This window comes from Pseudoalteromonas sp. HM-SA03 (genome assembly GCF_002289345.1).
GTDB lineage: Bacteria > Pseudomonadota > Gammaproteobacteria > Enterobacterales > Alteromonadaceae > Pseudoalteromonas.
On record NZ_NSDG01000048.1, the window covers coordinates 71,849 to 124,940 of the forward strand.

Below are 53,092 nucleotides of genomic sequence, written 5' to 3' on the forward strand. Positions count from 1 at the left end.
CGTAGATGTTGCGGCACTGCGCCGTAACGTAGGTATGGTATTCCAAAGGCCAAACCCTTTCCCTAAGTCTATTTATGAGAATGTAGTGTATGGCCTGCGTCTGCAAGGTATCAAAGATAAGCGTAAGTTAGATGAAGTGGTTGAGAAGTCACTCCGCGGCGCCGCGCTTTGGGATGAAGTAAAAGACCGACTTCACGACAGTGCATTTGGTTTATCTGGTGGTCAGCAGCAGCGTTTGGTGATTGCTCGCTCTATCGCGATTGAACCAGAAGTGTTGTTACTTGATGAACCAACATCAGCACTCGATCCGATTTCAACATTGGTTATCGAAGAACTCATTAACGACCTGAAAAACAAGTATACTGTCGTTATTGTTACGCATAACATGCAACAAGCTGCGCGTGTATCTGATCAAACTGCGTTTATGTATATGGGTGAGTTAATTGAGTATGCAGATACCAATACCTTATTCACCACGCCGTCTAAGAAGAAAACAGAAGACTATATTACAGGTCGTTACGGTTAAGACGAGCTTGCGAGGAGAATATAATGGAACATAATATTAATAAGCACATTTCTGGCCGCTTTAATGAAGAGCTAGAAAACGTGAGAAATCACGTACTCAGCATGGGTGGATTGGTAGAGCAGCAATTAAACACTGCGCTTGATGCGGTTAATCACAATGATGCTGAAAAAGCGAAAAAGGTCAGTCAGAACGACTACAAAGTCAATGCGATGGAAGTGAATATTGACGAAGAATGTACACGTATCATCGCGAAAAGACAGCCTGCAGCCAGTGACTTGCGTTTGGTTGTTGCCATCGCGAAAACGATTGCAGATCTTGAGCGTATCGGAGACGAAGCGGAGCGTATTGCCAAAGTTGCATTGGACTCGTTTACCAAAGATCAGCAAGATCTATTGGTGAATATTGACAATATGGGTCGCCAAGTGTCACAAATGCTGCATGATGTGCTTGATGCATTTGCCCGAATGGACGCGCAAAAGGCATTTGAAGTGCATAAAGCTGATGCCAAAGTGGACCGTGAATACGAAGCTGTAACACGTCAAATTATGACCTATATGATGGAAGATCCACGCTCTATTCCAAAAATTATGGATTTAATTTGGTCTGTGCGTTCATTAGAGCGTATCGGCGATCGTTGTCAAAATATTGCGGAATACGTGATTTATTTCGTAAATGGCAAAGATATTCGTCATACATCTCAAGAAGATATCGCAAAAACCTTGTGATGCTTATCAATTAGTTGCGCGCTCTCGGCGCGCAATTTCATAGTAAGTTCATCTAAACTTGCAATAAAACCGTTCACAACAGCGTTCAATGCTGTAAAATTACACTTTGCACATGCATACAAATATGATTTAAGGGTCAGTTATGCCTAGTAACGCGTTTTTAGGAGTATTTGCTAAATCTCCTATTAAGCCAATTGAAGAGCATATAAAAATAGTCCATCAAGCCAGTGCGGCTTTGATCCCATTTTTTAACCATGTCTTCAAAGGGGAGTGGACAGAAGCGGATGCAATTCGCATTGAAATCCGCAACCTAGAGCGTGAAGCAGATGAACTAAAGCGTGAAGTACGCTTACATTTGCCTCGTGGTTTATTCATGCCAGTAGAACGGACTGACTTACTGGAACTTATCACCCACCAAGATAAGATAGCCAACAAAGCGAAAGATATCGCAGGTCGCGTTATCGGTCGTGAAATGGTCATCCCTGAATCCATTCAAAAAGATTTTCTTGCTTACGTCACTCGTTGTGTGGACGCGACTAAACAAGCATCAGAAGCGATTAATGAGTTTGATGAATTACTTGAGACTGGCTTTAGAGGCCGTGAAGTCACTTTAGTTGAAAAAATGCTAGTTGAGCTTGATGCCATCGAGCAAGATACCGACGATATGCAAATTAAAATTCGTCAAGAGTTACGCGCTGTTGAAAGCGAGCTTAACCCAATTGATGCGATGTTCTTATATAAGATTATCGAGTGGGTCGGTGGGCTTGCTGATATCGCAGAGCGCGTTGGTTCACGTCTTGAGCTGATGTTAGCTCGTTAATAAAAATCGATCTTTTAGAATAAAGTAAGGTTTCTTATGGATATCATTGCATCCTACGGCACAGTATTGGTTTTAATCGCCGCAGCAGTTGGTTTCTTTATGGCTTATGGTATTGGCGCAAATGATGTTGCGAATGCTATGGGTACTTCGGTAGGTTCAAAAGCACTTACCATCAAACAAGCAATTATCATTGCTATGATCTTCGAATTCGCTGGTGCTTATCTTGCTGGTGGTGAGGTAACATCAACGATCCGAAAAGGGATTATAGATTCTACTCCTTTCATAGATATTCCTGAACTGATGATATTGGGAATGATCTCTGCACTTTTTGCTGCAGGCGCTTGGTTACTAATGGCTTCAATGCTAGGTTGGCCGGTATCTACGACGCACTCAATCATAGGTGCAATCATTGGCTTTGCGTTAGTTGCTGTAGGTAGCGAAGCAATTCAATGGGGTAAAGTTGCAGGCATAGTTGGCAGCTGGATTGTCACCCCAGCCATCTCTGGTTTTATTGCTTATCTCATCTTTATGAGTGCCCAAAAGCTCATTTTCGATACCAATAAGCCACTAGAAAATGCCAAACGCTTTGTGCCTATTTACATGGGTCTAGCGGGCTTTGTTATGTCTTTGGTTACGATCAAGAAAGGCCTTAAGCATATTGGTATCAAGCTCGGCACATTCGAAGGTTTTGCGCTTGCTATCGGTATCGCTATTATCATTGCTGTTATCGGTAAGATTGCGATTTCTAAGCTGAAAATGGATCCCAATGCAGATAAGCAAATGCAGTTCAATAATGTTGAAAAAGTATTCGCTATCCTTATGGTACTAACAGCATGTTGTATGGCATTCGCGCATGGTTCGAATGACGTTGCTAACGCAATTGGTCCATTAGCGGCAGTGGTAAACATTGTTGAAAACGACGGTGAAATTGCTAAGAAAGCAGCACTCGCTTGGTGGATCTTACCGCTAGGTGGTTTAGGTATTGTTGCGGGTCTTGCGATTCTTGGTAAAAAAGTTATCAAGACCATCGGTGAAGGTATCACGCATCTTACTCCTAGCCGTGGTTTCGCAGCAGAACTTGCTGCTGCTTCAACAGTAGTAATCGCATCAGGCACAGGCCTACCAATTTCTACAACTCAAACCTTGGTTGGTGCGGTATTGGGTGTGGGTATGGCGCGTGGTATTGCGGCATTAAACATGGGTGTTATTCGTAACATCGTAGTTTCTTGGGTAATTACATTGCCAGTTGGTGCTGCCCTTGCTATTGTTATATTCTATATATTGAGATTAGTGTTCGGCGTATAAAAATAAACCGCACTTTTCAAAAAGACAGACTTTTAGCTTGAAAAGATCTCAACACCTTTGGTGTTGGGGTCTTTTTATTTGTGCTGTTGAAAATTAAGAGTAAAGCTTGTGACGAATCTACCTAGTATCAAACAACTACAATACCTTCTTGCGGTGCATCAGCACCAACATTTTGGTCGTGCAGCGGAAGCATGCTTTATTGGTCAATCGACGCTAAGTAGCGCGATACAAAACCTTGAAGAGACATTGGGATGTCAGCTAATTGAACGCGAAAATCGCAGCCTAATGTTTACCGATATTGGTGAGGAAGTGGTTGAACGAGCACGGAAAATTATTGACGACACTATGAGCGTTAAAGAGCTGACTAAAAGCTATAAAAACCCATTATCTGGCAAGTTGACGTTAGGGATCATTCCCACCATTGCGAGTTTTATTGCTGCGCCACTTTATCAGGCGTGCAAAAAGGAGTTTGAAGCACTTAATTTGGTACTGGTTGAAGATACCAGCGATAACTTACTGGATAAGTTAGAGCATGGTCATATTGATATGGCAATGTTAGCGCTGCCGTATAGAACCGATAAATTTCATACTCAAGTACTCGCAAAAGATCATTTTAGTTTGGTTCGTCATACGGAGTACAGCGTACCTGAGCCGATAGAGGACTTTAACCTGTTACCTGAGCAAAGTGTATTTTTACTCGAAAAAGAGCATTGTATGACGGGACATGCTCTTAGCGCTTGCCACTTGAACCGTAGCGCGTGTATTAATCCATTTGAGGCGGCAAACCTACATACTTTATTAAGTATGGTGGAATACAAAAATGGCGTAACGTTTTTACCTCAAATGGCGATTAATGCTGGGATTTTGGAAGGGAAACCTTTAGTGGCTATGCCACCACAAGATCATGCATATCGTGAGATTGGCTTGATTTGGCGTCGTACCACGGGGCGGATCAGAGATTTTAGACTATTTAGTGACTTTGTTGGTGACTACATTAATGGCCAATGTCAGTCGCAGTAATAGTTATGATGAAGAAGCACCTATATGGTGCTTTTTTTCTCAAAAAATTCTCCCGTCTGAACAACTTTTTTTGCGCCCGCTACGATTAATAATTAGTGAGAAGATTGGATGAGTGAACTGCGTGTTTTTTAATAGCGAAAAACAATTAATAAAAAGAGCACTGCAAGGTAATCAAGGAGCATGGTCAAAACTTTGCGCCCAGCATCATGGCCGTGTGTATAACCAATGCTTGAGGCTGGTTGGTAACCCACAAGACGCGTTAGATATTGCTCAAGATGTATTTTTAAGTATGTATCGAAATCTGCATACCTTTAATGGCGATGCCAAGTTCTCGACTTGGGTATTTAAAATCACCCATGCACGGATAGTTGATCACATGCGAAAACATAAGTTTGAATCGATTGAAGGTAAAGAACCTGAGGCACCGCAACGCGGACCTGACAGCAAAATAGTGCAACAACAAAGTAACGAAGAGATATATATTGCGCTGAAACAACTACCATTTGAGCAGCGCATTGTCGTGGAGCTAAAGTTTTTCCAGCACTACACCTTTGATGAAATTGCGCAGCAGCTTGAGTTATCAAGTAATACGGTGAAGGCTAGGCTATACAGTGCGTTAGGTAAGATGAAAGGGCAACTAGAGGTGCAAAATCATGGCTAAATTAGCACACTTATTTGAGCAGTGGCTAGATGGCAAAGTGCTGTCTGAGGCAGAGTTGGCCGAACTTCAGGCAGATAGTGAATATCGAGAAATGATGAGTGCTGCTATTACTTGGCAACAGCGAGCTGCTAGCTTCGAAGAGCAAGCGCCACCCCCACAGCTCACTTTGCAGCATCAAACTCGCGCTTGGCCAGTGGCTGCCGTCGCAGCTTGGCTGGTCGTTGGGCTTGGTGTGTCTGGACTTTGGCTACAGAACTTAGGCTTACATCAACAGTTGAGTGCTCAACAAACACAACTGGCACAGCAGCAAAGCGCTATGCAGGCCATGCTTGCAAAACTTGATGAGACTAAGCCTATAGATCAAGCTACGCTTGCCAAATTAGCAACGCAAGTGGTTGAACAAAATCGTAAAGAGCGCAGTTTGGCAATGAATAATCTCGTTGATCTGATCCAGGCACAAAGAGCGCAAGATCAAGCCCTACTTAGGCTGCAATTGAATGAATTGGCAGAGCAAGTAGAGCAAACACCGACACAAAATTTAGCACAGTATCGAGGTAAACCATGAAGTTAATTCCACTTTGTTTTGGCGCTGTCGCAGCCATTGCTACAAGCTTTGCTCAGGCCCAAGTTGTTGATGAAGCGCTAAAGCGTGAGGTTGCTATTTTTGAGCGGGTATTAATGAGTGCACTACAGCATGACACACAAGATCAAGTTCGTAGTGTTTCTGGCTATTATTTGAAAGATCAGGGAGTTGTGTTTGAACTGGCATTAAAACGCCGGCACCGTTTAGAGTGGATCTCTCATATCGACAATCTCGATGATGTAGCTGCAATAGGGGAGTTTGAACTGCCGGAATTTGATATGGACATCGCGGAGGTTGAGATTTCACAGCCGATAGCTGAAGCTTTTTCTCAAGCTTATTCGGATGCTGCTGAGAAAGTGAGAGCAGGAGCCGAGAAGGTCCGCGAAGCCGTAGAACAAGAAAGAGAGAATAGAATTCAATTGAGGGAACTTGAACGCCAAAAAGCGGAGCTGGAGTTTGCGAAAAGGCACGAAAGTGATGATCAAGTAAAAGAATTTACGGAGTCATTGAGAGAAGTTGAGAAGCGCATAGAAAAGCTCTCACTTAAGGATTCTGAATTAAAAGACCTTAAGGATAAGTTGAAAGCGAGCCTTGAGGCTTCTCGGGTCAAACGCGCGAAAGAGAAAGCTGAAAAGCAGCAGGCGCTTGAAAAAATGCTAGTTACCAGCTTAGCCCGAAGCTTATGTGATTATGGTGCAGGTTTAAGAAATTTACCTAGAAATGAGCATATAAGCTTTATTTACAATGAACTCAGCAATCCAAACAATAAACAGGTGTTTGTTTATCCAAAATCCTTGGTGCAGCAATGTGTAAAAGGTGAGAAAACGGCTAAGCAGCTTGCCGAGATAGTAACTAGCTATCGCTTTTAGTTAGCCTAATTTTGGGGATAAAAAGCGTCTTCTTCGAACTTGGAACTTGGGGCAAGAAAATGACAACACAAAAAACAGCATGGCTGCATGCTGTTTTGTTTTAAAAAGGAGCTATTAAGCCTGCTCGATGTTTTTTGCAGTAGTTAAATTTGGTAAAAAGAGTAAGTAAACCCAAACCACTAGATTAAAGTAGGGTAGCAAACCGAGCCCTGTGAACAATTTTACCGGATATCCTTTTGTGTTGGCATAGCGGTAACATTGATAAGCGATGAGCAAGTTTGCAAGTAGCAAAAACAGTGATAATGACAGCATAATTTACCCCTTGAAATCCATAGCAAGATGTAACTCAATCCTTTGAATGTCTATAAGATTAAGGTGTTACCTTAAAATTTGGTGACATTTTAAACTGATATCTTTAATTATAGTGGACTTTGCAAGAAGTAAAAGTAACCTTTAGTATAAAAATGTTACTACGCTGTTTTTAGAGATAAAATAGTTTTTGCACTGCTCGCTAGTTGTTCAATAGGAAGTGGTCTCGAGATAAAGTAACCCTGTCCATAGTCCACACCTATCTCCTTAAGCTGTTGAAATATATCTTTGTTTTCGACATATTCGGCAACTGAACACTTATCTAACGAGTGACTAATATCGTTGACGGCTTTGACCAGCGCCAGATCAATTGGGTCATTGAGCATGTCTCGAACAAAGGAACCATCTATCTTAACATGCTGCGCGGGTAGCTGTTTTAGGTAGCTAAAAGTGCTGAAGCCTGTCCCGAAATCATCAATAGCGAAATGGCAACCAAGATCGTTCAGATTTTTTATCATCGTTTGAGTTGCGTTAAGATTGTTAATACTGGCAGACTCAGTGATCTCAAAAATAATGCGATTAGCTGAAACTTGATGTTCTTTTAAGCAGGCTTGAATGTGGGGCTGCAGTCGCTCATCTAAAAATGAATGTGCGGATAAGTTAATTGCCACTTGGCTCAGGATCTCATATTCAGCTAGTGCTTTAATGGCTGTTCTGATCACACACTGATCCATCAAAAATGTATCATTAAGTAGCTCTAATGCAGGAATAAACTGATTTGGGTAAATAGTCTCACCGTTGATCTTTAATCTAAGCAGTGCTTCGTAATAGGCTATTTGTTGTTTTTTGAAATCCCAGATCGGTTGATAGTGGAGTTCTATGCTGTCGTTCTGAAGCGCTTGCCTAACACTATGTCCCCATTCTAATCCGGTTTGCAGAGTCTGGTTTTGTTCATCTTCTTTGTTATAACAATGAACCAAGTTGCGGCCGAGATTCTTGGCAATATAAAGGGCTATGTCTGCTTGTTTCAAACACTCACTGGGATCCGCATTTTCATTGGTGATTTGCGTTAATCCGATAGAGCAACTGAGAGAGTATGCATTATCTTCAAAGTGAAATTTATGTTCTTCGATGGCCATGCAAATGCTTTCAGCGCACATATGAGCATCAAGTAGATTGGTGTGCTTAAGCAGTACAGCAAATTCGTCTCCACCAATACGGAAGGTGAGATGCTCTTCACCTATTTTGTCGCCAAACAACTCAGATACTTCTTTGAGTACGATATCTCCTTGCTGATGGCCTTTACTGTCATTGATGATCTTAAAGTGATCTAAGTCGATATAAATTAGTGCATGTTCTATCTCTTGTGCAGATTTTACTTCATTGCACAGCTGATTTAATTGCTGGTCAAAATAGTAGCGATTGTGTAAACCAGTAAGCGTATCATGCAGTGCTAAATGTCTGAGTTGCAGCTCAGCTTGCTTGCGTTCGTGAATATTATCGAGTGTTGCAGTTATTGCGACCGAACTTGAGGTATTTTTGATAAGTTGCAGGCGACACTCAACCCATACTAGATGTCCAGCTTTATGGCAGAGTTGTAGCTCTACTTGTGCATGTTGCCTTACCCCACTTTGAATTTCTCGAATGACTTTGTTAAAAGTTGCAAGTTCATCTTTGGCAATATAGTTGCTGAGTTGGGTATTGAGGCTTGACTTGATACCAAAGCCTGAGAGGTATTCCCATGCTGGGTTTATAAAGCGGATCGCGCCTTCCAAATCTAATTCGACGACTACTGTTCTCAGATGCAGTAAGATCCGTTGGTGCGCAGAAAATAAATCTTTATAGCGATTTTCACTGCGACTGAGTTGTTCGACTTTATTAGCAAACTCAGCATAGCTCACCATAAAATCTTCTCGCCGCGCCGCATGGTCGCATACTTTACTTAAAAATGGCATATCGTATGGTGCTCGAACAAAGTCGGTAACACCTAACAATAATAGTTGTTCGGCATGGTCGGCATCGCGTTTGTCAATAATGGTTACAATGGCTTGGCTTGGACGATGTTTGAGAATACTCTCGACTAAGCTTTCTGCGGAACCTGACAAATTAGACGTAGTGTCCATTAAAACAATGGCGTAGTGATCTTGTAAAAATAGTGATAAAGCGCTGGCCGCAGAGCTTACATGTGTGCAAACGAAGTTGTGCGATAAGTGCTCACATATTTTTTGCGCACGTTGTTGGTTGGGCTCTAACAACAGCAAGTTGAGGCGGCTGCTTTTATCTAAATGTGTTGACAACACATTGGCCAGAATTTGCGGCAACATGTCTTGACGCTCAAGTGGCAGCACGGCATCAATACTGTAGCTACGAGCTGTAGTTTCGGCTATTCGTTCACAATAAGTGGGTGGAATAAGTACGATTGGTGTGTTTTTGGGCGTTGCCAGCAGACCTGAGCGGATCATGCGCGAGAATCGCCAGCCGTCAATTTTGCCAACATCCAAGCCGGTGATCACTAAATCTACAGCCTGAGTCTTTAGTAAGCTTAGGGCATCTTGGGAGTCAGACTTGGCAATGATAGTAAAGACATCTAATGCACTAAGAGTTTTAGTCAAGGTTTGACGCTCGTGAGCACTGGCGTTAACAATGAGCAACGTTAGTTGTCTAGACACAATAAAAAAACCTCACCAGATACTGCGACACAATCATTGGGCTTGTCTTAAAGTTAGCAAATCGTACTTAATCACTGTTTGATAATAATCAAACAGTGACACGAACTTTGCTCGGAAATCATAGCCGATAGCGATAAGTTATTGTTTAAACGTAAAGAATAAAGAACGCACTAAACAAAGGCGCACACCGGACAAAATTTTACATGGTGATTACCGTTTTAGACTCGCTAGGTTAAAGGTATTTACGCAAGGTTACAAGCACTTGATTTCGCCAAAACACCGCACTAGACTTGGCGCACTTTTAGAAATGAGGCCTTTCCATGCGCGTAGCAGACTTTAGTTTTGATCTTCCTGATGAGTTGATTGCCAGACACCCAATGAAGGAACGCTCTAGCAGTCGTCTTCTTACCTTAAATGGCAATAGTGGTGAAATAGAACACAAAGTATTTAGAGATATTTTGGCACTCATTAATCCAGAAGACTTAATTATCTTTAATAACACTAAAGTTATTCCTGCTCGTATGTTTGGTCAAAAAGCCAGTGGTGGAAAACTAGAAGTACTGGTTGAGCGCGTTGTAGATGAGCGGACTGTGCTTGCTCACGTGAGAGCGAGCAAGTCGCCAAAACCTGGTACTAAAATTGAGCTTGAAGGCCAAGCAACCGTAGAAATGGTTCAGCGCCACGGTGAATTATTTGAGTTGAGATTCGAGGGCGAAGAAAATGTATTGGCTATTTTAGATAAAATTGGCCATATGCCTTTACCTCCTTATATCGACAGACCGGATGATGAAGAAGATAAAGAGCGTTATCAGACTGTGTATGGTGAGAAACCTGGCGCAGTCGCCGCACCTACCGCTGGACTGCACTTTGATGATGAATTGATGGCCAAGCTAAAAGACAAAGGTGTTGAGATGGCCTTTGTTACTTTGCATGTGGGCGCGGGTACGTTCCAGCCGGTGCGAGTCGACTCGGTGGAAGAGCATGTTATGCACTCAGAATATATCGAAGTCTCAGCAGAAGTCGTGGAGGCGATTAAAGCGGCAAAAGCCAGAGGTGGACGCGTGATCGCAGTAGGTACTACGTCAGTACGCTCACTTGAATCTGCGGCTAAAGCAAACGGTGGTGAAATTGCACCACTATACGGAGATACCGATATTTTTATTTATCCGGGTTATCGTTTTAACGTGGTAGATGCAATGGTGACCAACTTTCACTTACCAGAGTCAACGTTAATCATGTTAGTGAGTGCGTTTGCAGGGCAACAGCATATTATGAAGGCTTACCAAACCGCCATTGAACAGAAATACCGCTTCTTTAGTTACGGTGATGCGATGTTCTTGCAAAAGCAAGATAAGTAACTCACGCCATACAACTATTAAAATGCCCAGTGTTACTGGGCATTTTGCGTTTTATAGCTGTAAAGTTGCAAGCTCGATATGGACTTTGTGTTTTTTATCCCAATATTAGAATTGCGCTGGTAATCTTGGTAGAATCGAAAGATCACTGCCCTAAGCATTGGCTTAGCACGTTTTTTAGTCAAGGTTGGACTGTTTTTCCGACAACGAGGTAACAATGAAATTTGAATTAGATAGCAAACAGGGTAAGGCTCGCCGAGGTCGCTTGATTTTTGACCGTGGTGTGGTAGAAACGCCTGCATTTATGCCTGTTGGTACTTACGGCACAGTAAAAGGCATGACCCCTGATGAGCTCAAAGAAACGGGCGCACATATCTGTTTAGGAAATACCTTCCACTTGATGCTAAGACCTGGCACTGAGATCATCAAGCAGCACGGAGATCTGCACGACTTTATGAACTGGGATAAACCGATTTTGACTGATTCAGGCGGTTTCCAAGTATTTAGTCTTGGTGCGATGCGTAAAATTTCGGAAGAAGGTGTGTTGTTCAAGTCACCAGTTAATGGTGAGAAAATCATGTTGTCTCCAGAGAAAGCAATGGAAGTACAGCGCGACTTAGGGTCAGATATCGTCATGATTTTTGACGAATGTACGCCGTATCCAGCGACAGAAAAAGAAGCAAAAGACTCGATGGAACTAAGCTTACGTTGGGCTAAGCGCTCTAAAGATGCACATGCCGATAACCCTTCTGCACTATTTGGTATTATTCAGGGTGGTATGTACCCAGAGCTTCGTGCCGAGTCGCAAAAGGGCTTAGAAGAGATTGGCTTTGACGGTTATGCGCTTGGTGGTTTGTCGGTTGGTGAGCCAAAAGAAGACATGATCAATATTCTTGACCAATGTGCCTATAAAATGCCAGAAAATAAGCCACGCTATTTAATGGGCGTTGGTAAGCCAGAAGATTTAGTTGAAGCGGTGCGTCGTGGTATCGACATGTTTGACTGTGTAATGCCAACGCGTAACGCTCGTAATGGTCATTTGTTTGTAACCGGTGGCGTGGTGAAAATCCGCAATGCGGCACACAAAACAGATACCAGTCCGCTAGATGCGGAGTGTGATTGTCACACTTGTAAGAATTACTCTCGAGCGTACTTACATCACCTAGATAAGTGTAATGAAATTCTAGGCGCTCGACTCAATACCATCCATAACTTACGTTATTACCAACGTTTGATGGAAGGAATGAGAAACGCATTATCTGAAGGTACATTTGATGAATTTGTCGAAGACTTTTATGCGCGCCGTGGCATTGCGGTGCCAGAGTTGGCTGACGTTGGTTTGACAGAAAATAATTAATTTATAAACGAGGAAGTGAAATGAGCTTTTTTATCTCAAACGCGCACGCTAGTACTGCTGCGGCAGCACCAGCTGGTGGTGGCATGGAAATGCTAATCATGTTGGGTATTTTTGGTCTGGTATTTTATTTTTTAATTTACCGTCCGCAAGCCAAGCGTGTTAAAGAACACAAAGACCTAATGGGTGCATTAGGCAAGGGTGATGAAGTACTAACTCAAGGTGGACTTGTGGGTAAAATCACAAAAGTTGCTGATGATAAAGACTTTGTTGTAATTGCACTAAACGATCAAACTGAAGTGACAGTGCAAAAGTCAGCGGTTTCAGCTGTGTTACCTAAAGGTACAATGAAATCTCTATAAGAATAACAATAAAGGGATAGCCCAGTGTTAAACAAGTATCCAATGTGGAAGTACTTACTTGTTCTCGCTGTGTTAGCTATCGGTATTCTTTATGCCACACCAAACTTGTATGGTCGCGATCCGGCCATACAAGTATCTGGCACAAAAGGTGCTGATGCGACGCTCAGTGTATTAGATCAAGTTAACGAAACCCTACAAAAGAACAACCTTGCCGTAAAATCTTCTGTGTTAGAAGACGGTCAAATCCTTGTTCGCTTCAAAAATGTTGAAGATCAGCTTAAAGCACAAGATATTTTGCGTAATAGCTTAAGTGATGATTACATTTCAGCAATCAATATGTCTCCGGCACAACCTGAGTGGTTAAAAGACTTAGGTGCAAACCCAATGAAGCTTGGTCTAGATTTAAGTGGTGGTGTTCACTTCACAATGGAAGTGGATATGGTCACGGCGATGGACAATGCCCTTGAGCAAATGGAGCAAGATTTCAAGAGTGATTTACGTGATGAGAAATTGCGTTATCGTGCTGTTCGTCGTGTTTCTAATAGTGAACGTGTACAAGTAACGATGCGTTCGGAAGAGGACAAAGACGCGGCAATGAGCTTCTTGAGAAAACGTTACCCAGGTAACGACTTTATCAATGATAGCAGCGATAGCCTTGCTTTCTTCTCAAGCCTTAGCGACCTTAAATATAAAGAGCTGCGCGAATACGCTATCAAGCAAAACGAAACTATTATTCGTAATCGTATTAACCAACTGGGTGTTGCTGAACCAAATGTTCAACGTCAAGGTGGTGAGCGCATAATTGTTCAACTTCCAGGTGTTCAGGACACAGCTCGCGCGAAAGAAATTCTCGGTGCCACGGCGACGCTTGAGTTCCGTGAAGTAGACGAAAATGCCGACGTGCGTGCAGCAGCACAAGGTCGTATTCCTCCTGGCACAGAAGTGATCCCGCATAAAGATGGTTATCCTGTCGTGCTTAAAAAGCGCGTTATTCTTGAAGGTACGCATATCACAGGTGCGCAATCTGGTATGGATGAATATCAGCGCCCTCAGGTGAATATCAAGCTTGATAGCAAAGGTGGGGCAAAAATGAATGCCTTTACCAAACGTGCTATCGGCAAACGTATGGCAACGGTTTTCATCGAGTACAAACCATCAGGCAAGAAAGATGAAAACGGCAAAGCGTTACCACCAATCAAAGTGGAAGAAGTGATTAACGTTGCAACGATTCAAGCGCGTTTAAATAGCTCTTTCCGTATTACCGGTATTGATAGCCCAGCAGAAGCACATAACCTAAGCTTGTTACTACGTGCAGGTGCACTGGTTGCGCCAATTCAAATCGTTGAAGAACGTACTGTAGGTCCAAGTCTTGGTCAGGAAAATATCGAAGCTGGTATGACTGCGGTTGTCCTTGGTTTTGCTTTTGTTCTTGCCTTTATGCTGCTGTACTACAAAGGCTTTGGTCTGGTAGCAAACTTAGCGCTTGCGGCTAACCTCATCATGATTGTGGGTGTGATGTCGATGATCCCAGGCGCGACGCTGACGCTGCCAGGTATTGCCGGTATCGTATTAACCGTTGGTATGGCCGTTGATGCTAACGTACTTATCTTTGAGCGTATTCGGGAAGAAATAGCGGAAGGCCGCAGTCCACAGCAAGCCGTTCACCATGGTTACGATAGTGCATTTAGTACGATTTTTGATGCAAATATCACCACTTTAATTGCAGCAGTGATCCTATTCTCTGTCGGTACAGGCCCAATTGCTGGCTTCGCGGTAACCTTAGCTATCGGTATCATTACTTCGATGTTTACAGCGATCGTTGGTACGCGTGCGGTTATTAATGCCATCATCGGTGGCAGACGTATCACTAAGTTATCAATCTAGGAGACGGACATGCAATTATTAAACTTAAAAGGCACTATCCGTTTTATGTCGGCAAGAAAGCTTTCCATGGCTTTTTCGGCATTGTTGATCTTGGCTTCAATCGGCTCGTTTATGGTGAAAGGACTAAACTTTGGCTTGGACTTTACCGGTGGTACGGCAGTTGAAGTTGGATTTTCACAGCCAGCAGACTTAGCAAAGGTACGTAGTGTATTAGCCGAAAACGGTTTTGCCGATGCCTCGGTGCAACTCTTTGGTTCAAGCCAAGAAGTACTAGTACGACTTGCACCACGCGGAGACGACGTGAAAGCAGAAGTATTGGGTAACCAGCTGATTGCAGCACTTAAGCAAGCGGATGAAAGTGTGGTTATGCGCCGTATTGAATTCGTAGGTCCAAGTGTTGGTGAAGATCTCAAAGAGCAGGGTGGCTTGGCGATGCTAACCGCGCTTATCTGTATCTTGATTTACGTTGCTTTTCGTTTTGAGTGGCGCTTTGCAGTAGGTGCCGTATTTGCACTTTTCCACGATGTTGTACTGACAATGGGTCTGTTCTCAATCCTAGGTCTGGAATTTGACTTAACGATTTTAGCGGCAATATTGGCGGTAATAGGTTACTCACTCAACGATACTATCGTTGTGTCTGACCGTATTCGTGAAAACTTCCGTAAAGTACGCATTGACGATACCTTAGAAATCATCAACATTTCACTGACACAAACACTTAATCGTACATTAGTGACCTCAATCACGACTATCCTTGTATTGATTGCGTTATTCGTATGGGGCGGTCAAACTATTCATGGTTTTGCGACAGCTCTATTGTTCGGTGTATTTATCGGTACCTATTCTTCTGTATATGTTGCGAGTTCAGTTGCTGTGGCAATGGGTGTTAGCAAAGAAGATTTGATCCCGGTAGAAGTTGAAAAAGAAGGTGCAGACCTAGACGCTATGCCTTAATCACAGACATTGTTGTGATAATCGAAAGCGGCTTCTTGGCCGCTTTTTTGTTGCTTGTAAAATGTCACTTTATTGTTTCTAAAAAATGACAGTAGTATATAATGATAATCGTTATCAATAAAGGAGATACTTATGTACAAACTTGTGATGGCGGTTGGCGCATTAACATTAATGACCGCATGTTCTAAGCAACCAGAGCTTGAACAACAAACCGAATCTGTAACCACAGAAGCAACATCATCTTTAGCACAATATAAAGCGCAAGCCGAGACTTTACTTGCGGATATTCGTATAGAAAAGGATGCTGCAGCACTTGAAGCCCAATCCGCCGAGCTTGTGACTCTCTCTAGAACTTTACTAAATGAGTTTGTGGCTAAGTATCCTCAGTGTCAGACTTATCTAGATGCCTTGGATAAAGCCGCCGATATCATTCCTACCTTACCACTTGAAGAGATTGAAACGGGCTATCACGCAGATGGCAAATTACCCAAGTTTGATGATCCAGTTTGCTACCATGCAAAAGATTTATTAGTGCATCCAGCAACTGTTCAAGCGATTGCGATGAAAGGGTTTAGTGGCGCTGATGACTATCAGAGTGCAGAGATGGAAATTGTGGAAGTGATAGCACACTTTGATCAGGTAGAGAAAGCGTTGAAGTAAGCGGTTGAAAATCATTCAATTGCAAATTGGGTACATTTCACCCGATTGACATATATCTGTCATACTCTGTTGCTACCGTGCGCGATTATACTTTTACAGTGAGTTTAATGCTGTGGATCCTTCGCGCACGTTAGTACTTAATACAATAATAAAAGAAAAAGCAGTATTTACTCTGTTTCAGCCAATCTACGATCTTGCGAAACGCCAAATTTTAGGGTTTGAAGCATTAAGTCGTGGCATGTCCGGTTCATTGTTGGAGTCTCCAGACAAGCTTTTTGCGATTGCGAGTAAGCAGGAGCGTTTGTCAGAGCTGGAGATTATCTGTCGTGAAGCCGCTATTAAGCAGTTTGTCTCACTCAACCTTCCTGGTAAGCTATTTTTAAACGTTAGTCCAAAAGCGTTACTCGATCCGAGCCACCCAAAGGGCGAAACCAGACATCTCACTGAGGTGTATGGGCTCGATCCCAAGCGTGTCGTCATTGAAGTGACTGAGCAAGACAAAGTAGATGACGCGAATCTGCTACTAACTACAATTACGCATTATCGAGAACTTGGATTTCAAATTGCGATTGATGATTTAGGAGCAGGTTATTCTGGCCTCAAAAAGTGGTCGGAGTTATGCCCTGATTATGTCAAAGTCGACAGATATTTTATCGACCATTGTGACCAAAGTGTGGTGAAACGGGAGTTTTTAAAGTCCATTATCGAGCTTGCTAAAGCCACCAGTACTGAGGTTATAGCTGAAGGAATTGAGCGGATGGAGGAGCTAAAGCTGATAGAGCAGCTTGGCATTGTAAACGCTCAAGGTTTTCTACTCGCGAAGCCAACTCGAAAGCCACCGACAGAGCTGGCTTTGTTAAAATCTCTTCACTCAGAAGTTCGATCCAATTTTAATCAATTTGAACAATCAATGGCAATTGGTTGGCTTGCCAAAGAGGCCAATGCTATCCATGAATGTACGCAATGTATAGATGCTCATAGGTTGTTTGAACAAGACCGTAAGCTTACCAGCCTTGCAGTGGTTAATGATGCTAGGGAGCCTGTGGGGCTACTACACAGAGATCAACTAACAGAGGTCTTCGCTGCGCCATATGGTCATGCACTTTTTGATAAGAAGTCAGTCACTAAATTGATGGACAAGCAGCCGTTAGTAGTGGATGAGCAGCAAGAGCTTGATACGGTGAGTAAGCAAATAACCGATCACGAATTTGATATTCGACGTCATATCATTATTACAAGAAATGGTCGTTATCTTGGCTTAGCGCCCTTAAGAGACATACTCAAGCACATCACAGAAGAAAAAATTCGTCACGCCCAACATGCCAATCCATTAACCATGTTGCCGGGCAATGTCGCGATAAATGAGGCAATAGAGCAAAGGTTACGTTCACATCATGACTTTTCTCTTGCATATATCGACCTTAATCATTTTAAACAGTTTAATGATTTATATGGATATGCCAGTGGCGATAGCGTGATTAAGCTACTTGCGGAGGTGACGGGTGATGTATGTGCACAGAGTTCAAGCTTTGTTGGGCATATCGGGGGGGACGACTTTATGGTGGTGTTCGATAATAATGATGCAGAAGCCTTGTGCCATGAGATCATCACTCAGTTTGAGCTTAAATCAAAAGCTTTTTTTACTCCTGAGCATGTTAGTGCTGGCGGTTACTGGGCAACAAATCGTGAAGGGCAAAAGCAATTTGTACCTTTACTCACTTTATCGATTGGTTTAGTGAGACCTGATTTACAACACTGCATTAATTCACATCAAGTCGCAGCTTTAGCAACAGATGCTAAGAAAGAAGCCAAGCGCTATCGTAATAGCTATTTATTTGTATGTAACCGTCGTAAGCCTACGGTATCGACTGTACGACTGGAAAATGCAGGTTGACTATATTTTTAATTGCGCAATAGTAATAGCAATCCGTAAAAGTACTCTTGATTGTAGTATTGTTTCCCCCTAAAAGAGGGTTGTGCGATGAAGTTAAAGTTGGGTGTAATTATCTCTGCTCTGGTGTTTCAAAGCGCTTGTATAGCGACGCAACTCCCCGAGTTAATCTATGTCGCGAAAGAAGCGCGAACCTTGTACGATCGCGATCTTTATCTTTACGAATTACTGGAAAAGGCGCTGGCGGCTGTTAAGTACTCAGCTCAAATTGAACATATCAAAATTCACCCTCATCAACAGCGCACGTTGATGGCACTAAGCCGGGGCAAGGTGGATTTACATTGGTCTATGACCAGCCCTGCTCGTGAGCAAATTGCTATTCCTATAAAGGTCCCATTGTATGATGGACTTATTGGTAAACGTGTGCTGATTGTTCATAAAGATATTTATCCAGCCATAAAAGCAGTTCGGTCACTTAACGAATTAAAGCGTTTTACCGCGGTACAAGGGCACGATTGGCCTGACACCAAAATTCTTAGTTATAACGGTCTGAAGGTCAGGCCTATTTCCGATTATCAAACCATGTTTAATTTAATCGCGGATAAAAAAGCGGATTATTTTCCACGCTCGGTGATTGAGGCAAATTCAGAATTGATCGCACAAAATAACGAAAACCTCATGATCGTACCTGATTTTCACCTTGAGTATTCAACCGCTTTTTACTTTTTTGTGAATAAAGACAAGCCAAAACTTGCTTATGCACTCGAGGAGGGGCTTGCTAAGCTTAAAGAGTCTGGTGAATTAAAACGATTAAAACAAAAATATCGTTTAGTGTTACCGCCCGAAGGTGAAGGCATCAAATTGAATAACCCTTACTTTGCAAAAAACTACTAGCGTTTCTTGCGCAAGCTTGGGAGTGCATAATCGTACTCTTCTTTGTATGTTAGGGCTGTTAAAGCTATCATAATTCCACATTTTGCTGAGTACAGAATGTATCCTGCAATATCGGAAGAGTAGAAAAAGAACGTCACATCATAGCCTTTACCATTTCTTAGGTAATTTTCGACAATAGTAGCGAATGTGAACAAAGCTCCTAAGATAGCCAACCATGGAAATATATTATCCGCAAAGGTGTATTTAATTTTATATCTTGGAAAAAGTTTTTTGGTTAATTCTGTCCGGTAAGTGAGTGGGGCGAGCACTATTAACTCGATAATTAGGTGAATGCCAAAAATCAAACTATTCTGGAATAATCTATTCTCAGGGGAAGATGATAGGCTAATTAATCCAGTTGAAAACACGAGTGTTTCAAGAACAAAGGGAGTCAGGCATAAGATGCACAGAATACATATGTTCACATCCTTCAGTCGTAATCCCACACCAAAACAGAGAGATATAAGTGCCGTGTACGTCAGAAAAAAGTGAAAATTAACATCGTGTATAATGAAGACTCCTACTACAACTAAGACATATGGTAGTAGTAAGTCTCCGAGTGCGAATTTTCTTTCCATAACTAACAATGATCTTTAATTGGCTTTGCTAGATTTGGTCTTTGCATTAGCTTCAGCACTGTTAGCTGCTGGTTCATCTGGCATCCAAATACCACCACCAGAAACTTTTTTACATTCTTTCAAATTTAGTTTTTGCATTATCATAGTCCTTATTAAGTTTGCTTGATTTCTACGCAATCAAGCATTCAAACTTTAGGTTGCATATATTATTGCAATTATAACAAACAAAGAAGTCTCTTGAGACTACTAAAACTGAAACTCTCTGTGGGTACAAACTTAACACCAAATAAACACAAGGTGAATGAAAAATTAAAGAAATTTTTCAATTAACAGTTTATATAAATTTACACTTGGCTAATTCTATGAAAAATAAGAATAAAGTTGACTTATTACACTTTGAATTTGGCCATCTCAATCTCTAGATTTCCAGATAAAGATTTAATTGTATCAGTCGCTTTATGTGCTTTTTCAGACACACTTGCAGTCTGTGAAGCCGTGTCAGAGATAACAACGACACGTTTGGCTGTATCTTCTCCTGCATCCAACTGTTCTTTGGCCGCTTGAGCTATTTGATGACTCATCTGCGATATAGATTTTAAAGAATCGGCGACTTGTACAAGCGCTTGAGATGCCTTAGATGACATACTCACCGTCTTTTCACTTGTGGCAATACTCAAACTTACCGAAGCCTTCGCATCTTGAGTCGCACTTTGCAGCTTAGTGATCATGGTACGGATCTCTTCTGTACTGGTTTGAGTGCGCTGAGCAAGCTGTCTGACCTCGTCCGCTACGACAGCAAAGCCTCGTCCTTGCTCTCCAGCTCGTGCTGCTTCTATCGCAGCATTGAGTGCCAGTAAATTGGTTTGCTCGGCGATAGATTGGATAACGGTAAGTACATTGGCGATATTAGATACTTCTTCATCTAGCACTTGAATGTTATTACCTGCGCTGTCAATTTGTTGCTCTAATAATGCAATTTCAGTCGCGGCCTGTGCTGTTAGTTTGTCGGCTGCATTACCTTGCTTTTCAGCTTCTTGAACTGACTCTGCAGCTTGCTCAGCATGTTCGACAACGGTTTGTGCTGATGCTGTGAGCTCGGTAATTGCTGAGGCTACCATGTGAGTTTCGGCATTTAAGCTGCGAGTTAAATTTTCCAGCTCTACTGAACGTACCTCGCTGTCTGATGTTTGGTTTTGTAGCGCCTTGGTTGCTTCCTTAAGTCCTTCAACTACACCTCTAAGTCCGCCTTGCATATAAGCCATGGCGGCGAGAATACTATAATCTTGGCAGTCAGCAGTATTGATTGGTGTAGTCAGATTTCCTCGTGAAACATGTTTTACTATTTCGAGTACATCATTGATTTCGGCACCTAGTTTATTGTTGAGTGACAGTCCAAATCGCGCAAGTGCGGTGGTTAATGCAACGGCAACTGCTAAAGAAAGTGCGACTAGCCAAATTGCGGTGTCCCAATAACGATCGTTTACTTCTTTATAGCTAATACCTGTGCCGACATACCAGCCAAACCCTGGTGTCTTTTGTACCACTGAAGTCAGGTCAACAACTTCTCCATCTCGTAATGAGGTCCAATTATAGGTAATGATCCGATCAAACTGGTTACCAACTAAACGCTTCACCATGCTGCCTATGCTTTTGCCATCGGCATCTTCAAAGTCATTAAAGCTGGTGTTATGTAGTTGGGGGTCATGAGGTGTTGCTACGAAGTCCATTTTGTCATTAACAACATACACATACTCAGAGTCATGGTATTTATTTTCTCTTAAAACCTGAATTGCCATCTCTTTTGCTTGTTGCTCCGTCAGTTTTCCTTGCTCTGTAAAGCGCTCAAACTGTTTAACAATATTAACGGTACTTTTCATTAATTGGTTGATACGCGCAATATTATCGCTTTCACTGGCATGGCGTAGAGCTTGAAGGCCTACAAAGGCAACGGCAAGTAATGAAACAAATATTGCGGCGGCAAAGGTAATTATTTTTGCTTTTAATGTGAAACTAGAAAACACAGGATCGCCCCCTAAAAATACTCTCAATACATGATTTAGCATGTTTAGGGGGAGTTTGTAAGTAGGTTAATGTTCTAAGGAGGCGATTTTGAGATGATATTTACTCATACAACCTAAGGGAGAAGACTAATTTGCATTAATTATGCTTATTTCTTCATCAGTTAATGGGCGATATTCCCCCTCAGCAAGGGCCGGATCAAGCTCGATCCCTGCAATATTTTCTCTATGAAGTTCAACTACTTGGTTGCCAACTGCGGCAAGCATGCGTTTTACTTGATGATATTTTCCTTCGCAAATGGATAAGCGTAGTGCAAATTTATCAATAAGCTCTGCTTTCGCTGGCAGGGTTGCTTGTTTTTCACCATGTAGCTCAACGCCTTGTTCAAGCTGAGTTAACGCTTCTTTAGTGAGCTCGTCGCGGCTTTCTAGTACATAGGTTTTAAACTTTTGCTTCTTCGGCGAGGTGATTTGATGAGACCAATCTCCATCGTTAGTGAGCAGTACCAAACCCGTTGTATCGATGTCCAGCCGACCTGCAACATGAAAATCTTTTAAGTTAGGTTCTTCGATTAACTCGAATACTGTAGGGTGTAATTCATCACTATTTGCACACACATAACCTTGTGGTTTGTTTAGCATATAGTAGCGTAAACCCAAATACTCTAGGTGTTTGCCATCGAAAGTAATATGGTCTGCTGGGGTGACTTGGATATCACCTTTTTTGACGACATTGCCATTGACGGTAACGAGACCTTTTTTAATATTAATTTTGACCTTGCTGCGCGGCATCTCTGCAACGTGGCTCAAAAATTTCTCCAATCTACATGGAAATTTCATAGCTAAATAACTCGAATAATAAATTAGTTTTTGCGGTAAATATCGGATAATAAATCATAGCAATGGACACTGAGAGCAAAATGTTCCCCGACCTTTGCGAGCAAAAGTTTCAGAGTACCTTCCGTGAGCATTTGTTTTTGCTCTAATGTTCTACCAGCCATCATATGGATCTGCAGGTGAATAAATCCTTGTTTGCCGTCACCTAACTGAAAATGCTCAAAAGCAACAGCACGGGTTTTGACGGAAGTTGGATCAAACAAGCCACTTGCACAGGCAAATTGCTGCACCTGTGATACCAACGCCTCGGTTTCAATTGGCAAATTAGCTGAGTGTTCGAGAATAAAGTGTGGCATGTGAAACTCCATGTTTTTGCATTAGGCTCAGAGTTTATGCTATTTATCAGGGGTTATTCCAGAAAAGAGTGAATTATTAGTATGCTGTCCTTATTTAAAGTCTCACCTTTGCTTAGTGATGAAGAAACCCAATGGTTAATTGACACCTTTGTCTGGGCATTTGAGCACTTTGATGGCGAGTACTTTTTAAATGAAACGCAGATCGTTACTCCGACTCCCAGTTGTTTTCCTGAGCCGGTATCCAGTATTGAAGAGATGGCGGAAGTCGTTTTCTCCCGAGTAAAATCCTATGCGGGGTTACAACAGTGGCCAATCACTTTGGTTGCGCCTGAACGCATGCTTGCGTCGACCAGCATGACTAAGTTAAACATTGCAGGGCGTTGGCGCGGTGAGCAAGCGGTTATCGCTGAAGCGGCTGCGCCTATTTTGATTTCTTATAATCCTAATCAAATAAATCAGCCTCAAGATCTGATCGCCAGTTATGCTGGTGTTATGGCAAAAGTTTTAATTTTACAGCGTGGCGTGTTACCTCCAGGTGGGGAAGCGCAATTAGACGCAGCTTGTGATGTGCTGGCGAGCTTTTTTGGCTTTGGGATCATGGTGTCTAATACCGTATATCACTTTAGGGGAGGATGTGGTTCTTGCTACAACCAATATGCTAACCGAAAAGCAGCACTGACGGAGCAGCAAAGTGTTTTTGTGCATGCCTTAGTATGTCATTTTAAAGGGGGGAAAGATGGTCATAAGCATCTTAAGTCACATCTTGTGAGTCAGTATAAAAAGGCGAAAAAGCAAATTAATACCTTAATGGATAACTCAGAGCGGGGTGATTTACTGGCCTTACAGGAGCATGCACATGCTCGCTTATCTTGATGAGTTTATTTTAATTGCGCTGGCACATTTTTTTGCTGTCGCTAGTCCCGGTCCTGATTTTGCGATAGTGCTTAAACAAAGTGTACAGCAGGGTCGATCAAACGCCCTTTGGACAAGTTTTGGCGTTGGTCTTGGTATTTTAGTACATGTCAGTTATTGCTTATTGGGAGTTGCGTTACTGCTATCTCAATCTGAAAGCTTGTTCACAGCAGTAAAATATATAGCCGCGCTTTACCTCGCTTACCTTGGTGTCCAAGCATTGCGATATGCAAAACCCAATTCAGAGCAAGAAAATATCACTGAACACGCTGTTACTGAGTCTAATTGGACTGCGTTAAAACGAGGCTTTTTAGTCAATGCCTTAAATCCCAAAGCAACGCTGTTTTTCTTATCGCTTTTTACCTTAGTGATTGAGCCAACCACACCAAGCGGTGTGCAGTTGTTTTACGGTGTTTATATGGCATTGGCTACGTGGGCTTGGTTTTCGTTTTTATCTTTAGTTTTATCAAAAACAACGGTAAGACATTTTTTTCGTCGTGCAGGACATTGGTTTGATCGCGGGATCGGTGTGATCATGTTACTGCTTGCAGTAAGATTGGTGATCTAATGTGTGACAAAAACATTATTAACTTTAGCTTTGGTTCAAATATGTCGACCGCACGTTTGCTTGCTCGTTTACCACAAGCGAAGCTACTTGGAGTGGGGAAATTGCATGGCTATCGGCTGACTTTTGATATGTTGAGCACCGATGGTTCAGCCAAGTGCAGTATTACGCCGAGTACTGAAGCAAATAGCCATGTTTATGGCGTTTTGTATGCGTTGGATGAGCAAGAAAAAGCGCGTTTGGATGACATTGAAGGGGATCGCTATAGCTGTCATTGTTTGCCTGTTGAAAGGCAAAGTGGCGGTATCGTGGACGCCTGGTGCTATATTGCTAACACCTTTGTGGAACAACAATTACCTTTCGATTGGTACGTACATCATGTGTTGGCCGGGGCAAAGGAGCATCGGTTTCCAACCAGCTATTTACAGGCAATTTCGACACAGCCACACGTTACAGATAATGATAATGACAGACAACAACAAGAATTAGCCATCTACCACTGTGATGCTGTGAAGCTAAATCTCAAAGCTTGACTGGTAACATCATGATTGGTTGTGGCAAAAAACCAAGGAAAAATAATGAAAATAAAACAATGGCTATTAACCTCAGGCCTAGTTGCTGCAAGTTTTCTTAGTGCACAGGCAAGCGCGGCAGTAAACCAACAGGATGTTGAAACTGCGGTAAAAAGCGCGATGGCAAAGTTTAATATTCCAGGTTTGGCAATTGGTATCGTAGAAGATGGCAAGATTGTGATGACCAAGGGCTTCGGGGTGACGCATTTAAATAAGCCTGCTAAGGTCAATGCGGATACCTTGTTTGGTATTGCATCCAATACCAAAGCATTCACGGCAGCAGCGCTGGCGATGTTGATAGATCAAGGCAAGCTGAGTTGGGATGACAAAGTCATCAAACATATTCCAGAATTTAAGCTTTACGATAGTTATGTTACTCAAGAGATGACTATCCGCGATTTATTAAGTCATCGAAGTGGATTGGGTCTTGGGGCGGGCGATCTTATGATCTGGCCTGATACTGATAAAACCATGTCTGAATTGCTTGCAGGTATTTCACACCTCAAACCGGATTCAAGTTTCCGCAGTCATTACGCTTATAACAATTTGATGTTTGTTGTTGCAGGAGAAATCGTAAGTCGAATCAGTGGTAAAGATTGGCGCGATTTTGTTGAACAGGAAATGTTTACCAAGTTAGATATGGATGACTCAAAGGCTGGATTCTCTCGGATCCCAGCTAACAATAGTAATTGGGCGACTGGCCATATTCCGATGGATGGCAAACTTACGCCTTTCTTTGTTAACTACTTGGAAGATTTCCGTGGTGCTGGTGCCATTGCGTCTAACGTGGATGACATGACTAAGTGGCTACAAACCCAGCTTGAGGGTGGTCGCTTACCTTCTGGCGAGCAGCTATTTAGCCAAGAGCAACAAGTGCAAATGTGGCATCCACACATTACGCGTATTCCCGCAACAAAAGCCGAAGAAGTATACCACCAGCAGTTTAGAGGGTACGGCCTTGGCTGGGCGGTAGAGGACTACTTTGGTTATAAAAAGGTAGGTCACGGCGGCGGGATTTTAGGTATGGTGTCGCAAGTTGCGATGATCCCAGAGAAAAAATTGGGTGTGGTGGTCTTATCAAACCAACAAAAATACCCCGCACTTTCCGCGATTATCAATGAGGTGTTTGAAGATGCGCTTGGCCTAGAAGATAAAGACTGGGTGCAGATCATCGCCGATGATTACTTTAAGGCGCAACAAGATAAATACGCCAAAGCTGGGATAATCGAAGTTGCAAAACCACAGCCTGCTTTACCATTAAACAACTACACGGGAACACTAAATAGCGCTTGGTATGGCGATGTGATAGTGGAAAAGCTCGGTAAGGAACTGCGCATTGATTTTACGCACACGAAGCGCTTAAAAGGGAAACTTGAGCACCTAACCGGTAACACCTTTGTGGTACGGTGGGATGAGCCATTACTTGAAGCAGATGCTTACATCAATTTTGTGATGGATAAATCACAACGGGTTGAGTCTGCTGCGATGGAATTTGTTAATCCGGAAATAACCGACTTTAGTTTCGATTTCCATAACTTGGATTTAAAGGCGAAAGAAATCCAGCATTAGGATATACCAAAGTATCAAAGCCACAATTATGTGGCTTTGATATAGTGAAAGGATAGCTACTTAAATCAACCACGTCGCAAACTAACATAGGATGTATATTCGTTATGCGTACTGCAATTATTACTCATCCATATTGCCGCAAGCATAAAATGACCGAGGAACATCCTGAGTGTCCTGCGAGGTTAGATGCGATATCAGATAGGTTGCTAGCGTCTGGCCTTGATATCGCCATTGAACACAAAACGGCGCTGAAAGCCGATACGTCACACTATGCATTGGTTCATGATCAAGCCATGATCAAAGAAGTAATGGATAAAGTCCCTAATGAAGGGTTAACCGAGTTAGACGGCGACACTTGGCTGTGTCCTGATTCTATGAAAGCGATTGAACGCGCTGTCGGCGCAGGAATACTCGCGGTGGACGAAATAGTTGCAGGTAAACTTGACGCTGCATTTTGTTCTGTGAGGCCTCCAGGGCACCACGCCAATCAAAGCACTTCATCGGGATTTTGTGTCTTTAATAATGTTGCCATTGCTGCCGCTTATGCCAAGACAAAGGGTGTAGATCGAGTGGCTATATTGGACATCGATGTACATCATGGTAATGGCACGCAAGATATTTTCAAAGACGATCATAGCGTATTACTTTGCTCTTTATTCCAACACCCTTTTTATCCAAATACCGCGATTGAGAATCATCAAACGCTAATCAATTCCCCGTTGAGTGCAGGAGCGGATGGCACAGACTTAAAAGCCTTGGTGGAGCAACAATGGTTGCCTAAGCTGCGATCATTTAAACCTCAGCTCATTTTTATCAGTGCAGGGTTTGATGGTCATTTAGAAGATGATATGGGCGGACTCAAGTTTGTTGAACAAGATTATCAATGGTTTACTGAGCAAGTAGTCGAGTTTGCAAACTCATCGGACTGTTTGGGGATTATTTCCTACTTAGAAGGGGGCTATGATCTTTCTTCTTTAGGCCGCAGCGCCGTGACACATATCAAAGCGCTGGTTGAAGCCGGTTAGCTTAGACTTAATAAATCAAAAGCCTGCTGAGTATTGCTCAGTTGGATTTTGCTGACGCAACACTGGCCTTCGTCAACGAGATATTGTTGCACTAATTCGGTTAAATATTTCAAATCAATACCTTGTACGGGCGCACCTTGTGCGTTGCTGCAGCAATCGTTTGGGTATACTAGAATTAACCGTTTGAGTGACGCATCATCGAGCAGATGCGTTGCATCTCTAAGTGCTTTTTCATCTTCAATAAACTCTATACTTTGGTCTAATACCAACAATAAAGGATAGCTTTTTATCGCCATAATTTGTTCTTGGTCAAGTTATCATTAGTGTCGCCCAGTATACTTCAAATTGGAATAATATTGCGAGAGTGTGCTTATGGTTGGTGATTCACGTCAGTTACAGATCAAAGAAGTATTTACCAATAGCTTGTTATGTTGCGATGAGCAAACCAGTCTATATGATGCGGTTGCGCAAATGCGAGCGAGCAGAGTGAGCTCGATCTTTATTACTCGTGCCGATGACATTATTGGTATCTGGACTGAGTCGGATTGCGTTAAGCTCAACTTTAACGATCCTAACTTTGCACAGGTGCCGGTCCGGGCCGTGATGACCACACCGGTGCAAAAAATTCAAATAGATAAAACCTTGAGTGAGGCGACGGTCAAGTTCCACCAACTAGGGATCCGTCACTTACTCGTGGTTGACTCGGATAATCTACCTTGCGGTGTGGTCTCTTTATCCGATATCGTGCGTAGCCAAGGACTCGACCATTATTTGCATTTTAGACCAATTGAGCAGCACTTTGAATCAAGTATTGTGATTTTAGACAGTGAAGACTGTGTCTCTGATGTTATTAATAATATGCGTGAGCTAAAGCTTACCGCTGTGTTGGCGTATAACCGTGAATTAAATGAGTATGGCATTATTACTCAACGTGATATTGCATATATTATTCTCAATCCTGATTGGCGTCAGCCTTGCTGGCAATTAGCCAGCTATCCTATGCTCTCCATGACGCCAAAAGATAGTTTATTCGATGCTTACCGGCTGATGACGGTAAACTCCATTCGTCATTTGGTGGTGACTTCCCCAGACTCGCAACAAGTGATAGGGCTATTAGCGCTCAAAAATGTCCTGACTGAAATCGAAACGGCGTATTGTAGTGAGCTGGAAAAAGTCCTAGTACAACGTGATATTGCACTGCAAAAGTCGGAGAAGAACCTTTATCTAGCTAACCGCATTATTGATGCCTCTCTCGATGGCATTATGATCACCAAAAGTTCAGGTGAAATAATCCAGATCAACCCGGCGTTTAGTGCGCTTACCGGCTACAAAGATTATGAAGTACTAGGGAAAAGCCCAAGCATATTGAGCTCGGGGCTACATGATGAATGCTATTATCAGAGCATGTGGCAAACGCTCAGAGAAACCGGTGTGTGGCAGGGCGAGATCTGCAATCGTAAAAAGAGCGGTGAGATTTATGTTGAATGGCTCACGATTATTGAGATCAGAGAGCCGTACAGTGACGATATGCTTTACGCAGCCATTTTTAGCGACATTACAGAGCGTAAAAATGCGGAAGAAAAAATTGCTCGCTTAGCCTACTTTGATGAATTGACTGGGCTGCCTAATCGTCGCTTATTTTACGACAGACTCTCTATGGCATTGGCATCAGCGCACCGCTATAAGCAAAAACTCAGTGTGATGTTTATAGATTTAGACCGCTTTAAAGAAGTGAATGACTCTCTTGGCCACAGCGCGGGAGATGAGTTATTAGTGCAGGTTAGTGAGCGAATAAAGTCTATTCTAAACGAAGGTGACACGTTGGCCCGACTTGGTGGCGACGAATTTGTCGTGCTACTAAGCGAAGTGAATGGCATGTCGGAGGTTATTGAATTTGCAGACCAAATCTTAATGGCATTATCGAATCCCTTTCAACTTGGTGATATGCAGGTGGCTGCGACGGCCTCAATGGGCGCTGCTATTTATCCCGAGGATGGTCATGATACGGAAACCTTACTCAAACACGCCGATGTTGCTATGTATCGCTCCAAAGAAGTCGGGCGTAATTCATTCCAATTATTCGAAGCTTCGATGAATGCACGTTCATTTGAGCGTTTATCCATGCTAAGTCGTTTTCAGAATGCCTTGGAAAATGACGAGTTTGAACTGCATTTTCAGCCATTGCAATGTTTAACCAGCAGTCGCATTTCAAGTGTTGAGTGTTTGCTAAGATGGCGTGACCCAAATCTCGGGATGATCTCGCCGGCCCAATTTATCCCACTTGCTGAGGAGCTCGGGCTTATTATGCGCTTAGATCAGTGGGTAATAGATAAAGCCTGTCAGCACTTGTCGCAATGGCAATGCGCTGGGGTTGAGATTAGGCGCATGGCGATTAACATCTCGGCGTCTCATGTCACTCAAGGCGACCTTTATCAGTGTGTCGCGCAGGCATTAAAAAAGCATAACGTCGACGGTAAGTATCTTGAGCTTGAGCTTACCGAAAATAGCTTTATCGGTAATCTTCAAGAGGCTAAGTACACCTTGAAAAAACTCAAGGAGCTGGGTGTCAAACTGGCGATTGATGATTTTGGTACAGGGTATTCTGCGCTCAGTTACTTGGCTAAGCTGCCCATCGACATCTTAAAAATAGATGCGAGTTTTATTGCTAAAGTGCCCGATGAATATGGCAATAGCGAAATTGTTTCGGCAATTGTGGCGATGGCTAAGGCGCTAAACCTGCAAGTTGTAGCTGAGGGCGTAGAAAAGCCTGTACAGAAACGTTATCTGCGCAAGCTAGGTTGTCATACAATCCAAGGTTACGTCTTCTGTAAGCCACTTACAGAAGACGATTGGCATGCATTTTATTCGTCAGAGAAGGTGATTTCGTAAGAGGTAAACTTACGGATATTGATCACGCCATTATCAAAAATAAGATATTGGCCTTTGATCCCTTCAAGCACGCCTGACACTACAGGGTCTTTATCAAAGTTAAACGAGCTGACTTTACTCGGGTGCTGGTTTACTGGGAAGGTGAGATCAACCACTTCTTCATCCAGCACTTCAATGGCGGTTGCACCAAAGAGTTCAGCAAGTTCATCGAGCTTTGCTTGGATCTCGGGAATAAGCTTAGCGGCTTCTGCTTTGAGGTCTATTTCAGGATTGATGCCTTTGAGCATATTGCGCCAGTTAGTCTTATCGGCAATAAACTGAGCCAGCGCCACTTCCACTAACCCTGACTGGTGACGGGTCTGCACCTTAAAAATCGGCAGAGCTTGCGTTGCGCCTTGATCTACCCAACGAGTTGGGATCTGCGTATGACGGGTGATCCCTACTTTAAGGCCTGAGGTATTGGCCAAATACACATAGTGCGGGATCATACAGTTCTCTTCGCCCCATTGGGGTTCACGACAGGTACCTTGATCATAGTGACAGGTCTCTGGCTTCATAATACACATGTCGCAGCTGGCGAGCTTTCTCATACACACGAAGCAGTGCCCCTGTGAATAGCTCTTTTTGGTTTTTTTACCACAGCTACTGCAAAATATATTGCCGGTGAAGGTAAGGGTAACTGGTTTACCAAAGTAGTCATTGAGTGATACTAAGTTATCACCCACGGGTAATTGATATTGGATAGGTTCAACAAGCGCTGACTTTAACTTGCTGAGTGTACCTTGTACTTGCATCTTTGCCCCTAAAAATGCTCATAAAAGGGTAGGATACCATTACAAACTAAGAAACGCAGTGTGTAAAAATGAAAAAGGCCAGCGTCAAGCTGGCCTTGCAAAGCTTAATGTGAATTAGCTTTCGCGTGCGATTGCACGATATGCGATATCTGTGCGGTACTCTACGCCATCCCAGTGAATGTCTTTCACTAGAGAGTAGGCGCGTTTTTGCGCTTCGGTTACCGTGTGGCCAAGGGCCGTTGCACATAATACTCGACCACCAGCAGTGACTACATGCTCGCCATCTTGCTTAGTACCGGCATGGAACACTTTTTCGCCTTCAGGGTAGTTCACTTGAAGACCTGAAATAGCGTCACCCTTAGGGTAGTTCCCTGGGTAGCCACTAGCAGCAAGCACAATACCAACAGCAGCTCGCGGATCGAATTCAATCGATGTTTGACCAAGCTCTTCACGGTTTGCCGCTTCAATCAGCTCAACTAAATCAGACTGAAGGCGTAACATGATAGGTTGTGTTTCTGGGTCACCAAAGCGGCAGTTATACTCGATAACTTTTGGTGTGCCGTCTGCTGTGATCATCAAACCAGCGTATAGGAAACCTGTATAAGGGTGACCTTCTTTCGCCATACCTTCAACCGTTGGATTGATCACTTCAGTCATGATGCGATCATGAATATCTGGCGTGACTACAGGAGCTGGAGAGTATGCACCCATACCACCTGTGTTTGGGCCTTTATCACCATCGTATGCACGTTTGTGATCTTGGCTGGTGGCAAAAGGAAGTACATTTTTGCCGTCAACCATGACGATGAAAGAGGCTTCTTCACCTTCTAAAAACTCTTCAATAACCACACGGCTGCCCGCTTCGCCAAAAGCATTACCCGCAAGCATATCGCGGATAGCTTCTTCTGCTTCCGCTTCGGTCATTGCCACGATGACCCCTTTACCAGCAGCAAGACCATCAGCCTTAACAACGATAGGTGCCCCTTGTGCTTTCAAGTAGGTAAGCGCAGGCTCAATCTCTTCAAACGTTTGATAAGCCGCTGTTGGAATATCGTGACGTGCTAAAAAGTCTTTAGTAAACGACTTAGAGCCTTCTAGCTGCGCTGCCGCTTGAGTAGGTCCAAAAATAGCTAAGCCTTCTTCACGGAAACGGTCAACCACACCGATAACTAGTGGTGCTTCAGGGCCAACAATGGTTAATTGTACATTGTTTTCTTTAGCAAAGACGACCAAGGCATCGATATCTTCAACGCCGATAGCCACGTTTTCGAGTTTAGGCTCAAGCGCAGTACCTGCATTACCAGGTGCTACAAAAACCGTTTTTACAGATGGGTTTTGTGCGGCTTTGAACGCAAGCGCATGCTCACGCCCACCGCTGCCAATGACGAGTACATTCATGGCGAAATTTTCCTATTAAAGCTTTTTAAATTTTAAGGTCATGCGGTCGCTTTCCCCAATCGCTTTATATTGCGCTGCTTTTTCATCACCTAGCGCTAAGCGAGGTGGCAGAGTCCAGACGCCTTTTGGGTGATTGGCGCTGTCTAGTGGGTTGGCGTTAATGTCGCTGCTTGCAACTAATTCAAACCCAGCTTGTTTGGCGATATCAATAACATAACTTTGCTTCATATAACCTGACGACTTTTGATCATCAAGTTGACGGTGCTCAGGTAGGCGGTGTTCAACCACACCTAAAATGCCACCAGGTTTCAGTGCCTTATTAAACGCGTTGAACGCGCTAAGTACACCTTCATCTCCCTTACCCATGTACCAGTTATGCACGTTACGGAAAGTTAGTACCACGTCAGCACTGCCTTGTGGTGCAATGTTGCTGTGTGTTACCGGTGCAAATTCCGTGATCTTTACTTCACTATAGTCTGGGTTGGTTGCTACTTTTTCTTTGTAGCTTTTTAATGAGCGTTGATAGTAGCCAACATCTGAATCAGCAGGGAAGTGCGCTGCATAATAGGTGCCTTGACCTTTAACCAGCGGCGCTAAAATCTCGCTGTACCAACCACCACCAGGTGCAATTTCTACCACAGTCATTGATGGCTCAATGCCAAAAAAAGCAAGCGTTTCACTTGGGTGGCGATATTGGTCTCGGGCTCTATTGTTCTCAGCTCGATTGTCGCTAGCAACGGCTTTTGCAATCGCGCTTGGTACCGCTTGGCTGGAGTTGGATTCTGTCGCGTTACAGCCCACTAAAGTAGTAAATACTGCAGCAGCGATAAGAGATTTCATACCTAGATTCATCGTTAGCTTCCTTCATTCTGTTATGATTATGCTGTAGCCAGAATACTGGAAATTAGCTGAAACAAAAAGCGCGAAACTCATAAGTTTCGCGCTTTATTGATTAATGGCGGAAGTGGCGCATGCCGGTAAACACCATTGCCATTCCTGCTTCATCAGCGGCGGCAATCACCTCTTCATCACGCATTGAACCGCCCGGCTGGATAACCGCAGTGATACCAGCAGCTGCAGCGGCGTCAATGCCATCACGGAATGGGAAGAACGCATCAGAAGCCATCACAGAACCTGGAACTTCTAGGTTCTCGTCTGCGGCTTTAATCCCTGCGATTTTTGCAGAGTATACGCGGCTCATTTGGCCTGCGCCCACACCAATAGTCATCCCATCGCGGGCGTAAACAATCGCGTTGGACTTAACAAATTTAGCGACTTTCCAGCAGAACAGTAGATCTGTTAGTTCTTGCTCTGTAGGTTGACGTTTCGAAACTACCTTAAGGTCGTCCAAACCAACCATACCTTGGTCACGATCTTGTACTAAGATACCGCCATTAACACGTTTAATATCAGTACCTGTGGTTTTGTTTGACCACTGACCACATTCTAGTAAACGTACATTTTGCTTCGCAGCAACGATTTGTGCGGCTTCTTCTGATACGCTCGGCGCGATGATAACTTCAACAAACTGACGCGCTACGATGGCTTCCGCCGTGTCGCCGTCTAGCTCTCGGTTAAAGGCGATGATACCACCGAAGGCAGAAGTAGGGTCGGTCTTAAATGCGCGGTCATAGGCGGCAAGAATGTTTTCATCTACCGCAACACCACAAGGGTTTGCGTGTTTTACGATAACACAAGCTGGCTTATCAAACTCTTTAACACACTCAAGTGCGGCATCGGTATCAGCGATGTTGTTATAAGACAGCGCTTTACCTTGAAGTTGTTTAGCCGTTGCGACGGATGCCTCTTCAATGTTGTTTTCAACATAGAAAGCAGCGTCTTGATGCGAGTTTTCACCGTAGCGCATATCTTGCTTCTTGGTGAATTGCATATTGATAGTGCGAGGGAATTTGGTTTCCTCAGCCGCTTCTTCCGTATAATCCGGAACCATTTTACCGAAGTAGTTGGCAATCATGCCGTCATATTGTGCGGTATGCTCGTAGGCTGCAATAGCAAGGTCGAAACGTGTCTTGTATGTTGTAGAGCCTGAGTTTGCCTTCATTTCTTCAATAACACGGCTGTAGTCATTCGCATTTACAACAATGGTCACGTCTTTGTGGTTCTTAGCCGCGGCACGAACCATAGTTGGACCACCAATATCGATATTTTCGATTGCATCTTCTAGGCTACAGTCAGCTTTCGCAACAGTTTGTGCGAAGGGGTATAAGTTGACTACTACCATATCGATTGCTGAAATATTGTTTTCAGTCATGACGTCTTCGTCTTGACCGCGACGTCCTAAGATACCGCCGTGCACTTTTGGGTGAAGCGTTTTAACGCGACCATCCATGATTTCTGGGTGGCCAGTGTAATCAGATACTTCTGTTACTTTAATGCCGTTGTCTGCAAGTAGTTTGCAAGTACCGCCAGTTGATAAAATTTCTACGCCTTGAGCTGCAAGTGCTGTGGCGAATTCAACGATACCGGTTTTATCTGACACGCTTAGTAGGGCGCGACGAATTGGACGATGTATATCCATGATGGTTCAGGTTTCCTCAATGATTAGTTAAGGGCTAGCTTAGAAAGCCGGTATTTTAGCGCATTATTGTTAAGATGACGATGTTAAAAGGCGAGATAAACATGAGAAAAGTGCGATATGAAAAGGATAAATGTCCGCTAGCTGCTGAATTTTAAACAATAAAAAAGCACCCGAAGGTGCTTTTTTATCAACTAAATTTTACCAGCAGTGCTTAGTTCATGCCGTATTTTTTTAGCTTTTTGCGAAGTGTGCCACGGTTGATGCCTAAAAGGATCGCTGCACGAGTCTGGTTACCACGAGTATAAGTCATTACCTCTTCAAGTAGAGGTGCTTCAAGCTCAGAAAGAACTAACTCATAAACGTCTTGTACGTCTTGACCATTAAGCTGCTTTAGGTAGTGATGTACAGCTTTTTTAACTGCATCGCGCAAAGGTTGCGGTTTCTCTTGTGACTGAACATGAGCGTTAGTAATAAATGGAGAAGTCACATTTTGTTCGAACATCGTTATGTCTCTTTCTTAGTTAGCCTGAAGGATGAATAAATTCATTCACCCTAATGTTTCAAAATAGTCTTCTAATGCCTCGATTTGCGCTTCTGGCGTCTCCAAGGCATTGAATACTCGCCTAAATTGACCTTCTTGGTCATGGGCCTGCAAATACCAAGATACATGCTTGCGTGCGATGCGCGCTCCCATTGGCTCACCATAGAATTGATGAAGATTTACTAAGTGCTCCATCAATATTGCTCGAACCTCTGCTATTTCAGGTTCTGGCAAATGTTCACCGGTTTGCAAATAGTGGTCTATTTCTCGGAAAATCCAAGGACGACCTTGGGCGGCTCGACCAATCATAATGGCATCTGCGCCCGTGTATTCCAGCACCTGTTTCGCTTTTTCAGGAGACGTAATGTCACCATTTGCTACCACAGGAATAGATACTGAACGTTTAATTTCTCTGATCGTGGCGTATTCAGCTTCGCCCTTATACATACATGCTCTTGTACGGCCATGCACGGCTAGCGAAGCAATGCCTCGACGTTCAGCTATGCGAGCAATCTCAACACCGTTACGATTGTCTGTGTCCCATCCTGTACGGATTTTTAACGACACAGGTACGTCAACAGCAGCAACCACAGCGGTTACTATTTCGTCAACCAACTCTGGATATTGCAACAATGCTGAGCCTGCAAGCTTCTTGTTCACTTTTTTAGCGGGGCAGCCCATATTGATATCTATGATCTGCGCACCGTTTGCGACATTAAATTGTGCTGCTTGCGCCATCAACTCAGGATCCGCTCCTGCGATTTGTACCGAGCGAATGCCCGATTCACCACTGTGATCCATGCGATTTTGCGACTTATCGGTTTTCCACACTTTTGGATTTGAAGACAACATTTCTGATACCGCAAGCCCAGCACCTAGACGTCGACACAGTTGTCGAAACGGTCTGTCGGTGATCCCAGCCATTGGTGCTACGATAAGATTGTTTTCAAGTTGGTATGGACCAATACGCACAACAGTTTAATCCGCCTTACCTCAAGGGGCGCTAAGTTTACGGTTTTTTTCGCAAAAATCAAAGGTTATAAATTGAACATAATTGCTTTTTTTTTGAACTTTATGGGTTGACATTTGATAACAACCTGAGAGCTCAGATAATTTGCACGAAATTTATGCAAAAACAATTTTAAAGGTACAATTTGAGCCGAAAATTTAAGCTGTGAAAAATGCGTAAAGCCTGTTAATTACAGGCTTTACCAGTTAAAACTTACTAACTTTCATTGAGCCGCTGATACTTTTGTCAGCGTTACGTTAGCAGCCTTATTTTTTCACACCGCTGACGCGCGTCCATTCACCCTGTTGAGCAATGTTGTCTAGCTTTAAAAATGGTGCGTAAACATCTGCAACAGACTGCGCTTGCTCTTCTAAAATACCAGACATGGCGATGGCGCCTTTGTCGCCTAAGAAGCCGAGAATGATTTCGTGTAGCTCTCTCAGCGGTTGTGCAAGAATATTAGCAACAACAATATCAGCACTGAATTGCGGCTGGTTTTCAGGTAAGTACACTTCTAGTTTATCTGCAACGCCATTACGCTCGGCATTATCGCGGCTTGCGATAAGCGCTTGTGGATCGATATCAATACCAATCACACGCTCAGCGCCTAATTTGATTGCTGCGATACCTAAAATCCCAGAGCCACAGCCAAAATCAACGACGGTTTTACCGCTGAGGTCTTGTTGTTCCAGCCATTGCAGGCAAAGTGCGGTTGTGGCATGGGTACCAGTACCAAATGCAAGGCCCGGATCCAGTAACACATTGACGGCATTGGGATCTGGCACATCACGCCAGCTTGGGCAGATCCATAATCTCTCACCAAACTTAATCGGGTGAAAATTATCCATCCACTCGCGTTCCCAGTCTTTGTCTTCTAGCTGTTCAAGCTTGTAGTTTAACGGCTTTTTNTGATTGGACAAAGTCAACGACTGCTTGCATATCATGATTCGCTTCAAATAAACCGATCACCGTTGTCTCGGGCCATAAGATGACTTCGCCGGGTTTTGGTTCGTAAACGGGATTGTTTTTACTATCCATGAATGTGACAGACGGACAACCGACATCCATAAGCATATCGCTTAACGCATCGGCATCGGCTTTATCTGAATAAATTCGGATTTGGATCCAAGCCATGTGTGTATACCTATTTAATCCAATTATTATAAAAAAGGCCGCTGAATAGCGGCCTTAATCTTATTTGCTACTTTTTAGCCCTTAACGTCTAAAAAGCTCTTTAATAGATCTGAGCGAGAAGGGTGGCGCAGCTTACGTAATGCTTTAGCTTCAATCTGACGAATACGCTCACGTGTTACATCAAACTGTTTACCCACTTCTTCTAACGTGTGGTCTGTATTCATATCGATACCAAAACGCATACGTAGTACTTTAGCTTCACGAGCGGTAAGGCCTGCCAGTACTTCGTTGGTCGCGCCACGAAGACTTTCCATCGTTGCTGAATCAATCGGTGACTCGATAGTAGTGTCTTCGATAAAGTCACCAAGATGTGAATCTTCATCATCACCAATTGGCGTCTCCATTGAGATTGGCTCTTTGGCTATTTTTAACACTTTGCGGATCTTGTCTTCAGGCATCATCATACGTTCTGCCAATTCTTCAGGACTTGGCTCTCGGCCCATTTCCTGTAGCATTTGACGAGAGATACGATTCAGCTTGTTGATTGTTTCAATCATATGCACAGGAATACGGATAGTTCTTGCCTGATCCGCAATCGAGCGAGTAATCGCCTGACGGATCCACCACGTTGCGTATGTTGAAAACTTATAACCACGACGGTATTCAAATTTATCAACCGCTTTCATCAGACCGATGTTACCTTCTTGGATCAGATCCAAGAACTGCAGACCACGGTTGGTATACTTTTTAGCGATTGAAATTACAAGACGTAAGTTCGCTTCAACCATTTCTTTCTTCGCACGGCGAGCTTTTGCTTCACCAATACTCATGCGACGATTGATGTCTTTAATACGCTCAATGCTAAGACCAGTGCTATCTTCAAACGCTTTAAGCTTGTTAACACAACGCTCAATTTCAGGTTTTACTTCAGCAAGTTTTGCTGAGTGTTTTTCACCTGATGCAATTTCAGCATCGATCCATGCGGTATCGGTTTCGTTATTAGCAAAGTGCTTAACGAAAACCTTTTTTGGCACCTTGGCAATTTGAACTGCTTGCTTCATGATGATGCGTTCTTGAACACGCACTTTATCCATCATGTCGCGCATGTTATTTACCATGCGGTCAAATTGCTTAGGAACTAACTTGAAAGTACGGAAGTGATCGCCGATTTCCTGAATTGCAGCTTTCGCATCTGGGTGCGAGCGACCTTTACTTTCAAAAATTTCTCGCGCGGCATTGTACAGCGTACGAAGATGTTCAAAATGCTCGCGAGCTTCTTCAGGATCTGGACCTGAATCGCCTTCTTCTGAGTCATCATCGTCATCATCTTCATCATCTTCGTCATCTAAGTCTTCATCACTTAGCTCAGAACCGATGTGTGTTGCTGAAATTGGTGCTTCGTCTTCCTCGATAGCATTAGGATCAAAGAAACCAGAAACAATGTCGCTTAGGCGCATTTCTTCCGCTTCGTACTTGTCCCATTGCTCTAGCAGGTAAGTAATAGCTTCAGGGTATTCTGCAACAGAAATCTGTACTTGGTTGATCCCTTCTTCAATACGCTTAGCGATTTGGATTTCGCCTTCACGAGTTAGAAGTTCAACCGTACCCATTTCACGCATATACATACGAACAGGGTCAGTTGTGCGGCCAATTTCTTTTTCTACTGTTGCTAAAGCCGCAGCCGCTGCTTCCGCAGCATCCTCATCTGTTGTTGTTTCTTGCATCATCAACTCATCAGCATCAGGCGCATTTTCAGAGACCTGAATACCCATATCGTTGATCATGCTGATGATATCTTCTACCTGATCTGAGTCTATGATGTCTTGTGGAAGATGATCGTTAACTTCTGCAAAAGTTAAATAACCTTGCTCTTTACCTTTCTGAATCAGAAGTTTGAGTTGTGACTGAGGAGATTGATCCATAGAGAAATTTGCTTCCACTCTGAAAAGTTGATACAACAGGCGCCAGCTATTTAACAGCTAAATTTTGATGACGCAGTGAATAGAACATTATAGCACCGAAAATTGCTATTGACTAGAACTTCTACTGTTTAAGCGCTTGGGTAAGGAGTGCGCATTCTAGCCGCTCATCATTTGTTAGGCCTTCTGTTTTCTCCTTTATTAATAGGGTCTCTAGGCGATAATTTAAACACTGATCTTCAATAAATTGAAAAGTATTTTTAAATTCGTCTTCTAGCCTATCTTCAGCAACGCCATGTTGCCACACCGCAAGCTTTTTCAAGGCATCGAATTCAGCCTGGTCGCGATAATGTTCAAGTAACTGCGCTGTGTTTATTTGTGGATTATCGTTACATAACATTTGTAAGCTCAGCAGCAGTTGAATACCCGGGATCGCCATTTCACCGAGTTCAGGCATATACTCAACCGTTTGCGCAAGCTGTGGATGTTGAAGCAGTAAGCCAATCGCTCGACGCATCGGCGTGACTTTAAATTGGCGCTCAATTTTATTCTGTTGTTTGTTACTTGCTAATTTAGCGCTAAGTTGCTCACGAGTACGACCAATTAATCTAGCTAAGGTAGTTAACAAACTCTCTTGGTAGTAGTCACTGGGTATTTTGCTGATCAGTGGAATGGCATCGGTAAGCAGCTTGGATTTGCCTGCATCATTTGTAAGGTCGCATTGCTCACGTAATTTGGTAAACAATACTTGCGTATAATCGCTTGCTGTTTCTAGCCGTGCTTCAAAGGCATCTTTGCCTTCTTGCTGTACCAATGAGTCTGGATCTTCACCATCAGGTAAAAAGACAAACTGTAGAGACTTACCGTCTTTTAAGTTAGGTAAAGCGTGGTCAAGCGCACGCCAAGCAGCATCGCGGCCAGCTCTGTCACCGTCGTAGCAGCAGATCACTCTGTCGGTATTACGAAACAAAGTTTGCATGTGTTCAGCGGTGGTTGCAGTGCCTAATGCGGCAACGGCGTAATCAATGCCTTTTTCTGCTAAGGCAACGACGTCCATATAGCCTTCCACAATCAACACTTTATCTAATTGCTTATGCGCTTGTTTAGCTTCATAAAAACCATAAAGTTCGAAACTTTTATGGAAAATGCGTGTTTCAGGCGAGTTTAGATATTTAGGGCCTTGATCTGCACCCATTATCCTTCCGCCAAATGCGATGACACGACCACGTTTATCACGAATAGGGAACATCAAGCGATCGCGGAAGAAGTCAAATTGGCGGCCAGCTGACTTTTCTGATGCTAACTTTAAATCAAGCAGCTGTTGTTTGTGCTCAGGCTTGCGGGCTATTTGATTACACAATGACTCCCACTCAGGTGGTGCATAACCAATCATAAACTTTTGTACAGTTTCGCCACTCAGGCCGCGGCCTTTTACGTAGTCAATTACTTGAGTGGCATTGCTATGGTGTTTTAACTGATGCTGGTAAAACTTAGCAGCTTGGAGCATTAAGTCATAGTCAGACTTTTTTTCTTCCATTGAACGCTGCGGCCCTTGTGGGGCGTTTTCGCGTGGTACTTCTAAGTTTAATAGGGCGGCTAGTTCCTCAATGGCATCAACAAACTCAAGCTTGTCGTATTCCATTAAAAAGGAAATTGCGTTGCCATTAGCACCACAGCCGAAGCAATGATAAAACTGTTTATCACGTGACACGGTAAATGAAGGCGTTTTTTCATTGTGAAATGGACAGCAGGCTTGATAGTCTTTTCCTGCTTTTTTTAATCCCACACGACCGTCTATGAGCTCGACAATGTCCGCTCTTGCGAGCAAGTCATCAATAAACTGTCTAGGGATTTTGCCTTTCATTTAAGTTCCGAAGTTGTACTAGTGAGTGAGCGCATTATATCAAGTAGCAACGAGAAAAAATCAACTTAATTCAATTGAGGTATCTTATCATTGCAGCATTGCTGCGCATGACGCCTAAAACGAAGAAACCGAGCACTAGGCTCGGTTCACTTATCAATCATACAATTGTATGTGGGCTTAAGCGGTAAGTCTTTGCTTAATTAAACCAGAGACTTTACCCATATCAGCACGACCTTCAGCTTTTGCTTTAATCGCACCCATTACTTTGCCCATGTCTTGCATGCCTGACGCACCAGTTTGTGCAATCACGGCATCAATTAGCTCGACAATTTCATCTTCGCTAAGTGGCTTAGGAAGGAATGTCTCAAGTACGCTAATTTCGTTAGCTTCGATATCAGCTAAGTCTTCACGCCCTGCATCTTTATACTGGGTATAAGAATCGCGACGTTGCTTAACCAACTTAACTAAAACCGCAGTAATGCCTGCGTCGTCTAGTGTAGTTTGGTTGTCGATTTCTCGCTGTTTAATTTCAGCAAGTACCGCACGAATCGCACCAAGACGAAGTTTCTCTTTGGCTTTCATCGCTTCTTTTTGTGCGTCTTTTAGCGTAACTAATAAGCTCATTGATACAAGACCAATACTGATTAGTATAATTTAACGCGACGTGCGTTTTCGCGAGAAAGCTTCTTCATGTGACGCTTAACCGCTGCAGCTTTTTTGCGCTTACGCTCAGCAGTTGGCTTCTCGTAGTGCTCGCGACGACGAACTTCAGAAAGGATACCTGCTTTTTCACATGAACGTTTGAAACGACGTAGTGCAACGTCAAACGGCTCGTTTTCTCTTACTTTAATTACTGGCATTAAAAATTCACCTACCTAATTAATGAGCTTAGCTCTATCTGGCTAAAAACTAGCCAATTGGTTCAAAAATGGTGCGGTATTGTAATCTGAAGCAAGACCGCATGTAAAGCTTAAATTATAGCTAAAAACACCAGCCCTGTCATGTCATACGCTAGCGGCTGTTTTTTCATTCTTTATGGGGGAATTTCAGCGCTGATAAAGACGGCAGATCACTTGTCCTGCATGCTTTTCTTTAATCAAGTGCCAATTTTCTGGTGTTTCAGGTTGTGCCTCTTGTTCAAATTCAACATAGATGAGCGCGTCTTCGCTGAGCCAAGATTGTGACTCAAGTAAGTCACAACAAGGAGTCACAAGCCCTTTGCGAAAGGGTGGGTCAATAAAAACCAAGTCATATTGCTGTTGCTTAAGGTTATTTGCCAGCATGGTTAACGCGTCGGTATTAATGATTTCAACGTTATCCAGTTTGAGTAACGTTGCATTATTGCTAAGCTGCGTCGCCGCGGTTTTATCCAGTTCGATAAAAGTTCCGCTTGCAGCGAAGCGTGAAATAGCCTCAAATCCTAGACTGCCAGCACCGGCAAAGCAATCGAGTACTTTTGCGTCTCTTACGTCCTGCATGAGCCAATTAAAAACGGTTTCTTTCATTCTATCTGTTGTTGGTCTTAATCCCACAACATCATGAACTGGTAACTTGCGACCTTTATGCTTACCACTGATCAGGCGGATGAAACCAGACTGTTTGGTATTTGACTTAGGCTTAGATTTTCTCATAGCGACGTAATTTGCTTCTTTATTAAAGGTTCTTGGTGTCAGGATTTTTCATCCTTACGGAACATGGTACACTTGCACGCAATTTTGTCTAAGCACTAAGGTTGCCATCCTCGGCTTGCCTTTCGAGCCCAAAATTAAGTGTGATATCAATCCAAGTAAAAGCAATAAGCTGATGCGGATTGGCGTTTTCGAGTATGGTAGCAAGATCATCAACATTTTGCTTTGGGTTTATGCAATTTATCTAACACGGTCATAAGTGAATATGGGAAAGAAAAACAAATTTTTATCTTGGTTGGGCTTTGGTAAATCCGATAAAGAGCAACAAGAAGCTGAACGCCAAGAACAGTTAGCAAAAGAACAAGCAGAGCGTGAAGAAGCAGAACGTCAGGCCCAACTTGCGAAAGAACAAGCTGAGCGTGATGAGGCAGAACGTCAGGCACAACTTGCGAAAGAACAAGCTGAACGTGAAGAAGCAGAGCGTCAGGCACAACTTGCGAAAGAACAAGCTGAACGTGAAGAAGCAGAGCGTCAGGCACAACTTGCGAAAGAACAAGCTGAGCGTGAAGAAGCTGAGCGTCAGGCACAATTAGCGAAAGAGCAAGCTGAACGTGATGAGGCAGAACGTCAGGCACAACTTGCGAAAGAACAAGCTGAACGTGAAGAAGCAGAGCGTCAGGCACAACTTGCGAAAGAACAAGCTGAACGTGAAGAAGCAGAGCGTCAGGCACAATTAGCGAAAGAACAAGCTGAGCGTCAGGCACAATTAGCTAGAGAGCAAGCTGAGCGTGAAGAAGCAGAGCGTCAGGCACAACTTGCGAAAGAACAAGCTGAGCGTGATGAGGCAGAACGTCAGGCACAATTAGCAAAAGAACAAGCAGAGCGTGAAGAAGCTGAGCGTCAGGCACAACTAGCAAAAGAACAAGCTGAACGTGAAGAAGCAGAGCGTCAGGCACAATTAGCGAAAGAACAAGCTGAACGTGAAGAAGCAGAGCGTCAGGCACAATTAGCGAAAGAGCAAGCTGAGCGTGAAGAATCTGAGCGTCAGGCACAATTAGCGAAAGAGCAAGCTGAGCGTGAAGAAGCAGAGCGTCAGGCACAACTTGCGAAAGAACAAGCTGAGCGTGAAGAAGCTGAGCGTCAGGCGCAATTAGCGAAAGAACAAGCTGAGCGTGAAGAGGCAGAACGCCAGGCGCAATTAGCGAAAGAGCAAGCTGAGCGTGAAGAAGCAGAACGTCAGGCGCAATTAGCAAAAGAACAAGCCGAGCGTGAAGAGGNCAGAACGCCAGGCGCAATTAGCGAAAGAACAAGCTGAACGTGAAGAAGCAGAACGTCAGGCGCAATTAGCAAAAGAACAAGCCGAGCGTGAAGAGGAAGAGCGTCAAGCNACAATTAGCTCAAGAACAAGAAAAGCCGAAAAAAGAAGGTTTCTTCTCCCGCCTTAAAAAAGGCTTGTTGAAAACCAAGGCCAATATCGGCTCAGGCTTTGCTTCGGTATTCAAAGGCAAGAAAATCGATGATGAGCTGTTCGAAGATCTAGAAACACAATTGCTAACGGCTGACATTGGTGTTGAAACCACGATGAAGCTGATAGATAACCTGACTGATGCTGCTGATAGAAAGCAGTTAAAAGACGGTGAAGCTTTATATGATCTAATGAAAAAAGAAATGTCAGAGATCTTAAAGACGGCTGAGCAACCGCTTGAGATCCCTGCCGATAAGAAACCTTTTGTTATCTTAATGGTCGGCGTAAATGGCGTTGGTAAAACGACAACAATCGGTAAGCTTGCCAAACAGTTTCAAAGCGAAGGTAAATCTGTCATGTTGGCGGCTGGCGATACTTTCCGCGCGGCTGCGGTAGAGCAGTTGCAGGTATGGGGTGAAAGAAACAGTATCCCTGTTGTTGCCCAGCACACAGGTGCTGATTCTGCGTCGGTGGTATTTGATGCCTTCCAAGCCGCTAAAGCGAGAAATATCGATGTATTAATAGCGGATACAGCGGGTCGATTACAAAATAAAGATAACCTAATGCAAGAGCTTGAGAAGATTGCTCGAGTAATGAAAAAGTTAGACCCTGATGCGCCACATGAAGTGATGTTGACGATTGATGCCGGAACTGGTCAGAATGCGATTAGTCAGGTAAAACTGTTTAATCAAGCGGTTGGCTTAACTGGTATCACGTTAACCAAGCTTGATGGTACAGCCAAAGGTGGGGTTATCTTTGCTGTGGCGGATCAGTTTAAGGTGCCAATTCGATATATAGGTGTAGGTGAAGGCATTGATGACTTACGCACCTTTAAGAGTGATGATTTTATTGAGGCTTTGTTCAGTCAAGAATAAATAGAGACATCAGTTGCAATAAAGCGGGCAAATTTGCCCGCTTTATTCGATTGCCGAATTGCTACAATGCCACGGACTGAGCGTCATGGTTAAAATAAGTATAAGAGGCCAACATGATTAAATTTGAGCAAGTGAGCAAAACTTATCCTGGTGGGCACAAAGCACTGGAAAAAGTGAGCTTTGAACTTGCAAATGGAGAACTCGCATTTTTAACCGGCCACAGTGGCGCTGGTAAAAGTACATTATTAAAGTTGGTTAGCGTGATGGAAAGGCCATCAGCAGGCCGTGTCTACATTAATGGTGTCGATCTCAATACGGTATCTAACCGGCAAGTTCCTTTTGTTCGCCGAGATATTGGGATTATTTTTCAAAACCACCGCCTACTCGAACGTTACAGCGTATTTGATAACGTCGCATTACCTTTAGTTATTGAAGGTACTCACCATAAACAGATCACCAAAAGAGTACATGCCGCTTTGGACAAGGTGGGTTTGCTTGATAAAGCAAAGTGCCATCCAAGTGTGTTATCTGGAGGTGAACAGCAACGTGTTGGCATAGCAAGAGCGATTGTTAACTCACCGCCTTTGCTGCTTGCAGATGAACCAACGGGAAACTTAGACCCAGAACTATCGATGGAAATTCTGAACCTATTTGAAGAATTTAATCGCCGTGGTACATCCGTTCTTATCGCTACTCATGATTTGGGGTTAATAGCACGTATGAAATACCGTAGCTTCACGCTTAATCAAGGACGTATGCTACAAGATCCGCTAGCGGAGGACACGCTATGAGTTTGCTGTTTAAAGGACGAGGAAATCAGGCTGAACAGAGTAAAAAATCGATATTTCATCATTTTTACTTTTTTTGTTTGATGATTATTCGTCAAGGTGTACAGAGCCTTGGGGAAATGTGGCGTACGCCAATGGCCTCTTTAATGACTATTCTAGTTTTGGGACTCAGCCTGACATTGCCCGCGACGCTTTATGTGGTAGTGAAAAATGTACAGCAGGTAAGTAGCGGGTTTAAAGAGGCATCTGAAATATCATTGTTCGTTAAAGATGAAATGACAGAAGCACAGACACAAACTCTAGTGAAGCGACTTGCACTCTATCCAGAAATAGAAAAAGTAGTACTGATAAGTAAAAGCCAAGCTTTGGATGAATTTAAGTCAATGTCAGGCTTTGGTCAGGCGCTTAACTATTTAGAAGAAAACCCGCTGCCTAATGTTGTGTTGGTAACGCCTGTTAGTCGTTTTAGAAAACCACAAGCCGCAACAGAGCTTCTCACTAAACTTGAAAAAGAACGTGAGGTCGAGTTTGGTAAGCTGGATATTGAATGGCTAGAGCGCCTAAATGCACTACTGGGGTTACTAAAAGAAAGTGTGATCACCGTGGGGTTTCTGTTGCTTAGCGCCGTTATCTTGATTATTGGAAATACCATACGCTTATCCATCATGGACAAGAAAGAAGAAATCCAAGTATTAAAACTGGTGGGAGCGACCAATACCTTTATTCAGGCTCCGTTTCTTTGGACTGGTGTATGGTATGGCATAGTCGGTGGTTTGGTTGCCTTTATCTGTGTTGGCCTTATGTTGTGGTGGCTGGAGTCAGCGGTATCTACAGTGGTTGGGGTATATCAAAGCAACTTTGTGCTTCAGGGAATGGCTGGGAATGAGCTTTTAGTGCTACTTGGCACTGCGATTACTTTAGGGTTTGTAGGCTCTTTTCTTTCTGTACATCGTTATATTAAAGAGATTGAACCTGAAAAGGTGTGATTTAACGCTACAAACACCAATCGACTGCTAAAGTGTAGCAGTCGATTGCCAATTGCTATCAGATTTTAGCACTCAAGCAATCAGAACTAATTAAATTTCGCACTGTCATAAAAAAATAATATCGTAAAAAGAAGCCTAGTTAATTCAATATTTTTAATGTGATTCAGTGGGTTATCTTTTATTTTTGAAGTTCTTCTAAAAAGGTTGATTTTAAAAATCAGATAAAGTAGATTGCATTTAGCACTCTAGATGTTAGAGTGCTAAATATACACGAAACGGTTTATCACTGAGGTGAAACATGACTAAAGATTTATACGCATTAGCACTAACTGGGCAGCAGAGCGCAAGTGTTGAAGGTTACCTTCAATCTGTAAGCACAATACCTATGCTTGGCGCTGAGGAAGAGAAAAAACTTGCGACACGCCTTCAGGAAGAAGGGGATCTTAACGCGGCTAAGCAACTCATTATGTCTCATTTGAGATTTGTTGCCCACATCGCAAAAAGTTATTCGGGCTATGGTCTACCTCAGGCCGACTTAATCCAAGAAGGTAATATTGGGTTGATGAAAGCAGTAAAGCGTTTTGACCCAAGCGTGGGTGTGCGTCTTGTTTCTTTTGCAGTACATTGGATTAAAGCGGAAATCCATGAATATGTATTAAAGAACTGGCGTATTGTGAAAGTTGCGACGACAAAAGCGCAGCGTAAATTATTCTTCAATCTACGCAAAAATAAAAAGCGTTTAGGTTGGTTTAACCAAGACGAAGTGACAACGGTTGCAAACGAGCTTGGTGTAAGTGAGAAAGAAGTACGCGAGATGGAGTCTCGTATGGCAGGCCAAGATATGGGCTTTGACCTATCTGCTGACGATGATGAAAGCCAAGCGGGTAACTTCTCTCCAGTACAGTATTTAACAGACACAAGTAGCGACCTTGCCGAAGAAGTTGAGCAAGAACAGTGGCAAGAGCAGTCACATAATCGCCTATTTGCAGCGCTGAAAACGCTTGATGAACGCTCTCAAGATATCGTAAGTGCACGTTGGCTTGCTGACGAAAAAGCAACATTACAAGATCTTGCTGAGAAATATAGCGTGTCGGCAGAGCGTGTACGCCAGCTAGAAAAGTCAGCAATGAAAAAGCTGCAAAACGCAATGAGCTAAATTTTGCAAAAATGATAAATCGTGTGTCAAATGCCGCTACTCAGCGGCATTTTTATTTTCTATAAATAGATCAGTATCTTAACTATCATACTCTGAGATTCCTCTGGCAGCCTCTAAACTATCATCATTTTGAGCTTACAAGTGTTCGCTTATTTTACTATAATGCGCGAGATTTTAATTCTGGAGTGGTTAAATTGATTGCCATTATACGAATTCTCTTATTAACAGTGTTTATCATTGTTAGTGGTATTTGTGGATTGTTGTTGTGCATTGTGCGTCCTTTTCATGCCAACAATGTGCACACGATAGCCAAATGGTATGGCTATATGTCAAAGTTGATAGGCGTTGAGTTGGTGATCACGCAGCATGAAAATGCCAAGCATGTTGTCCCCGCGATGTATGTTGCAAATCACCAAAATAATTATGATCTCTTTACGCTACCAGCCGTGGTGCCAAAAAACACTGTCAGCATGGGGAAAAAAAGCTTAAAGTGGATCCCGTTTTTTGGACAAATGTATTGGCTATCTGGCAACATTTTGATTGATAGAGCCAATCGTTCTAAAGCCTTAGGAACACTGACCAAATCAGCAAAAAAAATCACCGAGTCAAAACTATCGGTTTGGATGTTCCCTGAAGGGACCAGAAGCTATGGTCGCGGTTTGTTGCCATTTAAAACCGGGGCATTTCACACCGCAATGAGCGCCAATGTGCCTATTATCCCAGTATGTATGAGTTCAACGCATGAGCAGATAAAGCTCAATCGTTGGAATAATGGTAAGGTCTATATCGACATGCTAGAACCGGAATATTTAGACCCAGAAGTGTCAGCAAGGGATCACGCTGCTCAGATCCATGCTAAAATGGCTCAAAGAATAGCTGAACTAGATGCAAAAGCGAGATTAAAATAATGGAAAACTGGCGTGAGATAAGTGAAGACATCGTTTCTTCATTGCTAGAAGACGGTTCAAATCCTGAAACGCTTTATGAAGTAGAACATCACTTTGTAAGTGAGGATTTTGACAAGCTGGAAGCAGCAGCATTAGCGGCATTTAAATTGGGCTATGATGTTGAAGAACCAGCAGAGCTTGAGCTCGAAGACGGCGGTAAAATTTGGGGCTTTGATGTTGTAGTAGAAGCCGAACTGGATACCGACGTTATCATGGAAGACGTAGACAAGTTAGAAAAGGTTGCACTAGACGCTGGCGTTGAATACGACGGCTGGGGAACTTATTTCCAAGAATAGCAACTGTATAAAACCCAGCATGTATATGGTGTTGGGTTTCCCCTTCTGCAACACTTCATAAATACCTCAAATTAAATCACTTAATGAAGTAAACTGGTATAACAAGCGTTTCTGAGTGGTTGTAATTTCACCATACCTTTGTGTGAATTTAATCTGAATAGATGGTGTTTCACCTCATTCAATGGTATTAATATTTATTGGCTAACTACGTAGTGTAAGCGATTCATGCAGATTGTCCTCCCAATTGAAGATCTTAGACCAGGCATGTTTGTGGATAATGTTCACAAGCATAAGTCTGACGCGGGCATTAAGATCAAATCTCGGGGAATGGTCAGAGATGAAGCCATCATTCAAAAGCTGATTGATAAAGGGGTACTGGAGCTCACCATAGACTTTACGCAGAGCGATATTCCTGTACCACAGAAATACCAGCAGCCAGCAGAACCGGTCACTGACGCACCACAAGCCCCTGAAGAACCTGCCGCCAAAAATGGCATGGATGGCAGTCTTTCCACCGCTCGCAGTAAGCCAAAATCCAAAGCCAAAACGGTGAGTAAAGAACAAACTTTGCAGCAAGAATTTGCGGTTGCGATGCAAAAGTTTGAAAAAAATAACCGTCAGATCCAAAGCCTCTATGGAGATGTAACATCGGGCTTGAAGGTCGATATGAGCCTCATCAATGAGGTAAGCAAAGACATCGTCGATTCGGTACTGCGCAATTCAAATGCAATGGCAATTTTAACTCGGATCAAAGACAAAGATGCCTACAATTGGCGTCATATGACCAACTGTGCAATTCTGATCACCGTATTTGCCAAGCACCTTGGTTTGCAACATCACATTATTGAGCAGTTAGCCATGGGGGCGATGTTGCATGACATTGGTCACGCTAAGTTACCGCAGGGGCTGATCAATAAGCCGGGTAATTTTACCGATCTTGAGTATCGTGCGGTCAAAAAGCATGTGGCGCAGTCGCTGGGGTTGAGCAAAGGTGAGTCTGGGATCACGCCTATTATGCTGGATATGATCATCAACCATCATGAACGCTTAGATGGTACAGGCTATCCCAGAGGGATTAAAGACGACGCACTCAGCACCGCGGCAAGAATGATGGCGATTGTGGATGTATACGATGCCATAACCTCAGATCAGCATCATAAAGAGGCTGATGAGCCTATTAATGCGTTACGCTTTTTGCTGTCGAGTAAAAAGCAATTTGACCCTATTTTAGTGCAACGTTTTATTAAGTGTATGGGGGTTCACCCCGTAGGAACTATTGTTAAACTGACCAACGAACGATTAGGATTGGTATTAGAAGGCAATAAACATGCGCCCACCGCGCCTCTTGTACGAGTGTTTTACAATACCAAACATCTCCACCATGTTACGGCAAAAGATTTGGATTTAAGCGAGTCAGACATAAAAGTGATCGCAAGTGTTAGGCCGCTTGATTATCAAATTAACCTATCACGATTGCTAAGAGATCAATTATTGATTTAAGGCTTGGATTGCGCGACTGGGAAGAAAGCGTTTTTACAGCGTCTTTTAAGATTTTGCCATCTAGCAGAGAGCATCGCGCCAGTCATACAGCTTGCCATCATTAATATCCACAGTAATGTTCCCTTTTCCGAATGTAACGCCGCACAGCTTAGCAGCAGTGATAGCAGCGCTGCGACAATAGCACCTAACCAGTATTGACTGACCGGGTTATCACACTCACCCGCGTGGCGACAGGCACAGTAGTTTGCTTTACACAGGCAATATACGCTGAGACCGCAAAATACCAATGCGCAAACGATTAATGCTATCGACATGTTGTTCTCCTTAGCACGATTAGCACACAGAATGACTCATACTCAGATTGAAGAGTGTATATAAGGGATGAAGGTACGTCAATGATATTGGTAATTATTATCATTTGATAATTCATCTCATCCGATGAGTTTATAAAGTGCGTAATTTGTTCGTTATATGTTCACTTAATCAACGAAAAGTCGCAAAAAAGGAGATTTCTACTCCACTTTTAGGTAGGGTGTCATGAATTTATTATTCTGCCAATTTGGTGGGTGTGTGGCATGGCTAGATATTGGCTAGGTGAGCAAGGTCAAAGTGAGGCTACGCAGTGTTACTCGAATTGGTTTTTTTAACCATTACTCAGAGAAATGGTTAGTTCACAGGGGATTAGAGTATGAACAAAGTATTATTAGGTCTTATCGCATCAGGTGCGATTTTATCGTCATCACAAGCACTAGCTGCCGCCTTCCAACTTGCAGAACAAAATGTATCTGGCCTTGGTCGTGCTTATGCGGGTGAAGCATCTGCAGCCGACGATGCGTCAGTGGTTGCACGTAACCCAGCATTGATGGGTAAGCTATCAGGCACGCAATTATCAGTAGCAGCTATGTATGTTCAACCGGACGTAAGCCTGACGGGAACAGGTACTAGCAATGGTATCCCTGCATCAGCGTTAAATGACAACAGCATCGCACCAAGTGCTATTATTCCTGCTATTTATGCAACACACAAATATAATGACCAATGGTCGATTGGTGCAGGTATCTATTCACAGTTTGGTCTATCTACAGAGTTTGATGAGGATTATGTGGCGGGCCAAATCGCGGGTGAGACTGAAATCGTCACAGTTAATGCTGGTATCTCCGCTTCATACCAAGTGGATGAGCAGTGGAGTGTTGCTCTGGGTATTAACCATGTTTATGCCGATGCAAAAATCATCCGTAACTTGGGTGCTAACAACTTAGGTCAGCTGGCTAGCCTTGAAGCTGTTTATCTTGAAGGTGATGATACTGGCTTTGGTTGGAATGTGGGTGTAGCTTATCAAATTGATGAAAACAATCGTCTTGGCTTCCATTATCGCAGCGAAACGGACATTACCTTTGATGGCCACTTTCGTAGCGCTTTACCTACGGAAATCGGTGGTACTGGCAACGCCTCTGTTCCTGGATATGTAGATATAACACTACCTGCAATAGCTGAAATTTCTGGTTCACATAAGTTAAACTCAGCCACCTCTGTACACTACAGCGTATTGTGGACGGGTTGGAGCAGCTTTGATGAGCTTGAAGCGATTATCGGTACTTCGCACTCTGCATTTACTAAAGAAGAAAATTTCTCAAACTCTTTACGCTTCTCAGTTGGTGCTGATTATCAGTTAAATGAATATGTTAAGTTACGTGCAGGCATGGCGTATGATGAATCGCCTGCAGATGAAAACCATCTGTCTATTTCAATCCCAGATACAGACCGTACATGGTACTCTTTTGGTGCTGAGTATACTTTACCAAATCAAGCAACACTTGATTTTGGTATCAGTCTACTACGAGGCAAGACTCAAAACTTTATCGAGACAGACAAAGCACAAAGCGAGTGGGGTTTCCGCTCTAAAGGCCATGCGATGATCTTTGGTCTTCAGTATAACCACAAGTTCTAATTGTGAGAGAACATTAAAAAAGCGGCTTTTGGCCTAATGCCAGTCAGTTAAGCTGACTGGCATTTGTTTTTTTATGTGGGTACTTTGATGGCTTAGGCTTTATC

48 protein-coding genes and 2 pseudogenes (1 of these 50 only partly in view) are annotated in these 53,092 nt (G+C 43.2%); 30 read left to right on the forward strand and 20 right to left on the reverse strand.

Going from position 1 to position 53,092, the window contains the following annotated elements:
* From pstB to CKO50_RS10160, 8 genes are all read left to right on the forward strand, one after another.
* Window positions 1-526 carry the 3' portion of a phosphate ABC transporter ATP-binding protein PstB gene (pstB, locus tag CKO50_RS10125; RefSeq protein WP_010607157.1) on the forward strand. 302 nt of this gene lie to the left of the window's left edge, so only the last 526 of its 828 coding nucleotides appear in the window; its start codon lies off the left edge, out of view; its stop codon occupies window positions 524-526.
* Between the two features lie 23 nt (window positions 527-549).
* The gene (gene phoU / locus CKO50_RS10130; RefSeq protein ID WP_010607158.1) at window positions 550-1,251 is read left to right on the forward strand and encodes a phosphate signaling complex protein PhoU; all 702 of its coding nucleotides are present in this window, start codon (window positions 550-552) and stop codon (window positions 1,249-1,251) included.
* 142 nt (window positions 1,252-1,393) lie between these two features.
* Entirely contained in the window at window positions 1,394-2,071 is a 678-nt protein-coding gene (locus CKO50_RS10135) for a TIGR00153 family protein (protein WP_095728057.1), read from the forward strand.
* Window positions 2,072-2,107: 36 nt separating this feature from the next.
* On the forward strand, window positions 2,108-3,376 hold the full coding sequence (locus CKO50_RS10140; protein WP_095728058.1) for an inorganic phosphate transporter: 1,269 nt from the start codon (window positions 2,108-2,110) through the stop codon (window positions 3,374-3,376).
* A gap of 108 nt (window positions 3,377-3,484) precedes the next feature.
* Complete coding sequence (locus CKO50_RS10145; RefSeq protein ID WP_095728059.1) at window positions 3,485-4,396, forward strand: hydrogen peroxide-inducible genes activator; 912 nt, start codon at window positions 3,485-3,487, stop codon at window positions 4,394-4,396.
* Window positions 4,397-4,517: 121 nt separating this feature from the next.
* Window positions 4,518-5,057: an RNA polymerase sigma factor gene (locus CKO50_RS10150; protein WP_095728060.1), complete on the forward strand. Its 540-nt coding sequence runs from the start codon at window positions 4,518-4,520 to the stop codon at window positions 5,055-5,057.
* Entirely contained in the window at window positions 5,050-5,622 is a 573-nt protein-coding gene (locus CKO50_RS10155; RefSeq protein ID WP_045962626.1) for a hypothetical protein, read from the forward strand. The genes CKO50_RS10150 and CKO50_RS10155 overlap by 8 nt, the downstream gene beginning before the upstream one ends.
* The gene (locus CKO50_RS10160) at window positions 5,619-6,509 is read left to right on the forward strand and encodes a hypothetical protein (RefSeq protein WP_095728061.1); all 891 of its coding nucleotides are present in this window, start codon (window positions 5,619-5,621) and stop codon (window positions 6,507-6,509) included. Before CKO50_RS10155 ends, CKO50_RS10160 begins: the two co-directional genes overlap by 4 nt.
* A gap of 114 nt (window positions 6,510-6,623) precedes the next feature.
* Here the strand turns inward: CKO50_RS10160 and CKO50_RS10165 are convergent, their stop codons facing one another.
* Together CKO50_RS10165 and CKO50_RS10170 are read right to left on the reverse strand one after the other, a co-directional pair.
* A complete protein-coding gene (locus tag CKO50_RS10165; RefSeq protein ID WP_010607165.1) occupies window positions 6,624-6,821 on the reverse strand; it encodes a hypothetical protein in 198 nt (65 codons plus the stop codon).
* 158 nt (window positions 6,822-6,979) lie between these two features.
* Complete coding sequence (locus CKO50_RS10170; RefSeq protein WP_095728062.1) at window positions 6,980-9,487, reverse strand: EAL domain-containing protein; 2,508 nt, start codon at window positions 9,485-9,487, stop codon at window positions 6,980-6,982.
* 320 nt (window positions 9,488-9,807) lie between these two features.
* Here CKO50_RS10170 and queA point away from each other — a divergent pair, with 320 nt between their 5' ends.
* The 8 genes from queA (at window position 9,808) to CKO50_RS10210 (ending at window position 18,841) form a co-directional block, all read left to right on the forward strand.
* Window positions 9,808-10,845: a tRNA preQ1(34) S-adenosylmethionine ribosyltransferase-isomerase QueA gene (queA, locus tag CKO50_RS10175; protein ID WP_095728063.1), complete on the forward strand. Its 1,038-nt coding sequence runs from the start codon at window positions 9,808-9,810 to the stop codon at window positions 10,843-10,845.
* A 214-nt stretch (window positions 10,846-11,059) separates the two neighbouring features.
* The gene (gene tgt / locus CKO50_RS10180; protein ID WP_010374167.1) at window positions 11,060-12,199 is read left to right on the forward strand and encodes a tRNA guanosine(34) transglycosylase Tgt; all 1,140 of its coding nucleotides are present in this window, start codon (window positions 11,060-11,062) and stop codon (window positions 12,197-12,199) included.
* A 20-nt stretch (window positions 12,200-12,219) separates the two neighbouring features.
* Window positions 12,220-12,558, forward strand: a complete 339-nt coding sequence (yajC, locus tag CKO50_RS10185; protein ID WP_010374166.1) for a preprotein translocase subunit YajC — start codon at window positions 12,220-12,222, stop codon at window positions 12,556-12,558.
* 24 nt (window positions 12,559-12,582) lie between these two features.
* Window positions 12,583-14,442, forward strand: a complete 1,860-nt coding sequence (gene secD / locus CKO50_RS10190) for a protein translocase subunit SecD (protein WP_095728064.1) — start codon at window positions 12,583-12,585, stop codon at window positions 14,440-14,442.
* A 9-nt stretch (window positions 14,443-14,451) separates the two neighbouring features.
* Window positions 14,452-15,396, forward strand: a complete 945-nt coding sequence (gene secF, locus CKO50_RS10195) for a protein translocase subunit SecF (protein WP_095728065.1) — start codon at window positions 14,452-14,454, stop codon at window positions 15,394-15,396.
* 132 nt (window positions 15,397-15,528) lie between these two features.
* On the forward strand, window positions 15,529-16,056 hold the full coding sequence (locus CKO50_RS10200; RefSeq protein ID WP_095728066.1) for a hypothetical protein: 528 nt from the start codon (window positions 15,529-15,531) through the stop codon (window positions 16,054-16,056).
* 112 nt (window positions 16,057-16,168) lie between these two features.
* Window positions 16,169-17,950, forward strand: coding sequence for a bifunctional diguanylate cyclase/phosphodiesterase (locus CKO50_RS10205; protein WP_095728067.1), 1,782 nt, complete (start codon window positions 16,169-16,171; stop codon window positions 17,948-17,950).
* Between the two features lie 87 nt (window positions 17,951-18,037).
* The gene (locus CKO50_RS10210; RefSeq protein ID WP_095728068.1) at window positions 18,038-18,841 is read left to right on the forward strand and encodes an ABC transporter substrate-binding protein; all 804 of its coding nucleotides are present in this window, start codon (window positions 18,038-18,040) and stop codon (window positions 18,839-18,841) included.
* Window positions 18,842-19,473: 632 nt separating this feature from the next.
* Here the strand turns inward: CKO50_RS10210 and CKO50_RS24590 are convergent.
* The 4 genes from CKO50_RS24590 to CKO50_RS10230 all read right to left on the reverse strand — a co-directional run bounded on the left by CKO50_RS24590 (window position 19,474) and on the right by CKO50_RS10230 (window position 22,669).
* On the reverse strand, window positions 19,474-19,596 hold the full coding sequence (locus CKO50_RS24590; RefSeq protein WP_255229515.1) for a hypothetical protein: 123 nt from the start codon (window positions 19,594-19,596) through the stop codon (window positions 19,474-19,476).
* 251 nt (window positions 19,597-19,847) lie between these two features.
* Complete coding sequence (locus CKO50_RS10220) at window positions 19,848-21,479, reverse strand: methyl-accepting chemotaxis protein (RefSeq protein WP_095728069.1); 1,632 nt, start codon at window positions 21,477-21,479, stop codon at window positions 19,848-19,850.
* A 126-nt stretch (window positions 21,480-21,605) separates the two neighbouring features.
* On the reverse strand, window positions 21,606-22,316 hold the full coding sequence (gene rsuA / locus CKO50_RS10225) for a 16S rRNA pseudouridine(516) synthase RsuA (protein WP_176474642.1): 711 nt from the start codon (window positions 22,314-22,316) through the stop codon (window positions 21,606-21,608).
* 23 nt (window positions 22,317-22,339) lie between these two features.
* Window positions 22,340-22,669, reverse strand: a complete 330-nt coding sequence (locus tag CKO50_RS10230) for a 5-carboxymethyl-2-hydroxymuconate Delta-isomerase (protein ID WP_095728071.1) — start codon at window positions 22,667-22,669, stop codon at window positions 22,340-22,342.
* Between the two features lie 81 nt (window positions 22,670-22,750).
* Between CKO50_RS10230 and CKO50_RS10235 the strand changes: the two genes are divergently transcribed.
* From CKO50_RS10235 to CKO50_RS10255, 5 genes are all read left to right on the forward strand, one after another.
* On the forward strand, window positions 22,751-23,542 hold the full coding sequence (locus CKO50_RS10235) for a hypothetical protein (protein ID WP_095728072.1): 792 nt from the start codon (window positions 22,751-22,753) through the stop codon (window positions 23,540-23,542).
* Window positions 23,526-24,149 (forward strand): LysE family translocator, encoded by a 624-nt coding sequence (locus tag CKO50_RS10240; protein ID WP_095728073.1) that lies wholly within the window; start codon window positions 23,526-23,528, stop codon window positions 24,147-24,149. The genes CKO50_RS10235 and CKO50_RS10240 overlap by 17 nt, the downstream gene beginning before the upstream one ends.
* Complete coding sequence (locus tag CKO50_RS10245; protein WP_095728074.1) at window positions 24,149-24,679, forward strand: gamma-glutamylcyclotransferase family protein; 531 nt, start codon at window positions 24,149-24,151, stop codon at window positions 24,677-24,679. Before CKO50_RS10240 ends, CKO50_RS10245 begins: the two co-directional genes overlap by 1 nt.
* Window positions 24,680-24,724: 45 nt before the next feature.
* Window positions 24,725-26,287, forward strand: coding sequence for a serine hydrolase (locus tag CKO50_RS10250; protein ID WP_095728075.1), 1,563 nt, complete (start codon window positions 24,725-24,727; stop codon window positions 26,285-26,287).
* A 104-nt stretch (window positions 26,288-26,391) separates the two neighbouring features.
* Window positions 26,392-27,312, forward strand: a complete 921-nt coding sequence (locus CKO50_RS10255; RefSeq protein ID WP_095728076.1) for a histone deacetylase family protein — start codon at window positions 26,392-26,394, stop codon at window positions 27,310-27,312.
* Here the strand turns inward: CKO50_RS10255 and CKO50_RS10260 are convergent.
* Window positions 27,309-27,608 carry a DUF4144 family protein gene (locus CKO50_RS10260; RefSeq protein ID WP_095728077.1) on the reverse strand — a complete coding sequence of 100 codons (300 nt, stop codon included), beginning with the start codon at window positions 27,606-27,608 and terminating at the stop codon, window positions 27,309-27,311. The genes CKO50_RS10255 and CKO50_RS10260 overlap by 4 nt on opposite strands.
* A gap of 76 nt (window positions 27,609-27,684) precedes the next feature.
* Here CKO50_RS10260 and CKO50_RS10265 point away from each other — a divergent pair, with 76 nt between their 5' ends.
* Window positions 27,685-30,201 (forward strand): EAL domain-containing protein, encoded by a 2,517-nt coding sequence (locus CKO50_RS10265; RefSeq protein WP_095728078.1) that lies wholly within the window; start codon window positions 27,685-27,687, stop codon window positions 30,199-30,201.
* On the opposite strand, the gene CKO50_RS10270 is transcribed toward CKO50_RS10265, so the two are convergent.
* The 12 genes and pseudogenes from CKO50_RS10270 to rsmD form a co-directional block, all read right to left on the reverse strand.
* Window positions 30,174-30,995: a DUF2797 domain-containing protein gene (locus CKO50_RS10270; RefSeq protein ID WP_095728079.1), complete on the reverse strand. Its 822-nt coding sequence runs from the start codon at window positions 30,993-30,995 to the stop codon at window positions 30,174-30,176. The genes CKO50_RS10265 and CKO50_RS10270 overlap by 28 nt on opposite strands.
* 114 nt (window positions 30,996-31,109) lie before the next feature.
* Window positions 31,110-32,393: a phosphoribosylamine--glycine ligase gene (purD, locus tag CKO50_RS10275; RefSeq protein WP_095728080.1), complete on the reverse strand. Its 1,284-nt coding sequence runs from the start codon at window positions 32,391-32,393 to the stop codon at window positions 31,110-31,112.
* Between the two features lie 15 nt (window positions 32,394-32,408).
* A complete protein-coding gene (locus tag CKO50_RS10280) occupies window positions 32,409-33,245 on the reverse strand; it encodes a class I SAM-dependent methyltransferase (protein WP_095728081.1) in 837 nt (278 codons plus the stop codon).
* A gap of 100 nt (window positions 33,246-33,345) precedes the next feature.
* On the reverse strand, window positions 33,346-34,932 hold the full coding sequence (purH, locus tag CKO50_RS10285; protein WP_095728082.1) for a bifunctional phosphoribosylaminoimidazolecarboxamide formyltransferase/IMP cyclohydrolase: 1,587 nt from the start codon (window positions 34,930-34,932) through the stop codon (window positions 33,346-33,348).
* Between the two features lie 211 nt (window positions 34,933-35,143).
* Complete coding sequence (fis, locus tag CKO50_RS10290) at window positions 35,144-35,434, reverse strand: DNA-binding transcriptional regulator Fis (protein ID WP_010374122.1); 291 nt, start codon at window positions 35,432-35,434, stop codon at window positions 35,144-35,146.
* Between the two features lie 45 nt (window positions 35,435-35,479).
* A complete protein-coding gene (gene dusB, locus CKO50_RS10295) occupies window positions 35,480-36,445 on the reverse strand; it encodes a tRNA dihydrouridine synthase DusB (RefSeq protein ID WP_010374120.1) in 966 nt (321 codons plus the stop codon).
* 303 nt (window positions 36,446-36,748) lie between these two features.
* A pseudogene (prmA, locus tag CKO50_RS10300) lies at window positions 36,749-37,616 on the reverse strand (50S ribosomal protein L11 methyltransferase).
* A 74-nt stretch (window positions 37,617-37,690) separates the two neighbouring features.
* Entirely contained in the window at window positions 37,691-39,538 is a 1,848-nt protein-coding gene (rpoD, locus tag CKO50_RS10305; protein ID WP_095728083.1) for an RNA polymerase sigma factor RpoD, read from the reverse strand.
* Window positions 39,539-39,659: 121 nt separating this feature from the next.
* The gene (gene dnaG / locus CKO50_RS10310; RefSeq protein ID WP_095728084.1) at window positions 39,660-41,399 is read right to left on the reverse strand and encodes a DNA primase; all 1,740 of its coding nucleotides are present in this window, start codon (window positions 41,397-41,399) and stop codon (window positions 39,660-39,662) included.
* A 177-nt stretch (window positions 41,400-41,576) separates the two neighbouring features.
* Window positions 41,577-42,023, reverse strand: a complete 447-nt coding sequence (locus tag CKO50_RS10315) for a GatB/YqeY domain-containing protein (RefSeq protein WP_095728085.1) — start codon at window positions 42,021-42,023, stop codon at window positions 41,577-41,579.
* Window positions 42,024-42,043: 20 nt separating this feature from the next.
* Entirely contained in the window at window positions 42,044-42,259 is a 216-nt protein-coding gene (gene rpsU, locus CKO50_RS10320; protein ID WP_010362466.1) for a 30S ribosomal protein S21, read from the reverse strand.
* Window positions 42,260-42,445: 186 nt separating this feature from the next.
* Window positions 42,446-43,030, reverse strand: coding sequence for a 16S rRNA (guanine(966)-N(2))-methyltransferase RsmD (rsmD, locus tag CKO50_RS10325; protein WP_095728086.1), 585 nt, complete (start codon window positions 43,028-43,030; stop codon window positions 42,446-42,448).
* A gap of 1,331 nt (window positions 43,031-44,361) precedes the next feature.
* Between rsmD and ftsY the strand changes: the two are divergent.
* The 7 genes and pseudogenes from ftsY to CKO50_RS10360 all read left to right on the forward strand — a co-directional run.
* Window positions 44,362-45,367 (forward strand): annotated as a pseudogene (ftsY, locus tag CKO50_RS24595) (signal recognition particle-docking protein FtsY); the annotation flags it as partial.
* A 113-nt stretch (window positions 45,368-45,480) separates the two neighbouring features.
* A complete protein-coding gene (gene ftsE / locus CKO50_RS10335) occupies window positions 45,481-46,158 on the forward strand; it encodes a cell division ATP-binding protein FtsE (protein ID WP_017218471.1) in 678 nt (225 codons plus the stop codon).
* Window positions 46,155-47,141 (forward strand): permease-like cell division protein FtsX, encoded by a 987-nt coding sequence (gene ftsX / locus CKO50_RS10340; RefSeq protein WP_010607197.1) that lies wholly within the window; start codon window positions 46,155-46,157, stop codon window positions 47,139-47,141. Before ftsE ends, ftsX begins: the two co-directional genes overlap by 4 nt.
* A gap of 298 nt (window positions 47,142-47,439) precedes the next feature.
* Window positions 47,440-48,297 (forward strand): RNA polymerase sigma factor RpoH, encoded by an 858-nt coding sequence (gene rpoH, locus CKO50_RS10345; protein ID WP_010374102.1) that lies wholly within the window; start codon window positions 47,440-47,442, stop codon window positions 48,295-48,297.
* A 194-nt stretch (window positions 48,298-48,491) separates the two neighbouring features.
* Window positions 48,492-49,205, forward strand: coding sequence for a 1-acylglycerol-3-phosphate O-acyltransferase (locus tag CKO50_RS10350; protein ID WP_176474643.1), 714 nt, complete (start codon window positions 48,492-48,494; stop codon window positions 49,203-49,205).
* Window positions 49,205-49,540 carry a ribonuclease E inhibitor RraB gene (rraB, locus tag CKO50_RS10355; protein WP_010374098.1) on the forward strand — a complete coding sequence of 112 codons (336 nt, stop codon included), beginning with the start codon at window positions 49,205-49,207 and terminating at the stop codon, window positions 49,538-49,540. Before CKO50_RS10350 ends, rraB begins: the two co-directional genes overlap by 1 nt.
* A gap of 225 nt (window positions 49,541-49,765) precedes the next feature.
* Complete coding sequence (locus CKO50_RS10360) at window positions 49,766-51,040, forward strand: HD-GYP domain-containing protein (RefSeq protein WP_095728088.1); 1,275 nt, start codon at window positions 49,766-49,768, stop codon at window positions 51,038-51,040.
* Here the strand turns inward: CKO50_RS10360 and CKO50_RS10365 are convergent.
* On the reverse strand, window positions 51,037-51,354 hold the full coding sequence (locus CKO50_RS10365; RefSeq protein WP_010374094.1) for a hypothetical protein: 318 nt from the start codon (window positions 51,352-51,354) through the stop codon (window positions 51,037-51,039). The two genes, CKO50_RS10360 and CKO50_RS10365, sit on opposite strands and share 4 nt — an antisense overlap.
* Window positions 51,355-51,728: 374 nt before the next feature.
* Here CKO50_RS10365 and CKO50_RS10370 point away from each other — a divergent pair, with 374 nt between their 5' ends.
* Complete coding sequence (locus CKO50_RS10370) at window positions 51,729-52,988, forward strand: outer membrane protein transport protein (RefSeq protein ID WP_095728089.1); 1,260 nt, start codon at window positions 51,729-51,731, stop codon at window positions 52,986-52,988.
* Window positions 52,989-53,092 lie beyond the last annotated feature (104 nt).

Excerpts from the sequence above, each read along its gene's own strand:
- phoU (WP_010607158.1), top strand. The coding sequence starts at position 550 with ATGGAACATAATATTAATAAGCACATTTCTGGCCGCTTTAATGAAGAG.
- CKO50_RS10135 (WP_095728057.1), top strand. The coding sequence starts at position 1,394 with ATGCCTAGTAACGCGTTTTTAGGAGTATTTGCTAAATCTCCTATTAAG.
- CKO50_RS10140 (WP_095728058.1), top strand. The coding sequence starts at position 2,108 with ATGGATATCATTGCATCCTACGGCACAGTATTGGTTTTAATCGCCGCA.
- CKO50_RS10155 (WP_045962626.1), top strand. The coding sequence starts at position 5,050 with ATGGCTAAATTAGCACACTTATTTGAGCAGTGGCTAGATGGCAAAGTG.
- CKO50_RS10160 (WP_095728061.1), top strand. The coding sequence starts at position 5,619 with ATGAAGTTAATTCCACTTTGTTTTGGCGCTGTCGCAGCCATTGCTACA.
- CKO50_RS10165 (WP_010607165.1), bottom strand. The coding sequence starts at position 6,821 with ATGCTGTCATTATCACTGTTTTTGCTACTTGCAAACTTGCTCATCGCT.
- queA (WP_095728063.1), top strand. The coding sequence starts at position 9,808 with ATGCGCGTAGCAGACTTTAGTTTTGATCTTCCTGATGAGTTGATTGCC.
- tgt (WP_010374167.1), top strand. The coding sequence starts at position 11,060 with ATGAAATTTGAATTAGATAGCAAACAGGGTAAGGCTCGCCGAGGTCGC.
- yajC (WP_010374166.1), top strand. The coding sequence starts at position 12,220 with ATGAGCTTTTTTATCTCAAACGCGCACGCTAGTACTGCTGCGGCAGCA.
- secF (WP_095728065.1), top strand. The coding sequence starts at position 14,452 with ATGCAATTATTAAACTTAAAAGGCACTATCCGTTTTATGTCGGCAAGA.
- CKO50_RS10200 (WP_095728066.1), top strand. The coding sequence starts at position 15,529 with ATGTACAAACTTGTGATGGCGGTTGGCGCATTAACATTAATGACCGCA.
- CKO50_RS10210 (WP_095728068.1), top strand. The coding sequence starts at position 18,038 with ATGAAGTTAAAGTTGGGTGTAATTATCTCTGCTCTGGTGTTTCAAAGC.
- CKO50_RS24590 (WP_255229515.1), bottom strand. The coding sequence starts at position 19,596 with ATGCAAAAACTAAATTTGAAAGAATGTAAAAAAGTTTCTGGTGGTGGT.
- rsuA (WP_176474642.1), bottom strand. The coding sequence starts at position 22,316 with ATGAAATTTCCATGTAGATTGGAGAAATTTTTGAGCCACGTTGCAGAG.
- CKO50_RS10230 (WP_095728071.1), bottom strand. The coding sequence starts at position 22,669 with ATGCCACACTTTATTCTCGAACACTCAGCTAATTTGCCAATTGAAACC.
- CKO50_RS10235 (WP_095728072.1), top strand. The coding sequence starts at position 22,751 with ATGCTGTCCTTATTTAAAGTCTCACCTTTGCTTAGTGATGAAGAAACC.
- CKO50_RS10240 (WP_095728073.1), top strand. The coding sequence starts at position 23,526 with ATGCTCGCTTATCTTGATGAGTTTATTTTAATTGCGCTGGCACATTTT.
- CKO50_RS10245 (WP_095728074.1), top strand. The coding sequence starts at position 24,149 with ATGTGTGACAAAAACATTATTAACTTTAGCTTTGGTTCAAATATGTCG.
- CKO50_RS10250 (WP_095728075.1), top strand. The coding sequence starts at position 24,725 with ATGAAAATAAAACAATGGCTATTAACCTCAGGCCTAGTTGCTGCAAGT.
- CKO50_RS10255 (WP_095728076.1), top strand. The coding sequence starts at position 26,392 with ATGCGTACTGCAATTATTACTCATCCATATTGCCGCAAGCATAAAATG.
- CKO50_RS10260 (WP_095728077.1), bottom strand. The coding sequence starts at position 27,608 with ATGGCGATAAAAAGCTATCCTTTATTGTTGGTATTAGACCAAAGTATA.
- CKO50_RS10265 (WP_095728078.1), top strand. The coding sequence starts at position 27,685 with ATGGTTGGTGATTCACGTCAGTTACAGATCAAAGAAGTATTTACCAAT.
- CKO50_RS10270 (WP_095728079.1), bottom strand. The coding sequence starts at position 30,995 with ATGCAAGTACAAGGTACACTCAGCAAGTTAAAGTCAGCGCTTGTTGAA.
- purD (WP_095728080.1), bottom strand. The coding sequence starts at position 32,393 with ATGAATGTACTCGTCATTGGCAGCGGTGGGCGTGAGCATGCGCTTGCG.
- CKO50_RS10280 (WP_095728081.1), bottom strand. The coding sequence starts at position 33,245 with ATGAATCTAGGTATGAAATCTCTTATCGCTGCTGCAGTATTTACTACT.
- purH (WP_095728082.1), bottom strand. The coding sequence starts at position 34,932 with ATGGATATACATCGTCCAATTCGTCGCGCCCTACTAAGCGTGTCAGAT.
- fis (WP_010374122.1), bottom strand. The coding sequence starts at position 35,434 with ATGTTCGAACAAAATGTGACTTCTCCATTTATTACTAACGCTCATGTT.
- rpoD (WP_095728083.1), bottom strand. The coding sequence starts at position 39,538 with ATGGATCAATCTCCTCAGTCACAACTCAAACTTCTGATTCAGAAAGGT.
- dnaG (WP_095728084.1), bottom strand. The coding sequence starts at position 41,399 with ATGAAAGGCAAAATCCCTAGACAGTTTATTGATGACTTGCTCGCAAGA.
- CKO50_RS10315 (WP_095728085.1), bottom strand. The coding sequence starts at position 42,023 with ATGAGCTTATTAGTTACGCTAAAAGACGCACAAAAAGAAGCGATGAAA.
- rpsU (WP_010362466.1), bottom strand. The coding sequence starts at position 42,259 with ATGCCAGTAATTAAAGTAAGAGAAAACGAGCCGTTTGACGTTGCACTA.
- rsmD (WP_095728086.1), bottom strand. The coding sequence starts at position 43,030 with ATGAGAAAATCTAAGCCTAAGTCAAATACCAAACAGTCTGGTTTCATC.
- ftsE (WP_017218471.1), top strand. The coding sequence starts at position 45,481 with ATGATTAAATTTGAGCAAGTGAGCAAAACTTATCCTGGTGGGCACAAA.
- ftsX (WP_010607197.1), top strand. The coding sequence starts at position 46,155 with ATGAGTTTGCTGTTTAAAGGACGAGGAAATCAGGCTGAACAGAGTAAA.
- rpoH (WP_010374102.1), top strand. The coding sequence starts at position 47,440 with ATGACTAAAGATTTATACGCATTAGCACTAACTGGGCAGCAGAGCGCA.
- rraB (WP_010374098.1), top strand. The coding sequence starts at position 49,205 with ATGGAAAACTGGCGTGAGATAAGTGAAGACATCGTTTCTTCATTGCTA.
- CKO50_RS10360 (WP_095728088.1), top strand. The coding sequence starts at position 49,766 with ATGCAGATTGTCCTCCCAATTGAAGATCTTAGACCAGGCATGTTTGTG.
- CKO50_RS10365 (WP_010374094.1), bottom strand. The coding sequence starts at position 51,354 with ATGTCGATAGCATTAATCGTTTGCGCATTGGTATTTTGCGGTCTCAGC.
- CKO50_RS10370 (WP_095728089.1), top strand. The coding sequence starts at position 51,729 with ATGAACAAAGTATTATTAGGTCTTATCGCATCAGGTGCGATTTTATCG.